General features: G+C 60.8%; 46 protein-coding genes (1 of these 46 running past the window's edge). 37 read left to right on the plus strand and 9 right to left on the minus strand.

Annotated features, from left to right (window positions below; genetic code table 11):
- The first annotated feature begins 48 nt into the window (after positions 1 to 48).
- The 3 genes from B071_RS14920 (at position 49) to B071_RS14925 (ending at position 3,424) form a co-directional block, all read left to right on the plus strand.
- On the plus strand, positions 49 to 537 hold the full coding sequence (locus tag B071_RS14920) for a methyl-accepting chemotaxis protein (RefSeq protein ID WP_498365785.1): 489 nt from the start codon (positions 49 to 51) through the stop codon (positions 535 to 537).
- Positions 538 to 668: 131 nt separating this feature from the next.
- Positions 669 to 1,439 carry a type I-G CRISPR-associated protein Csb2 gene (gene csb2, locus B071_RS0100010; protein WP_040586772.1) on the plus strand — a complete coding sequence of 257 codons (771 nt, stop codon included), beginning with the start codon at positions 669 to 671 and terminating at the stop codon, positions 1,437 to 1,439.
- Between the two features lie 233 nt (positions 1,440 to 1,672).
- Positions 1,673 to 3,424: a methyl-accepting chemotaxis protein gene (locus B071_RS14925; RefSeq protein ID WP_498365786.1), complete on the plus strand. Its 1,752-nt coding sequence runs from the start codon at positions 1,673 to 1,675 to the stop codon at positions 3,422 to 3,424.
- Between the two features lie 19 nt (positions 3,425 to 3,443).
- On the opposite strand, the gene B071_RS0100020 is transcribed toward B071_RS14925, so the two are convergent.
- Entirely contained in the window at positions 3,444 to 4,796 is a 1,353-nt protein-coding gene (locus B071_RS0100020) for an AraC family transcriptional regulator (protein WP_018525048.1), read from the minus strand.
- A 1,496-nt stretch (positions 4,797 to 6,292) separates the two neighbouring features.
- Between B071_RS0100020 and B071_RS20365 the strand changes: the two genes are divergently transcribed.
- The 26 genes from B071_RS20365 to B071_RS0100160 all read left to right on the plus strand — a co-directional run bounded on the left by B071_RS20365 (position 6,293) and on the right by B071_RS0100160 (position 32,060).
- Entirely contained in the window at positions 6,293 to 6,970 is a 678-nt protein-coding gene (locus tag B071_RS20365) for a sensor histidine kinase (RefSeq protein WP_438829506.1), read from the plus strand.
- A 2,029-nt stretch (positions 6,971 to 8,999) separates the two neighbouring features.
- Positions 9,000 to 9,452 carry a PTS sugar transporter subunit IIA gene (locus B071_RS0100040; RefSeq protein WP_438829507.1) on the plus strand — a complete coding sequence of 151 codons (453 nt, stop codon included), beginning with the start codon at positions 9,000 to 9,002 and terminating at the stop codon, positions 9,450 to 9,452.
- Between the two features lie 9 nt (positions 9,453 to 9,461).
- The gene (locus tag B071_RS0100045) at positions 9,462 to 9,974 is read left to right on the plus strand and encodes a Na+/H+ antiporter subunit E (RefSeq protein WP_026244849.1); all 513 of its coding nucleotides are present in this window, start codon (positions 9,462 to 9,464) and stop codon (positions 9,972 to 9,974) included.
- A 4-nt stretch (positions 9,975 to 9,978) separates the two neighbouring features.
- Complete coding sequence (locus B071_RS0100050; RefSeq protein WP_026244850.1) at positions 9,979 to 10,242, plus strand: MrpF/PhaF family protein; 264 nt, start codon at positions 9,979 to 9,981, stop codon at positions 10,240 to 10,242.
- Entirely contained in the window at positions 10,239 to 10,541 is a 303-nt protein-coding gene (locus B071_RS0100055) for a cation:proton antiporter (RefSeq protein WP_018525055.1), read from the plus strand. Before B071_RS0100050 ends, B071_RS0100055 begins: the two co-directional genes overlap by 4 nt.
- Positions 10,538 to 10,777, plus strand: a complete 240-nt coding sequence (locus B071_RS0100060; protein ID WP_018525056.1) for a Na(+)/H(+) antiporter subunit B — start codon at positions 10,538 to 10,540, stop codon at positions 10,775 to 10,777. The genes B071_RS0100055 and B071_RS0100060 overlap by 4 nt, the downstream gene beginning before the upstream one ends.
- Positions 10,774 to 11,052, plus strand: a complete 279-nt coding sequence (locus tag B071_RS0100065; protein WP_018525057.1) for a hydrogen gas-evolving membrane-bound hydrogenase subunit E — start codon at positions 10,774 to 10,776, stop codon at positions 11,050 to 11,052. The genes B071_RS0100060 and B071_RS0100065 overlap by 4 nt, the downstream gene beginning before the upstream one ends.
- Positions 11,049 to 11,483: an MnhB domain-containing protein gene (locus tag B071_RS0100070; protein ID WP_018525058.1), complete on the plus strand. Its 435-nt coding sequence runs from the start codon at positions 11,049 to 11,051 to the stop codon at positions 11,481 to 11,483. Before B071_RS0100065 ends, B071_RS0100070 begins: the two co-directional genes overlap by 4 nt.
- A complete protein-coding gene (locus B071_RS14930; protein WP_018525059.1) occupies positions 11,483 to 11,854 on the plus strand; it encodes a sodium:proton antiporter in 372 nt (123 codons plus the stop codon). Before B071_RS0100070 ends, B071_RS14930 begins: the two co-directional genes overlap by 1 nt.
- Entirely contained in the window at positions 11,844 to 13,511 is a 1,668-nt protein-coding gene (locus tag B071_RS0100080) for a complex I subunit 5 family protein (RefSeq protein WP_018525060.1), read from the plus strand. The genes B071_RS14930 and B071_RS0100080 overlap by 11 nt, the downstream gene beginning before the upstream one ends.
- A gap of 483 nt (positions 13,512 to 13,994) precedes the next feature.
- On the plus strand, positions 13,995 to 15,338 hold the full coding sequence (gene ugpB / locus B071_RS0100085) for a sn-glycerol-3-phosphate ABC transporter substrate-binding protein UgpB (protein WP_018525061.1): 1,344 nt from the start codon (positions 13,995 to 13,997) through the stop codon (positions 15,336 to 15,338).
- A gap of 169 nt (positions 15,339 to 15,507) precedes the next feature.
- Positions 15,508 to 16,392 carry a sn-glycerol-3-phosphate ABC transporter permease UgpA gene (gene ugpA / locus B071_RS0100090; protein WP_018525062.1) on the plus strand — a complete coding sequence of 295 codons (885 nt, stop codon included), beginning with the start codon at positions 15,508 to 15,510 and terminating at the stop codon, positions 16,390 to 16,392.
- Positions 16,393 to 16,403: 11 nt separating this feature from the next.
- Positions 16,404 to 17,261 (plus strand): sn-glycerol-3-phosphate ABC transporter permease UgpE, encoded by an 858-nt coding sequence (gene ugpE, locus B071_RS0100095; protein WP_018525063.1) that lies wholly within the window; start codon positions 16,404 to 16,406, stop codon positions 17,259 to 17,261.
- 28 nt (positions 17,262 to 17,289) lie between these two features.
- Positions 17,290 to 18,591 (plus strand): MFS transporter, encoded by a 1,302-nt coding sequence (locus B071_RS14935; RefSeq protein ID WP_018525064.1) that lies wholly within the window; start codon positions 17,290 to 17,292, stop codon positions 18,589 to 18,591.
- An 88-nt stretch (positions 18,592 to 18,679) separates the two neighbouring features.
- Positions 18,680 to 19,651 carry an ABC transporter substrate-binding protein gene (locus B071_RS0100105; protein ID WP_018525065.1) on the plus strand — a complete coding sequence of 324 codons (972 nt, stop codon included), beginning with the start codon at positions 18,680 to 18,682 and terminating at the stop codon, positions 19,649 to 19,651.
- Positions 19,641 to 20,216 (plus strand): hypothetical protein, encoded by a 576-nt coding sequence (locus B071_RS0100110; protein ID WP_018525066.1) that lies wholly within the window; start codon positions 19,641 to 19,643, stop codon positions 20,214 to 20,216. The genes B071_RS0100105 and B071_RS0100110 overlap by 11 nt, the downstream gene beginning before the upstream one ends.
- Before the next feature lie 83 nt (positions 20,217 to 20,299).
- Positions 20,300 to 20,992 (plus strand): ABC transporter permease, encoded by a 693-nt coding sequence (locus B071_RS0100115; RefSeq protein WP_245534020.1) that lies wholly within the window; start codon positions 20,300 to 20,302, stop codon positions 20,990 to 20,992.
- Positions 20,989 to 21,777: an ABC transporter ATP-binding protein gene (locus tag B071_RS14940; RefSeq protein ID WP_018525068.1), complete on the plus strand. Its 789-nt coding sequence runs from the start codon at positions 20,989 to 20,991 to the stop codon at positions 21,775 to 21,777. The genes B071_RS0100115 and B071_RS14940 overlap by 4 nt, the downstream gene beginning before the upstream one ends.
- Before the next feature lie 1,013 nt (positions 21,778 to 22,790).
- On the plus strand, positions 22,791 to 23,717 hold the full coding sequence (locus B071_RS20370) for a diguanylate cyclase (RefSeq protein ID WP_438829508.1): 927 nt from the start codon (positions 22,791 to 22,793) through the stop codon (positions 23,715 to 23,717).
- Positions 23,707 to 24,573, plus strand: coding sequence for a carboxylating nicotinate-nucleotide diphosphorylase (gene nadC / locus B071_RS0100130; protein ID WP_018525070.1), 867 nt, complete (start codon positions 23,707 to 23,709; stop codon positions 24,571 to 24,573). Before B071_RS20370 ends, nadC begins: the two co-directional genes overlap by 11 nt.
- A gap of 159 nt (positions 24,574 to 24,732) precedes the next feature.
- A complete protein-coding gene (locus B071_RS0100135; protein ID WP_438829509.1) occupies positions 24,733 to 25,755 on the plus strand; it encodes a quinolinate synthase NadA in 1,023 nt (340 codons plus the stop codon).
- A 19-nt stretch (positions 25,756 to 25,774) separates the two neighbouring features.
- Complete coding sequence (gene nadB, locus B071_RS0100140; protein WP_018525072.1) at positions 25,775 to 27,340, plus strand: L-aspartate oxidase; 1,566 nt, start codon at positions 25,775 to 25,777, stop codon at positions 27,338 to 27,340.
- Between the two features lie 74 nt (positions 27,341 to 27,414).
- A complete protein-coding gene (locus B071_RS0100145; RefSeq protein WP_018525073.1) occupies positions 27,415 to 28,638 on the plus strand; it encodes an ABC transporter substrate-binding protein in 1,224 nt (407 codons plus the stop codon).
- An 80-nt stretch (positions 28,639 to 28,718) separates the two neighbouring features.
- Positions 28,719 to 30,320, plus strand: coding sequence for a sensor histidine kinase (locus B071_RS18015; RefSeq protein WP_498365787.1), 1,602 nt, complete (start codon positions 28,719 to 28,721; stop codon positions 30,318 to 30,320).
- Positions 30,321 to 30,504: 184 nt separating this feature from the next.
- Entirely contained in the window at positions 30,505 to 30,975 is a 471-nt protein-coding gene (purE, locus tag B071_RS0100155; protein ID WP_322785954.1) for a 5-(carboxyamino)imidazole ribonucleotide mutase, read from the plus strand.
- On the plus strand, positions 30,972 to 32,060 hold the full coding sequence (locus tag B071_RS0100160) for a 5-(carboxyamino)imidazole ribonucleotide synthase (protein ID WP_018525076.1): 1,089 nt from the start codon (positions 30,972 to 30,974) through the stop codon (positions 32,058 to 32,060). Before purE ends, B071_RS0100160 begins: the two co-directional genes overlap by 4 nt.
- A gap of 109 nt (positions 32,061 to 32,169) precedes the next feature.
- Here the strand turns inward: B071_RS0100160 and B071_RS0100165 are convergent, their stop codons facing one another.
- Both B071_RS0100165 and B071_RS0100170 read right to left on the minus strand, forming a co-directional pair.
- Positions 32,170 to 34,428 (minus strand): methyl-accepting chemotaxis protein, encoded by a 2,259-nt coding sequence (locus B071_RS0100165; RefSeq protein WP_018525077.1) that lies wholly within the window; start codon positions 34,426 to 34,428, stop codon positions 32,170 to 32,172.
- 132 nt (positions 34,429 to 34,560) lie between these two features.
- On the minus strand, positions 34,561 to 35,742 hold the full coding sequence (locus tag B071_RS0100170) for a BaiN/RdsA family NAD(P)/FAD-dependent oxidoreductase (RefSeq protein ID WP_026244854.1): 1,182 nt from the start codon (positions 35,740 to 35,742) through the stop codon (positions 34,561 to 34,563).
- A gap of 266 nt (positions 35,743 to 36,008) precedes the next feature.
- Between B071_RS0100170 and B071_RS0100175 the strand changes: the two genes are divergently transcribed.
- Positions 36,009 to 37,664, plus strand: coding sequence for an EAL domain-containing protein (locus B071_RS0100175; RefSeq protein ID WP_018525079.1), 1,656 nt, complete (start codon positions 36,009 to 36,011; stop codon positions 37,662 to 37,664).
- Here the strand turns inward: B071_RS0100175 and B071_RS0100180 are convergent.
- On the minus strand, positions 37,619 to 39,676 hold the full coding sequence (locus B071_RS0100180) for a YgiQ family radical SAM protein (protein WP_018525080.1): 2,058 nt from the start codon (positions 39,674 to 39,676) through the stop codon (positions 37,619 to 37,621). The genes B071_RS0100175 and B071_RS0100180 overlap by 46 nt on opposite strands.
- 74 nt (positions 39,677 to 39,750) lie before the next feature.
- Here B071_RS0100180 and B071_RS0100185 point away from each other — a divergent pair, with 74 nt between their 5' ends.
- Together B071_RS0100185 and B071_RS14955 are read left to right on the plus strand one after the other, a co-directional pair.
- Entirely contained in the window at positions 39,751 to 40,989 is a 1,239-nt protein-coding gene (locus tag B071_RS0100185; RefSeq protein WP_026244855.1) for an L-serine ammonia-lyase, read from the plus strand.
- A 221-nt stretch (positions 40,990 to 41,210) separates the two neighbouring features.
- Positions 41,211 to 43,253, plus strand: a complete 2,043-nt coding sequence (locus B071_RS14955; RefSeq protein WP_018525082.1) for a methyl-accepting chemotaxis protein — start codon at positions 41,211 to 41,213, stop codon at positions 43,251 to 43,253.
- 45 nt (positions 43,254 to 43,298) lie between these two features.
- On the opposite strand, the gene sppA is transcribed toward B071_RS14955, so the two are convergent.
- The gene (gene sppA / locus B071_RS0100195) at positions 43,299 to 45,797 is read right to left on the minus strand and encodes a signal peptide peptidase SppA (RefSeq protein WP_018525083.1); all 2,499 of its coding nucleotides are present in this window, start codon (positions 45,795 to 45,797) and stop codon (positions 43,299 to 43,301) included.
- 96 nt (positions 45,798 to 45,893) lie between these two features.
- On the opposite strand from sppA, the gene trpD reads away from it, so the two are divergent.
- Complete coding sequence (gene trpD / locus B071_RS0100200) at positions 45,894 to 47,165, plus strand: anthranilate phosphoribosyltransferase (protein ID WP_018525084.1); 1,272 nt, start codon at positions 45,894 to 45,896, stop codon at positions 47,163 to 47,165.
- A complete protein-coding gene (gene cobT, locus B071_RS18020) occupies positions 47,162 to 49,306 on the plus strand; it encodes a nicotinate-nucleotide--dimethylbenzimidazole phosphoribosyltransferase (RefSeq protein WP_018525085.1) in 2,145 nt (714 codons plus the stop codon). Before trpD ends, cobT begins: the two co-directional genes overlap by 4 nt.
- Positions 49,307 to 49,381: 75 nt before the next feature.
- On the opposite strand, the gene B071_RS0100210 is transcribed toward cobT, so the two are convergent.
- A complete protein-coding gene (locus B071_RS0100210; RefSeq protein ID WP_157702952.1) occupies positions 49,382 to 49,954 on the minus strand; it encodes a GNAT family N-acetyltransferase in 573 nt (190 codons plus the stop codon).
- Between the two features lie 481 nt (positions 49,955 to 50,435).
- Here B071_RS0100210 and B071_RS0100215 point away from each other — a divergent pair, with 481 nt between their 5' ends.
- Positions 50,436 to 51,593: a 1-propanol dehydrogenase PduQ gene (locus B071_RS0100215; protein ID WP_018525087.1), complete on the plus strand. Its 1,158-nt coding sequence runs from the start codon at positions 50,436 to 50,438 to the stop codon at positions 51,591 to 51,593.
- Here B071_RS0100215 and B071_RS14965 read toward each other — a convergent pair.
- Positions 51,541 to 52,917 carry an MATE family efflux transporter gene (locus tag B071_RS14965; protein ID WP_018525088.1) on the minus strand — a complete coding sequence of 459 codons (1,377 nt, stop codon included), beginning with the start codon at positions 52,915 to 52,917 and terminating at the stop codon, positions 51,541 to 51,543. The two genes, B071_RS0100215 and B071_RS14965, sit on opposite strands and share 53 nt — an antisense overlap.
- Positions 52,918 to 53,058: 141 nt before the next feature.
- On the opposite strand from B071_RS14965, the gene B071_RS0100225 reads away from it, so the two are divergent.
- Positions 53,059 to 53,937 (plus strand): MerR family transcriptional regulator, encoded by an 879-nt coding sequence (locus B071_RS0100225; RefSeq protein ID WP_018525089.1) that lies wholly within the window; start codon positions 53,059 to 53,061, stop codon positions 53,935 to 53,937.
- Positions 53,938 to 54,021: 84 nt separating this feature from the next.
- Here B071_RS0100225 and B071_RS0100230 read toward each other — a convergent pair whose 3' ends face one another.
- Positions 54,022 to 55,566, minus strand: a complete 1,545-nt coding sequence (locus tag B071_RS0100230; RefSeq protein WP_018525090.1) for a bifunctional metallophosphatase/5'-nucleotidase — start codon at positions 55,564 to 55,566, stop codon at positions 54,022 to 54,024.
- Between the two features lie 105 nt (positions 55,567 to 55,671).
- Positions 55,672 to 57,138, minus strand: coding sequence for an SPL family radical SAM protein (locus B071_RS18025; protein WP_018525091.1), 1,467 nt, complete (start codon positions 57,136 to 57,138; stop codon positions 55,672 to 55,674).
- An 86-nt stretch (positions 57,139 to 57,224) separates the two neighbouring features.
- Here B071_RS18025 and B071_RS0100240 point away from each other — a divergent pair, with 86 nt between their 5' ends.
- On the plus strand, positions 57,225 to 57,671 hold the 5' portion of the coding sequence (locus B071_RS0100240; protein WP_438829511.1) for an MBL fold metallo-hydrolase. 369 nt of this gene lie beyond the right edge of the window; only the first 447 of its 816 coding nucleotides appear in the window; it begins with the start codon at positions 57,225 to 57,227; its stop codon lies beyond the right edge, outside the window.

Genomic DNA, 57,671 nt, shown 5'->3' on the forward strand with positions numbered 1-57,671 from the left:
GCCATCGAGGCGGCCCACGCCGGGGAATACGGCCGGGGCTTTGCCGTGGTGGCCGCCGAGATCCGCAAGCTCGCCGAGGAGGCCGGGGCGCAGTCCCGGGCGATCGGTCAGGAGCTCTCGGCGGTCTCCTCGTCGATCCAGGAAGCCGTGACCTCGGCCGAGGATGTCTCGGGAGCCTTCGCGGCGGTCCACAGCCGGATCCGGGAGGTGGNCGAGAACGAGGGGCAGATNCGNANCGCCATGGAGGAACAGAGCGCCGGGAGCGTGCAGATCCTGAAGGCCCTGGAGCAGATATCGGCGGTNACCGATTCCGTTCACGAGGGGTCGGGCGAGATCGTCCAGGCCAGCCGGGTGATGCTGGAAGAGATGGTGCGCCTGCAGGATATAACCCAGCAGCTGAGTAACGGCATGCAGGAGATGAAGTCCGGTTCCGACGAGATCCGGCAGGCCGTGACCGCCGTGGAAGAAATGAGCGGCAAGAACGGCGAGGGTATTGCCCGGGTCAAGGGTATTGTAGACCGGTTTATTGTGGAGTAGCGACAGTGGCCTCAACACAGCATCTTTTTTGTGAGTCCGGAACTGAGATAGTCCCCGAAGATGGTCCCGGCCCGTCTGGTCCCTCCNTTCTCCGGACTCCGGGGACCGTTTTTTCTCCCCGAATTATTGCCATGGAGAAAACCTGCGGGAGGGATCTTTCCGTGTCGCAGACAATGCTCCTCTCCCAAGCCCTGCGGGCCACCCTCATCCCGCTGGCCGAAGAACGGTCCCAGCGGGCCAGGGAGCTGGCCTCGGGGCACGAACGGAACGGGTCGCCCCTGAGGGAGACCCACGTAGCGTATATCCCTCTGTGTGAACCCCGGGGAAGGGCAGGAGCGTTGATGATACGCGGTGCGGCTCTGGTTCTTCCCGAAGCGCTCGAGCCGGAGGAGGAAGAAGAACTTCGGTCGGTGCTGATGTCAGCGGCCCGGGGAGAGCGGGGAATTCTCCTGACCCTGGGAAGACTCGGGCTGTTCGGGCTCAAACCGCTTCAGGAGGGTGGGCAGGAGGTGTCTCAGGGAAGTTCCGGGATGACCCCGGAAGATCCCCGTGACCTGCGATCCTGGACGGGCCCCTCCCAGGTCTGGGACAGCATTACCCCCGTGGTGATGGACAGNAGGCAGAGGGGGCGCCACATCCACCCCGACGAATGGGCCAGGCAGCAGATAAGAACACTCTGCACGAAGATAGGGTTGCCCGAACCCGAGGAAGTTCTGGTCGATACCGTCCCCTTCTATCCCGGATCGCTCGAGGTGAAGCGATTCCCTCCGATCCGCCTCAAGGATGGGAGNAGTCGCAGAATGGTTCATGTGCGGTGTGTCTTCGGGAGAATGGTTCGGGGGCCACTCCTGCTGGGATCGGGGCGATTTCGCGGTTACGGGCTGTGCAAGCCCCGGCGATGAAAAGGATGGNTGCACCCCCTGGGGTCGTTGCAAAGGATGAATATTGTGGTCACCGATTTTTGTGACCATTGATTTTCTGATTCGAGAGGAGCTCGGTGATTATGTACAGGTTCAGGTCTCTCCGGGGACGCATGATGACGTGTTTTGGAGGAGCTGCTGTCCTTCTTTTTTCTTTTATGGGGGGTGTCCTGCTCTGGCAGATGGTCAGAATCCAGGGAGAGACGATCCGGGAAATGTCCCGGGAAATCGTTTCGGCCCGTGGGGCCGAGACGGGNCGGTGGCTCGGGGGGAATATCGATCTGGTTCAGCAGTATTCCCTGCAACCGGTGTTTCGCCGGGGAACGATCGAGGAGATCCGTGCCTATCTGCTGGATCTTCACCCCGATCTGCCGGAGGATCTGGAAAACCTCAGCTTTGTCGATACCCGGGGGGATCTGATTACCAGTCAGGATGTGAGGGGGAACCTGCTGGACCGGGGATACATTCAGGACATTTTCTCCCGGGGCAACCGGTACTCCGTAAGTAACGCCTTGGTCAGCAGAAGCACGGGAAATCCCTTTGTGGCGATAGCCTGCGAGGTTCGTGATGACCGGGGGGATCTGGTGGGGGCCGTTATTGCCTCGGTTGCACTGATGGATCTGAGTGCGATAACAATGGACATGCACTTCGGGCAGGAGGGTTTCGGTGCGGTTGTGGATGGCCAGGGAATGGTTATCGGTCATCCGAATCCCGATCTGGTGATGGAGCTGAATGTGATGGACGCGCCGGGGTACGTGAATCTTGACCGGGTGGGGGAGCGGATTCTGCGGGGAGAATCGGGACGGGAGGAATTTGCCCGACCCGACGGCACCAGAATGCAGGCAATTTTTTCGCCGATTCCCGCTTCTCCTGGATGGGGGATGGTATATCTCCTGCCGTTCCGGGACCTGAACGCACCGATTTATCGCATGGTGGCGGCAATCATACCGCTGATCCTGATGGCCCTGACGGGAATTATTCTGGTGGGACGGCTTCTCGCGGGATGGGTGGGGACCCACGTGTACGAGGCGGCTGATTTCATGGATCATCTGGCCTCGGGAGACCTGACCCAGGAGGTGGAGGAGAAGGATCTGGCCTTGCAGGACGAGATCGGCACCATGGCCCACGCCTTCGACCGGATGAACAAGACGCTCCGGGAGGTTGTAGCCAGTATTCAGGGGTGCTCCGGAAGAGTCTCGTCGGGAAGCGGAACGGTCCTTGCGATCGGTCAGGATACGGCCCAGGGGTCCCGTCAGATGGCCTCTATCGCCGAGCAGTTATCCCAGAGCGCTTCGGAACAGGCCGCCTCGGTGGAAGAGGTCTCGGCCTCGATGGAGCAGATCGCGGCCAATATTCGCCAGAGTTCGGACAATGCTGCAGCAACGGAGAAAATAGCCCGGGAATCGGCCCAATCTGCCCGGGAGGGAGGGGTAGCAGTCCAGGCGACGGTGGAGGCCATGAAAAGAATTGCAGAAAAAATCTCCGTTATCGAGGATATCGCCCGGGAGACCAATATGCTCTCCCTGAATGCTGCGATCGAGGCCGCCCGGGCAGGAGAGAATGGAAAGGGCTTTGCTGTCGTTGCTTCCCAGGTGAGAAAACTTGCAGAAAACTCTGCCATAGCGGCCCGGGAGATTCGCACGGTGAGTACCGACTCTGTGGCGACCGCCGAGGAAGCCCGGAAGGTTCTGGAGATCATGGTTCCCAATATTGGACATACGGCCGATCTGGTGCAGGAAATATCCGCCTCCAGNCGGGAGATGAGCCAGGGTGCCACCTCGGTGAGTGATGCCCTGGTACAGCTGGATCAGCTGGTTCAGCAAACCGCCTCGGCCTCCGAAGAAGTCGCCGCTACCAGCGAGGAGCAGTCAGGCCAGAATGCCGCCCTGGCAGAGGCCGCCCNGGAGTTGCGTGATCAGGCCGAAGAGCTGGAGCAGGTTGTTTCCCGGTTCCGCGTCTCGTCGTGAGGCTGCGGGCCTTCCCCGGTTATTCTGTGGACCAGGGGGAAGGCGGGGCCCAGGATTTTTTCCGGAACTCCGAGGGCGCGCAGCCATAGCACTTTCTGAAAGTTGCGTTAAAACAGGACTTGGAGCGGAACCCCGACATGTGTGATATCTCCGTGAGGGGCGTGGTTCGGTGCGAGGGGGCGGTGAGCAGTTTTCGTGCGTAGTCTGCACGATAGCCGTTCAGGCAATGGGTGAACCNTTGTCCCAGGACGCTGTTGATCGCGTAGGAAAGATGGTGAGCCGGGACATCCAGTTCCTGGGCCAGGTCAGTTGGCGAGAGGAGGGGGTCCAGGAAGGCCAGGGTTCTCCGGATATGCTCGTCGGCCTGGCGGGCCAGCTCCCGGGCGGCCGCTTCCGGCAGGGGAGCCCGATCGTCCGGTTCCCCTTCCTGGGCGCAACAGGTATCCGGGGGTGTCCCCGGGGGGCCGGGACTGCCCGGATGAGGATCACCTCCGGAGGGGGGCTCCGTCTGGTTTGGAGCCCTCCGCCCCGTCTCCGCCGGTGAGGACGGCACAGGTGCTGATTCTGGCCGGACAGGTTCCGGCCCGGGGTCTCTCGGGTGGAGCAGGAGGGTCCCGTGGCGGATTCCCTGATACGCCAGGAGATGGATCAGAACAAAGAGCAACGCCTCGTTCGTTCTCCGTATAAAAAGAATGATATCCGGCGAGGCCCCGAGGATGAAGGCTCCCGTCATGAGAGTGAAGAGCCCCAACACTACCGCCACAGCCATCACGATATTGCCGAGCCACGAAAGCTCATCCCTGCGGGAGCCTCCTCCAGGGGAGACCAGGCGGGGACGGCGGCTGGACCGATGGATAACCACCAGCGTAGAGGCCAGGTAGATGAGAAGGTGGAAAATCTGGAGAATGATCCCCAGGGGATAGAGGGAACAGAGCCAGCGACCCTGCTCCCAGAAAAGAATCTGCGCTGTTCCTCCGGCCCTCATCAGGGGAACCTGGGAGGCCAGGTGAAGGCAAAAGGGCGCCATGTGGAGCGCTGCCCTGACACGCGAGAAGGCGGGGCGTCCCAGAAGCGCTCGGGCAAAACCGAAGATAACCGGGCCGTAGAGGAAACGGAACGAGAGAGAGAGGGGCAGAAGGTGGGGGACCACCCGGTAGGAGAGGCTGTCCTGATACCAGGCTGAGGTGAACCCCCCGGAGAGGCTGAGAAAAAGCGCCAGGATCCAGGGCGCTGCGTTATAATGAGGAGTCCCCCGGGGGTGTGCGCGATAGGTCCTCCAGGAGAGCAGGCCGAAGATAAGGCAGTTTGTGCTTCCCAGAAGGGAGACCGCGCTGAAAGCAATCAGACCGGTTGGTGGAGCAGGGTGTGTCATGGGATAATTCCTGAAACCCTCCCGAAGGGCCTTCCGGGCAGGCCTTCGGGAGAGACCGGCCACACCCCGGGGAGAATTAATTTGCGGTTTATCATGGCGGAAATTACAAAAACAAACGTCCTGGATTGTCGGCGCGCACGTCCCGGGGAGCAATCATCTCCTCCTTTGTCTGACAACGCAGGACATAATCTTTTCAGTCCGGTAATAATGATCCTCCCGACGGGTTCTATTGTACAGGAGGTTTCGTGATAAAGGGCTGGAATATTCGATGGATTACGAGCATNCCCTTCTTCGCTCTCATCGCCCTGGGGTTCATCTCGGGNTGGGCCCTCTATCTTGCGGGTTCACGGGCGGTTGTCCGCGATCTGGTGCGGGAGCTTTCCCGCGAGACGGCCCTCTCCGTGGCCAGGGAACTCTCGTCCTTTCTGGAATCGGCCCGGCAGATATCGGAGGTGAACGCGAGCTATCTGGAGAATCTCCCCGCAGAGTGGCCTCTGAAAGAAGAGATCCAGGAGGTTTTTCTGCAGCAGATCGAGCGCTGTCCTGCCCTGGGCCTCGCCTCGGTGGGGTATCTGGACGGCGAGTACTACGAGGTGCAAAGGCAGTTCGATGGTTCCCTGCGTTTTGGCTACGCCGGAAGAGAGTCGGCGGGGGGGCTCGTCTTCAGATCTCCCGGGGAGCCACCGCCCCGGGGATCTTCCGGCAACCCCGGAGGTGCCCCCCTTTCCCGTCCCTCCCCGGGGGAGGTCTCCGGCTTCGAGCCCTACGATCCCAGGGAGCGACCCTGGTTCAAGGGCGCCCGCGCCGCCGGAGGGCCGTTCTGGTCTGATGTGTATTCNCTCTGGTCCGATGGCGATCTGGTNATCACCTCGGCAGTGCCCTTTGAGGGCGAGCCCGGCGGGGTTACCTCGGTGGTACTCACCTTGGGACAGATTGGTGCATTCCTGGGGTCCCAGATACCTCCCGAGCGGGGGGTGATCCTGGTTTTTGACGAGGCGCGCAGAATCGTTGCCGCCTCGCGGGATTATCCCTCGCTCGAACCTCTGGCAGAGAGCGAAGACCCCCTGCTGAGGGCGATCGATTCCTGTTCCGAGGTGGAGTGGTTGCAGGGAGGAAATCGNCTTTCCCCGGCGGGATCTCCCCTGACGGTCCTCGTCCGGGGAGAACGGTTCCACGGTGCCCTGGCGTCCCTGGCTCCTCCTCCCATGAGGGAGAAGGGCCTTCCCCGCTGGAGTGTCGCCGTTTTTATCCAGGAGGGCTATTTTACCGCTCCCCTGATCGAGGCAGACCGCTTTGCGCTCTACGTAATGGGGGTGCTCTGTCTCTTCTTCTTTATCCTTGCCTTCGCCGTCGCCAGAGTAATCGCCTCTCCCATTCAGCGCCTTCAGGCCCTGACCGAGCAGATCGATATCAGGGACCCTCTGCCCTCGAAAGAACTGGAACAGCTCGGGCTCTTCCGCAACGAGGTGGGTTCGCTGGCGCGGAGTATTCTTGGCATGAACGCCCGGCTTCACCAGGACTACGCTATCATCCAGGCAACCCTGCNGGAGAAGGAGAGTCTGCTCCGCGAGGTGCACCATCGGGTCAAGAATAATNTGCAGATCGTCTCGAGCCTGCTGAGTCTCCAGAGCTCCGGAGCCGACCAGAACGAGGAGCTTCAGCAGCTTCTGGAGACCTGCCAGAATCGTCTTCACGTGATGGCCTCGGTACACGATCTGGCTTGTGGCGCNGACGATGTTGCGGCGATCAAGATGGAGGAGTACCTCGCCAGGGTGGTTGCCTGCAGCCCGGTGCGGCAGGGAGTAACAATAGACATCAGTGCCAGGGGAGTTTTCCTCCCCCTGGGNGCAGCTCTGCCCTGCGGACTGATCGCCCACGAACTCACGGAAAATGCCCTCCGCTACGCCTTCCCCGGGGGGCGCCGTGGCCGGGTTCTCCTGGAGATGTGCCGACGAAAGGGAGAGTGTGTTCTCTCCGTGAAGGATGACGGCATCGGGATTCCTCCCGAAAAAGCGCCCGGGTGTTATCGCGAGGGCCTCGGGTTTGCCCTGGTGAACGTCCTGGCCGAGCAGCTCGGTGCCCGTGTGCAGAGAGAGACCGGGCAGGGTGTGACCGTGACCATTTCCTTCTCTGCTTCTTCCTTTTCTCCCGTCTCTTCTTTTGTCGGCCGTTGACCGATAATGATTCTCCCGGTATGATGGTTCCGAAAGCGGGTTAATCGCCAGGTGCCCGGGCTCGCCGAGTCCGGGCTGCCAGAGTCCGGGCCCGCCAGCACACTCAGGGAGGGCGTAATGGAGCATCCAAAGATTATACAAGGCGGCATGGGAGTTGGAGTTTCTGACTGGCGGCTCGCTCGCGCCGTTGCGATAGAGGGGGCTCTGGGGGTCGTCTCGGGGACGGCCCTGGACATCCTTCTCACCCGGCGGCTTCAGCAGGGGGATCCCGGCGGTCACATGAGACGGGGCCTGGAGGCCTTCCCCGATCAGGAGGTGGTCCGACGTATCCTGGATCGCTATTACCGGGAGGAGGGAACTCCCGAGTTTCATCGCTTTCTGAATCCTCCCATGATTACCGTGGACCCCTCTCCTGAGGTGGAAGAGCTTCTGGTGGCAGCCAACTTTGTCGAGGTTTATCTCGCCAGGGAGGGGCACTCCGGAGCGGTGGGTGTAAACTTTCTGGAGAAGATTCAGCTTCCCAACCCCGCCGCGATCTACGGTGCCATGCTGGCTGGTGTCGATTACGTTCTCATGGGAGCGGGAATTCCCCTGGAGATTCCCGGGTTGCTCGACGCCTACGCCCGGGGCGAGGCTGGTTCGATCACCCTCGCCCTGGATGGCGCCGAAAAAGGCGAGACCCTTCANCGGCGGTTTGACCCCGCCCGGGTTCTCTCGTCGCCGCCGGCCCGGATGAAGCGGCCCGCCTTCCTTTCCATCGTCTCGTCCAACGTCCTCGCCCAGACCATGGTCTCCCGGGCCTCGGGGACGGTGGACGGAATTATCGTGGAGGATCACACGGCAGGGGGGCATAATGCTCCGCCCCGGGGACCCTTGCATCTGAACGACGAGGGAGAGCCCCTGTATGGCTCCAAGGATCAGGTCGACACCGGCCGAATGGCAAAGATGGATGTTCCCTTCTGGATGGGCGGTTCCTGCAGCAACGAGGACTCCCTGAAGCGGTGTCAGGAGGCAGGAGCGCAGGGCATCCAGGTGGGGACACTCTTTGCCTTTTGTCGCGAGTCGGGGTTCCTCCCGGAACTGAAAAAGAAGTTTCTTCAGGCTGTGGAGGCAGGCAGGATGCGCGTCCTGACCCATCCCGGTGCTTCCCCCACGGGTTATCCCATAAAGATGGCGCTTTTGGAAGGAACAATAGCCGAGGCCGAGCTCTTTTCCCTGCGGAAACGGGTATGTAATCTGGGGCTTCTGCGNCACCTCTACAAGAAGGACGATGGTAGCCCGGGGTACCGTTGCCCGGCTGAAGACCCCCAAATCTTCGCGGGCAAGGGGGGCGATCCCGAAGTGGCCCGGGAGGCCCGGTGCCTGTGCAACGCCCTCATGGCGGCGGTTGGAGCCGCCATGGAGTACGCCGGGGGATATCTGGAAAAACCCCTGCTGGTCCCGGGAGAATACCTGGATTCGTTGCGGGTGTTGATCCGGAAGATCGGTCTGGACTACACGGCGGCCGATGTGATCCGCTTTCTGGACTCGGGCCGGGGAGACAGCACGATCTCGGCTTGATCCTGCCTCCGGCCCGGCTGGCCCTGGGGGAGTCCTCCCGGGGGCAGGGGGCTGTGCGGGGCGGAGACCGGGCAGCGGTAGCAAAGAAACCGGAACTTGGCTATGCTGGTCCCGTGAAGCTGGTCGTTTTTATCCTGAATAATGAAGATCTCCTGGAGCGCGTTCTCGAGGCCTANGTCGAGGCGGGCATTCAAGGTGCCACGATTCTCGATTCCGAGGGCATGGGGCGCTTCCTTTCCTACGAGGTTCCTCTCTTCGCCGAGTTTCGCCGGTTCATGAAGGGGAACAAACCCTACAACAAGACGATTATCTCGGTTGTTCCCGATGCAGAGGNCATACCCCGGCTGGAATCGCTCCTGGACCAGGTGGTGGGGGGGCTCTCCTCGGGAGGAACGGGGATATTCTTTACCNTTCCCGTAGACTACGCTGCGGGCCTTATCGACCATTCCCGGGAGGGGGCAGAACCATGATGATTTCCTCGCTTCTTGAGGTCCAGGCGATCGAGCTCGATTTCGGAAAACGCCGCCGNCAGCAGATCGTGGAGCGCCTTGTGGAGCTCGCTGCCGGGGTCGATCCCCTGGAANACCAGGCGTCCCTTGTCCGGGAGATCCTGCAGCGGGACAGCGAGGTCAGCACGGCCATCGGCGATGGTGTGGCGATTCCCCACAAGCTGACTCCCCTGGTTTCCAGACCCCAGGCAGCGTTTCTTCAGACCCGGAAGGGCGGGCATTTTTCATCCCCCGACGGAATACCGGTGCGGCTCTTCTTCCTCCTCCTGGCACCGGAAGGGGCCGTGAACGAGCACCTGAGAACCCTGAGCACGCTCGCCCGGATCCTTCACGACGCCCGTTTCAGGGAAGCCCTGCTCGATGCAGAAGAACCCCAGGAGGTGCTCGAGATGATCCGGTCCCGCGAGGGATAAGTGCCTGCCATGAGAAGTTCCACGAAATGGGCAATTGTCCGGGTATGTATTACCACCTGCTATCTCTTTGCAGGGTGGTTGCTCTTTACGGGGAGCCTCGACAGGGAGTCTCTCTTTCTGGGTGTGGTCTGTTCTCTGCTGGTGGCACTCCTGACCTTCGATTCCTTCATCGTTGAGACCGAGGTAGCCTGGAGAAGNCTCGTCCCGAGGCTNCACTGGGGGGNCTCCTATCTTCTGCTGCTCCTCTGGAAGATCTATCAATCCAGCTTTGCCATGGCCTGGATCATGGTGAGCGGTTCCTTCCGGCCCCGGGTGGTTCATTTCAGGACGCGCCTGCGCAGCGATATCGCCCGGGCGATGCTGGCTACATCGATCACCCTGACACCGGGCACGGTGGCGCTGGAGATGGATGAAGATCATCTGGTGGTCCACTGGATGAAGGCCACCACCTCCCACAGTCGTCACGCCGGGGCGCTGATCACGGGAAATCTCGAGAAAATCCTGCGGCGTTTGTGGGGGTAGATGGATGGACCCGGTGAAGATCCTGATCTACATCTTTTCTGCAACCACGGCCCTTTCCATGGTCCGCGTTGTTCTGGGGCCCACCGTAGCAGACCGCATGGTGGGACTCACCGTGGTGGCCTCCCAGGTGCTGGGGCTGCTGGTGCTGATCGCCGTCGACCGGAAGCTCACCTTCTATCTCGATGTGGCTCTGGTCTACGATATTTTCGGGTTCATTGGTATTCTTGCCATCACCCGGTATGTAGGGAACCGGGAGGCACACCTGTGATCGCCACAATCCTGGGGTGGTTCTTTTTCATTTTGGCGGGATTCTTTGCGGTTCTGGGAACGTTCGGGGTTCTCTTCATGCCCGATGTCTACAGCCGTCTTCAGGCGGGTGCCCTGAGCGGGACAACGGCAGTGGTTTCCCTCCTGATCGGTTCTATCTTCTGGGTTGATCCCGGACCCCTCACGGGGCGGCTCGTGGTACTGCTGCTCTTCTTCCTGGTCTCGAGTCCCACGGCGACGCATATCATCGGGCGCTACGCCTGGCGGGAACGTATTGTTCCCTGGCGGGGGGCGCGATGATCGAACTTCTTCTCTCGATCCAGTTGATCATCGCTGTCCTCGCCGTGACGGCCCGGAAAGAGCTGGCCGGGGTTCTCGCCCTGGGTCTCTTCAGCCTGGTGAGCACGGTACTCTTCTATCTGATGGAGGCCCCCGATGTGGCCCTCACCGAGGCAGCCGTCGGTGCCGGTGTCACGACGCTGATCTTTGTCTGGGTCCTCCGGCATACCCGATCTGTCTCGGGGAGGGTCCGGTGAGGGGGGTCCCGCGAATTCTTCTGGTCCTGACGCTTCTGGTGCTTCTTGGCTGGGTTCTCCTGGCTGCGCTGGTTCCCTCGGGACACGAGGCTGTCGGAGCGGGGCGTGCGGGGTTTCTGGGGGAGAGCGAGCAGTCCACGGGGGCGATCAACCTGGTGAGCGCGATCTATCTTGCCTTTCGTGCCTACGATACCATGGGTGAAGCGATCGTTCTCATGCTTGCCGTGGCGGGCGTGAGCTTTTTTGCCGGTTCCGGGGCAGGGGGCAGGAAATGAATCGACGTACGGAACTGCTCGACGTGATCTCCCGCAAGCTGGCGCCCTTCGTGATGGTCTTCGGGTTGTATCTCGTTGCCTACGCCCACCGTTCTCCCGGGGGTGGGTTTCAGGGAGGGGTGGTGATCGCTTCGGCGGTGATTCTGCTGGCCCTGGGTCGGGATATCTACGATGTGGAACGGCTGTTTCCCCTGAGGGCTCTCCATTTTGTGGAAGTTTTTGCCTTTCTTCTCTTTCTGGCGGTTGCCCTGGGCGGCGCCCTTTTCTGGGCTGGTATCTTTTCCTATCCCCCGGCAGGCGGTCAGGAGCAGCTCGGCCTGCCCCCCCGACTGGTTCTCTCCACGCTGAACGCCCTTATCGGGGTCAAGGTGGGAAGCGGTGTGACGCTTCTCGCGCTTACGCTTTTTGAAGACGACCGGAGGCGACCCTGATGGTTCTGGCCGACGCGCTTCCCTGGTATCTTGTGGGGATGATCTTCCTGGTGGGGCTGGGAGGGCTGCTTCTCAATCGGCGGGCCGTTTCCAAGGTGATCGCCCTGAACATTCTCAACAACGCCCTGGTTCTGATCTTTATCCTTCAGGGAAAGAGGGCGGGCCGGGACGCGCCCATTCTCTTCGGGGGCCAGGAGGTTCCCGTCGATCCCCTGGTGCAGGCTCTGATGCTCACGGCCATCGTGGTGGGGGTCTGCGTTACCGCCTTGCTGCTGGTGCTGATTCAGTGCATTTTTGATGTCACGGGAACTACCGATCTTCCCGAGATCGAGCGGTTTTTTCGCAGGGAGGAGCGGGGCCGTGGGAGGTGATCAGGGGTTGCTCCTGCCCGTTCTTCTCCCCCTGGTTGGGGCGGCTCTGGCGCTTCTCGCCGAGACCTGGCACGCCCGGCGGGCAGGGTTCACCTTCGCCCTGACGGGGATCTTCGCGGGCTGTGCAGCCTTTCTTGTTCTGGCCCTTCGGGCCTGGTGGTCGGGATCCCTTCCCCTGGAGGGCGTGGCTGGTGGATGGGCTCCCGAGACGGGAATCCTCCTGATCCTCGATCTTCCGGCGGCGTTCTTTGGCCCGCTTCTCTACGGGATAAGTCTGGTCATTCTTCTCTTCGCCACGGCCGACCGTTCCCTGGGGTGTCTTTTTGCCGCTGTTTTTTCCGTAGCCGTGGCGGGAGCAGGCGGGGTGGTTCTGGCAGGGGATCTTTTTAATATCTTTGTTTTCTTTGAGGTGCTCTCGCTCTGCGCGGCCATTCTGATTGCCTTCCAGGGACGGGCCAGTGCAATGTACGCTGCCTTCCGCTACCTCGTGACGGGTGCTGTATGCATCGCTTTTTACCTGCTGGGGCTCTTTTTCCTGTATCGGGCTACGGGAGAGCTGGGGTTGACTCCTTTGGTGGCGCAGATATCCCGTGCTGGTGAACTGGCTGCCCCGGTTCGCCTCGGTCTGGCCTGCATGATCGGGGGGGTCGCCATGAGGGTCGCTCTGGTGCCCTTCCACGGATGGTTGCCCTCGGCCCATGGCGAGGCGCCCACGGCGGTATCGGCCTTTCTCTCGGGAGTGCTTCTGAAAACGGGGCTGGTCGTTCTCTACCGCCTCCTGTTGGTGCTTCAGGCCGGGGCAGGGCAGCCCCTGGTGCAGGCCCTCCTCTGGATGGGGGTGGTCTCGGCCTTTCTGGGGGCCTGGGCTGCCCTGTTTCAGCGCGATGTGAAGCATCTGCTCGCCTATAGCTCCATCTCCCAGCTGGGGTACGTTACGGCGGCCCTCGCGGCGGGAGCCCTGGGTGCTGCGCTCTTTCACAGTGCGGCCCACGCGCTGTTCAAGAGTCTGCTCTTTCTTCTGGTGGGGCGCCTCGCCGAAAAACTGGGGACGCACGATCTCGGGGAGCTTCGCCAGAAAGGCGGATTCCGGGGTGCTTCGTTCCTGGAGATTCTCTCCTTTCTCGTTGCCCTGGCTGCCGTTACGGGTATTCCCGGGTTCAGCGGCTTTGCAGGGAAACAGCTGGTTCTGGCCGGTGTCGCCGGGGCGGGATCTGGCTTCCACGCCTGGGGGGCCTCGTGGATTCTGAAAGTTGCTGCTCTGGGAACGGTCGCCTCCTTTGGAACTCTCTCCCTGCTTCTCCTGGCGCCCGCAGCCGGGCAGCGAATCGCCGGGCCCTCCCTGCGGGAGCGGAGCGTCATGGTGATTTTTCTCTCGGCCATTCTGTTTCAGGGGTTGTTGAGGCTGGACCTTCTGAACGCCAAGGTTTCGCTGGAGGCGCTCATAACCCTGGGTGCCGGGGGGTGCGTGGTGGCCCTGCGGTGGGTGGCAGACTCCGGCCGAACCCCGGAGGAGGCCCTTCGAAGCGGAGAAGAGCGGAAGGGGTCTGTTCTTTCGGCTGTCTCCGGTTCTGCCGGAACCCTGATCCGGGCTTTGGGGAGTCTCGATGGTCTCGTGCTGGCCATGCTGACGGGATTTCTTGTTCTGCTTCATCTCTGACCATCGGACGGATTGCCGAAGGTGTTCTGATCCGGCGCAGTTCCCCCGACTTTCTATTACACTTTCTGGTACACCTTCTGGCGGGGAAAGCTCTCCTTCGGGGCATCCCTCGCCGGCCCGCAGGCGCGGGAGACAGATCCAGGGAGGCAGGTTCGAGTCCCCGGGGCGATGAAAAGGTTTTTTTTCTTGACGTACCGTTATTCCTGATTTAACATTTGATCAAGAGGATGTTGCTGGTTTTTGAAAGTTTCCAGCGAAAGCTCCGAAAAAGTCAAATGAGCTGATTTCTATTCGTTGTTTTTTGCGGAGCGAGAGGCGGCGAAGCGACGATTTCAGTATGTTATTTAATTTCTTAGTAGGATTAAGTAATTAATCTCCTTTGTGCTCACGCTGTGTTAACAATGGGCGCTTAGGTTGGGGTAGCCAATGCCGGAAAAGGCGTCATGGGGACGTGCTGCCGGAGAATCAGACAAGGAGGATTCGATGATACGAAAGCTGTTGTTCGTTGGTGTTTGTCTTGCCGGTGTGGCCGCTATGGCCTTTGCAGGGGGAGCGCGGGAGGAAGCCCGCCCCGACTATCCCATGGAGCTCGAGATGTGGATCGGTCTGGGTGGAGATCTGGGACAGCGGATCGAGGAAATGGCAGCTGATTTTAATAGCAGCCAGGATAAATACATAATCAACGTGGTGGAGCAGGGCGACTACGAGGAAGCCATGACCAGCGCGATCGCCGCGTACCGCGCGGGTAACCAGCCCCACATTCTGCAGGTCTACGAGGTGGGAACGGGAACCTTCATGGGAAGTCGCCAGGTTATCAAGCCCGTCTACGAGCTGATGGCTGAGGCGGGAATGCCCATGAACAAGGCCGATTACCTGTCCCAGGTCACTTCCTATTATTCGGACCTGGAAGGAAACATGCTCTCCTTCCCCTTCAACAGCTCCACACCGATCTTCTACTACAACGTGGAGGCCTTCCGGGAAGCAGGGCTGGATCCCCACGATCCCCCTTCGACCTGGCCCGAGGTAGCCGAGGCAGCGAAAAAACTGATGGCCACGGGCAACTATTCTGCAGGCTTTACCTTCCAGTGGCCCTCGTGGACGCAGATGGAGAACTTCTCTGCCTGGCATAATCTTCCCCTGGGAACCAAAGCAAACGGCATGCTGGGGTGGGATTCCGAACTGGTCTTCAACGACGAAGTTCGTGTCCGGCACCTGCAGCAACTGGCAGACTGGCAAAAAGAGGGTGTCTTTCAGTACGGTGGACGCCGTGGTGATGCAACTCCGCTCTTTACCTCCGGTGACGTGCCCATGTACATCGCCTCGTCTGCTGCCTACGCAGGGATCGCTCGCACGGCAGACTTCGAGTTCAGCGCCGGTTTTCTCCCCTACTGGCCCGACGTGGCGGGGGCTCCCCAGAACTCCATCATCGGTGGCGGGTCGCTCTGGGTAATGGGCGGTCACAGCGATGCAGAATACCGAGGAATCGCCGAGTTCTTCGCCTACCTGAGTTCTGCCGAGGTCCAGGCCGAGTGGCACCAGTTCAGCGGGTATCTTCCCGTGACCTATGCCGCTTGGGAGCTTTCCCGGGAGCAGGGCTTCTACGACAAGATCCCCATTCACAATACCGCTATTGCCCAGATCACCCTGAACCCCCCCACGGATCACTCCCGTGGTCTCCGGTTCGGCATGTTCCCCCAGATTCGCAACGTGATTCTGGACGGTATGGAAGCGGCCCTGACCGGAGAGATGACCGCCCAGCGGGCTCTGGACCAGGCTGTGTCGCGGGGTAACGCCCTGCTTCGCGAGTTCGAGCGAACTATTCAGTAGCGAAGAGCCTGTTGTATCTGCGCCGGGTTCCTCCTCTGTGGGGCAACCCGGTGGCCAAAACGATTTTTACAAGGGCGTGTTGCGTCCTGCCATGTCCAAGCCGGGGTCTCCTGGACCGTGGAGGTCCCGGCTTCTTTATCTTTTCTGAGCGTACGGAGGATCAATCCCCATGATGGGCAAGAGAGTTATTTTCAAAGAGAAGGGGCTGCCCTACCTGCTCATAGCACCGGAAGTCATTCTGGTTATGGCCTTCTTCATTTTTCCGGCCGCCCAGGCGTTGCTGCAGTCGGTGTTTCGGGAGGATGCCTTCGGCATTACCCGTGTTTTTGTCGGGCTTGAAAACTTTCAACGCGTGTTATCGGAGCCGCTTTATGTGCGGGCGATCTGGACAACCCTGGGGTTCGCCCTGTGCGTGGCAGCCTCTACCATGGCGATCGCCTTGTTTCTTTCGGCCCTGTCGACGGGAATAGGGAAGCGGGCTATTGTTTACCGGACAGTTATTATCGCCCCCTACGCGGTCGCGCCGCTTGTGGCGGGGGTTATGTGGTTTTTCCTCTTCAGTCCCTCGGTTGGTTTGATATCCTACGGCCTCCGCATGGTGGGGATCCGCTGGAATCACACGATCATTCCCGGGCAGGCCTTCTTTCTGGTGGTGCTGGCGGCCTCGTGGCAGCGGATCGCCTACAACTTTCTCTTCTACCTCGGTGGAATGCAAAGCATACCGGACTCACTCATCGAGAGCGCTGCGATCGACGGAGCCTCTCCGGCGGTGCGGTTCTGGAAGATTACCTTCCCGCTCCTCTCCCCCACGACTTTTTTCCTGGTGATCATGAACTTCATCTACACCTTCTTCGAGACCTTCCCCGTTATTCATCAGCTTACGCAGGGAGGACCCAGTAACGCCACGGCCACCATGGTATACCGGATCTACCGTGACGGCTTCCGTGGTCTTGATTTCGGGGGATCGGCGGCGCAGTCGGTGATTCTCATGGCCTTCGTGGTAACGGTGGTTGCCTTGCAGTTCCGTTTTGCGGAACGGAAAGTTGTGTACTAGGAGATAGGGCGATGATTACAGATCCTTTGCGAACCCGGGTATTCCGGCATACCTTTCTCTTGATCGGGTGCCTGGTGGTTATTTTTCCAATCTATATTACTTTTGTTGCGTCGACTCTGCGTCTGGAGGAGATCTTCCAGCGTCCCATGCCCTTCCTCCCGGGCGGGGAGTTGTTCAACAACTATTTCAGTGCCTTCTTTGTGGGGGGGCGGGGTCTGGGCGGCGCCCAGGGGATCGGTGCCATGGTGATGGTCCAGAACAGTGCCATCATGGCTGTGGGAATTACCGTGTCCAAGATAATTATCTCGCTCCTCTCCTCCTTCGGGATCGTCTTTTTCCGCTTTCCCGGTCGGGGTGTGGCCTTCTGGCTGGTACTCTTTACGCTCATGCTCCCCGTAGAAGTTCGTATCGTGCCCACCTATCAGATGGTTTCCGATATGGGGTTGCTCAATAGCTATCCCGGGCTGATCATGCCTCTGGCGGTCTCGGCCACGGCGACATTCCTCTTTCGTCAGTACTTCATGACCATACCGGATGAGCTGATAGAAGCGGCAAAGATGGACGGGGCCACCCCCATGAGATTTTTCCGTTCCATCCTGGTTCCCATGTCGCGGACACCTATTGCAACGCTCGTGGTGATCCAGTTTGTCTACGGCTGGAACCAGTATCTCTGGCCCCTGATCGCCACGACGGAGCGGCGTTTCTGGACGCTCATGATCGGTCTGAGCCGGATGCTGGCCACGGCCGACCATCAGGCGGACTGGCATATCGTGATGGCTATTACCATCATCGCCATGATTCCCACGATCATTATCGTGCTGAGCATGCAGAAGCTTTTTGTGAAGGGGTTGACGGAGTCTGAAAAATAGCTCACCACTCTCATCGGGGCAGAGAGCGATGAAAAACGATGAGATCACAACCGGGGACCTTTCCCCCCGGTGGGTTTACCGCCGCTCCCTCGTGATAGGGAGCGGTTTTTTTACAGTGGCGCTGATCGAACCCATGTACAGCGCCTATATCCCGCTGATGCTGGGCGACTATCTCTCCACGTCGGCCTCGGTGGGGGCTGTCCTGAGTGTCCTGAATCTGATTGCCCCCCTGGTGATTCCCCTCTTTTCAACGCTTTCCGATCGAACCCGCACGCCCCTGGGAAAGCGGATGCCCTATATTGTCTTCTTCTTTCCCCTGGCCGCCTTCTCCCTGGCTGTGGTTCCCCTGGCTGCCCACAGAAGTCTTGTGGCCCTGGTGGCTTCCCTGGCGGCGATGAACTTTTTCCGCCACGCCGCACGGGGACCCGTTGTCTCGCTCATGCCCGATCTGATTCCTTCCCGGCACCGCTCCCGCGCAAACGGGGTAATCAACATGATGGCCGGGGTCGCGGGAATGACGTCTACGGTGCTGCTGGCTCCGCTGATCGCCGTGGTGGTGCCCCTCCCGGGGTGGGGTGATCTCCGGAGAGTGCTGCCCTTCTGGATCATCGCTCTCCTGATTCTCGTTTCCACGGTCTTTCTTTTTGTGAAGGTACGGGAAACACTGGAGGTCTCCGCCTCTGGAGGTGATGATCGGGAGAGCCCCGGGATAGGAGCGTCTCTCCGGGAGATCATCTCGGCCGGCTCCGGGGGATCCTTGCCTGTTTTTCTGGCTGTACTCTGCTGGTTTTTTGCCTGGATGCTGGTGGTTCCCTTTCTTACCACCTACGCGAGGGACCATTTGGGGGCAGGGGAGGCCGGTGCCACCCTCTCGTACGGTATGCTCGCGGTGTCGCAGACGCTGTGGGCTATTCCCGGGGGTGTTCTTGCGGCGCGGTGGGGGCGGAGAAGGATGATGCGTCTGGCTTTGGTGGTGCTCGTTCTGGTGGGGGTGGGGGCGTGGCTGAACGCCCGGAGGGGTGCAGACGGCTCGGGGGGGGCGCTTCTGGTCTTTTGGGTGCTGCTGCTTCTGTTGGGTGCGGCCTGGGTGATCCTGACGACCAACTGCCTGCCCCTGCTCTGGGATATGGGAGGAGGCCGCAGGCTGGGGTTGTACACAGGCCTGTACTATGCGGCGTCCCAGACCGCTCTCGTGGCCGGGCCCGTTGCGGGGGGGCTTCTGGTGGATACCGTGGGATTCCAGGGGCTTTTTCTGGGGTTTTCTCTCCTCATGGGGGCCGCTCTGGTGTTTCTGATACCCCCCCCGGACAGGAAGGGAGAATATAGTTAGGTTAAGCGAATAATGTTATTGACCTAAAACGGTGTATTGATTATAACCCAAGTCATNATTTCTCAAGAATAGACGAAAGGGGTTTCCCATGAAACGGTCTACCACCGTATCTGTTTCTGCACTGCTTCTGGTGCTGGTTAGTTCTGTGCTTTTTGTTTCGGCCGGGCGCAGGGAGGCCGAAATTCCCTCGGAGATTAATGTCTCCTACGTGACCTCTCCCTTTAATCTGCCCATCATCGTCATGCGCGAGAAGGGGCTCCTGGAAGAGGAATTTGCTCCTCTGGGGATCACCGTCAACTGGCACGAGATCACCTCGGGGGCGCACCAGGCAACTGCGCTCGCCGCTGGGAGCCTCGATATCGCCTCGGTGATCAACAGTACATCGGTGATTCTCTCCAATGCTGCCGGGAACGAGGTAATTATCGCCTCGGGGTTCAGCAGACCCCGCCAGACCTTCGGTATTATGGCAGGGCCCGATGGTCCCTCGTCGGTGGCAGAGCTGCGGGGAGCTCGTGTGGCAGGGCCCAAGGGGACGGTGCTGCACCAGATCCTGGTCTCTGCCCTCGATGCCCACGGTATGAGCGAAGATGATATCGAGTTTTTCTCCATGGGGCTTCCCCAGGCCCGGATGGCTCTCCTGGCGGGGGAGGTCGATGCGGCGCTCCAGGCGGCGAGTCTGATCATTCGCAACCAGGAAGCGGGTTACTCCCTGATCGCCACCGCCGAGGGGTACGTCGTGCCGAAACTCGTGGTGGGTGTCCGGCCCCGGTTTCTGGAGCGGCATCCCGATCTGGTGGATCGCTACCGCCGGGTGCAGGAGCGGGCCCTGGCCTTTATCGAGGCCTATCCCGAGGAGGCGATAGCCATCGGGGCTGCCGAGCACGAGATTTCTCTGGAGGATGCCCGCAAGCTCTTTGAATGGGGTGATTTTACCATGCACCTCTCCCCGGATGACCTGGTGAGTCTCGTCGATGATGTGGAGTTTCTGCGTGCCCAGGGAATGATCGAGACCGGTCTGGATCCGAGGACTTTTGTGAACGAGGCGGCCCTTGCTCAGTGAACAGCTTCCTCGAGGGGGTGATCGGTCTCTCCTGGTACTTCTGGATGAAGGCTACCAGGTGTCCTTTTCCTGGGAGCAGGTCTTCGCGTTCCTGGGGTACAGGAATATTATCGCTTCGGCCATCATGACCCGGCTCTTTTCCCGGGCTTTCCGTGAGTTGTCGCCCGACGCCCCTCCCGACCGTGAGGAGCTGGTGCTCCTCACGGCCTTCCCCGGGGAGGGGATCCTCGAAGCCCTCGAGCTGGTTACCCGGGTGCCCTCGCGCCATCCGGAGCGACTGGTGATTGACCCCTCGGCAGGACCCGATGAGGCCCCTCCCGTTCCGGGAGGGCGGTTTTATCTGGAGATACAGGTCGGTCAGCGACGCAGGGGCTACTGGCCCTCGCGGGATCTCATCGATGATCGCTTCCGGGAACAGGTCGAGCGCTTTCAGGAAGGGGCCGGAACGGCCCGGGAGCAGGAGCAGTACCGCAGGTACAAGGAAGAGACTGCCCGTCATATCCTGCAGATGGAAGAGGGTGAGCTCTTTACTTCCCGCCCTGTCCCCGGAGGCGGTGCGACGTGAAACGGCTGGTGGTGTTTCTGCTACGCAGGCTTTGGGTCCCCGCTCTCCTCTTCTGTCTCTGGTGGGGGCTGAGNCGGGCCGGCATGGTTCATCCCTATCTGATCCCCTCTCCCTGGAAGGTGTGGCAGGCCGCCCGGGGGCTTCTCGAGTCGGGAGTTCTGGTTCGTCATATCTCGGTGAGCCTTGGCAGAGTTTTTTCCGGATACGGGCTTACCCTGGTGGTTGCGTTGCCTCTGGCTCTGATCTTTCATCACTGGCCCCGCTGGTCCCAGCGGTTCTCCCTGATTCTGGCATTTCTTCGTGCTACTCCGCCGCTTGCGCTTATTCCCATGCTTATCCTGTGGTTTGGTATCGGCGAGGCTTCCAAGCTCGCCGTAATCGTAATGGCCAGTTTTTTCCCCATCTTTCTGAACGCCTACGATGGTCTCGAGCGCGTGGAGGGGAGGTGGCACGAACTGGCTCTCTCTCTGGAGTTGCGGTACTGGGAGCGCCTTTTCTTTGTGTTGCTTCCCGGCGCGCTTCCNTACATCNTAACGGGTTTGCGGATCGGCTTCGGCTACGCCTGGAGAGCCCTGGTGGGGGCTGAGCTCTTTGCTGCAGCAGCGGGGCTGGGCTATCTCATTCTGGACTCCCAGGAGATGGCCAGGACCGATAGAGTTGTCCTGGGAATACTTACCATCGGTGTGCTGGGTCTTTTCTTTGATTCTCTTCTGCACTGGCTTGCGCGAAGGCTCACTCCCTGGTCCGACCCGAGATCACAGGAGGCTGAGGTATGATCTCTCTTGAGGTACAGGATCTCTCCTGTGAGTATACCAGTCGGGATCGGTCGGTTCTGGCCGTGGATCGCCTGAACCTGACAGTCCATTCGGGGACGTTCACGGCGATCGTCGGCGCCAGCGGGTGCGGCAAGACGACCCTGCTGCGACTCATAGCGGGGCTTCGCAGGGCCGATCGGGGGAGTATCTCCTTTGGAGGTGCTGCCGATCCCGATCGCCGCCACCACGCTGCCCTGGTTTTTCAGGATGACCGGCTGCTGCCGTGGCTCACGGTTCGGCAGAATCTGTTGCTGGCCCTTCGCAGGGAATCTCTCGCGGCTCCNGAACGGGAGGAACGGCTTCGGGCAGCGCTGGAACTCGTAAAAATGGATCGCTGGGGCTCGGCGTACCCCTACCAGCTTTCCGGTGGGATGGCCCAGCGGGTGAATCTGGCCAGAGCCCTGTGCCAGAGGCGTTCTCTCTGGCTCCTGGATGAGCCCTTCAGCGCGCTCGATGCAATTACGCGACTCCAGCTCCAGCAGGAACTTTCCCGNCTCTGGGAGGCGACGGAACCGACGGTTCTTCTTGTGACCCACGATATCAGCGAGGCCGTGCTTCTGGCGGACAGGGTTCTTACCATGGGCGAGGGGAGGATCCTCCACGATCGGGCGCTCGATTTGGCGCGCCCCCGCCGGAGGAGCGATCCAGCCTTTATCGCGGCGGTTTCGACCATCGAAGAATCCCTGCTGGGTGATCCCCGGGAAACGTCCCCGCCACGGGAGGGGACAGAGAGAAAAAAGGGATAGAGACGGATCTCCTCAAGGGGCCTTGCTTGTGGTACTATTATGCGCTCATGACGCAGAGCCCCAGGGTCTTTCTCCGGAATCTTTTCTCGCTATTCCCGCTTCGTCTGGTGGTAGCAGCGTTCGTGCTGGCCTTCGTGGTTTCTCTGGCGGGGTGTTCATCGCCGACGTCTTTTCTGCGGGCGGGGCCCCGCAGGAGTGTTCAGGCAACCCTGGAAGGCGGGGTTTTCCTCTTCCCCCGGGACATGGAAGGCGCAACCTTCCCCCTGGCGGGGGAGTGGGTTGTTCTGGCTGGCGAGTACCGACCTCCCGCAGCGCATCCGCCCGATCCCGCCGACCAGACGCTCCTGGGGGTTCCTCCGCCCCGGGGGCGCTTCTATCTTCCTTCGGGTGAGCGCTACATGTCTGGCCCCATCACGTATCGGGCGGTGCTGCGAGGGCTACCCCGGAAGGGGCTTTCGGNCATAAAAATACCCCTTATTCAGGGAGGACTTCGGGCCTGGACAAACGGGGATCTCCTTTTTTCTGCCGGTTTCCCTGATGATACGTCCGGGGTGTCCCCGATCAGGATGGAGCGGAGCCTGGTACTTCCTCTGCTACCTGACGGGAATGGTGAGGTCGATCTGGTGCTGGCCTTCGATAACGCCGTTCACCCCTACGGTGGGGGCGCCCTGACCGCCCCCGTGGTGGGGAAGATGGAGACCCTTCAGCGCGCGCGGGGGTCGCGGCTGTTCCGCGATGGTCTGCTGAAGGGAGCCTTGCTTCTGGCTGGTGCGTTTCACCTTCTCCTCTTTCCCGCTTCGCGCAGGGACTGGCGCCATCCCTTTTTCTCTCTGATCTGCGTGACGGCCGCCCTGTTTTTGGGAACGCTCCAGGGCGAGATGGTTCTGGCCACCCTGGGGNTGCTCAAGGGATTGNCCCTGATCCATCTTCAGGGACTATTGCTTCTGGGGTTCCCCGCTCTCTATTTTATCTTNCTGCAACGACTNTTTCCCCGGGAGCTCTCCCTGCGGGAGATGGCCTGGCCCGTGGCTGGTTTGCTGGTTCTTCTGGGATTATCCCTGGTGACTCCCCTGCGCTGGAAGCTCGATCTGGCCGTGCTTGCCATACCCTGGGTCTNCTGGGGGGCTGTTGTGACGGCGCGAACTCTCTGGCGTGCACGCACGATTCCCCGGGGAGGAGCCCTCCTCGTGGCTGGAGGTGTCCTTGTCTGGGCTCTCTGCGGGCTCTCTGACGGAATTCATCTTCTGCGAGGCGCACGTCCTCTTGTATGGCTGAGCCCCTGGGGAACGCTCCTNTTTGTCCTTGCCAACTCTCTNGCCCTNTCCCGAAGGGTNGTGGATTACCGGCTTTCCCTGGCGCTGTTGCAACACGAAGCTCACCGCGACGGGCTGACAAACCTCTGGAATCGCCGGGGGTTCGATCTGAAGGTGATCCAGGAGTGGCAGCGGCACNACAGGGAAAGAACCTCGCTGGCGCTGGTGCTGGTCGACATCGATCATTTCAAGCAGTACAACGACACCCTCGGTCACCAGGCAGGGGACCGGGCACTGCAAGAGGTTTCCCGATTGCTCTGNACCGAGCCTCACCGGCGNGATGATTATCTTGCCCGCTACGGGGGCGAGGAATTCGTCCTGCTTCTCCCGGATACCACCTGCGAGGGGGCCTACCAGGTAGCGCTGCGGGCCTGTGAAAGGGTCCGTGGTGCGCGTATTCCCCATCCCCGCGGGATCGATGGCGTTCTCACGATCAGTCTGGGAGTTGCCGCAGCGATTCCCGGTGACGGGGAGGACCCCGAGTCGGGGGTGGGTCGGCTGCTCCGGCAGGCCGATCAGGCCCTCTATCGGGCAAAAAAGCGGGGGCGCAATACCGTTGAGGCTGGGGGCCCCCTTGCGGTATCCCGGGAGCAGGGCTATTCTGGGTCAGAAGCTCATGAACAGTGAAGAAGATTACCAGAAGGGTTTGCCCGAACTGATTGACCGGGCTCTGGAAGAGGATCTGGGTGGACTCCCTCCCCGAGGGCTCGATGTTACCTCGGAGGCAATTTTCAGCGACGAGAGGGAACGCTACCATCTTGTTGCCAAAGGTGCGGGAGTGCTCTGCGGGAAGGATGTNGTCTCCGCCGTGGTCGCCCGGGTTGATCCTGCGGTCACGGTGAGCTGGACGTACGATGACGGCGATTCCTTTCCCCGGGGCGAGACGGTTGCTTTCCTGGAGGGGGCTGTTCGATCGATACTTCAGGCCGAACGGACGGCTCTGAATTTTCTCTCCCATTTGTCGGGAATATCAACCCGAACGGCCGAATTCCTTCGTGCTCTGGACGGCAGAGCCGGTCTNCTCGATACCCGCAAGACCCTGCCGGGCTACCGGTTGCTCCAGAAGTACGCCGTCCGCTGCGGCGGGGGAGAGAACCATAGAACCGGTCTCTACGATATGGTCATGATCAAGGATAACCATATCGACGCGGCGGGGGGAATCACCTCTGCGGTGGAGCGCGTACGGTCCCGCTGGGGGAGCCGGTACAGGATTGAGGTGGAGGCCCGCAGACTTGAAGAGGTCNAGGAGGCCCTGGCCTGCGGAGTTGACCGGATCATGCTCGACAACATGAGCGATCACGAGATGACCCGGGCCGTGAAGCTCGTGGCTGGCCGGGCGGAAACCGAGGCCTCGGGGACGATGACCAGGGAGCGTATAGCCCGGGTTGCCCCGACGGGGGTTGATTATATATCATTCGGGATGCTGACACACACGGTGTTGCCCGTGGATTTCAGCTTGCGCGTATATCGCAGGCCGAACTGAAAGGGCCCTGTCGGTCACGGNCGTTCCGATCGGGCCGGGAGAAAACCTCCTCCCGGGAGGCGCCGGGCCTGTGCTGTGAGTCGGCATCATCTATCCCCCCAGGCGGTACCAGTGGAACGAGTAGAAGATCAGGGAACGGCGCTCTTTGACATTCTTGGTGTGAAGGAGCGCCTCGGGTCGCGGCTTTTGATTCCCGCCCACTTTTACGTGGCCAGCGATGTAGTGGATCTGGCAGATTGTGTGGGTGACTCCTATAAGCTCGCTGTTGACGTGAGCAGAAACGACGCNGAGTTTATCGTCTTTTGCGGGGTCCGGTTCATGGCCGAGGGAGCACGGGTCCTCGCCGGTGACCACCAGCGGGTTCTTATGCCCGAGACCGCTGCGGGATGCCCCATGGCTGACATGATCGATGCCGCAACGGCCCGGGATGTTCTGACACGCCTTCAGAACGCATCATCCCGGCCCGTTGTTCCCGTGGTCTACATGAACTCCGACACCGCCACAAAGGGCCTCTGCGGAGANCAGGGTGGTGCTGTGTGCACCAGCTCCAACGCCACGTCGATACTGCGCCATTATCTTGACCAGGGGCAGAGTGTTTTTTTCTTTCCCGATTACCATCTGGGCAGCAATGTGGCCGGAGCTCTCGGGATCCCCCCGGAGCAGATCNTGCGGGTCTCCCGGGAGACCCCTGAGCCCGACTGTTCCGGTCAGGAGGAGCCGAGGCTCTTTCTCTGGGACGGNCATTGTCCCGTTCACGTGGCCTTNACCCCCCGCGATGTGNAGCTNCTCAGGGAGGCGAACCCCGGGGCCAGAGTTATGGTCCACCCCGAGTGCGACGCCTCGGTGGTAGCCCTGGCCGATTCCTGGGGCTCTACCCGGGAGATCCGCGATNCNGTGGCCGAGTCTCCCCGGGGTTCTTCCTGGATCATCGGAACGGAGCTCAATTTTGTNAAAACCCTGGCCCGGGATAATCCCGACAAGCGGGTTATCCCCCTCAAGGCTTCGCTNTGCCGCAATATGGCAAAGGTTACGGCCGCCAATACGGCNCGGGCGGTTCGCTCTGTGGAGGAGTTCCTTCAGGGAACGGGGGAGCTCTTTCAGGAAGTCCGGGTGGATCCGCTCCTTGTCCGGGATGCCCGGCGGGCTCTGGAGAAGATGATAGCCATCGTGGAACGGGGATAGCCGGTTTTCCGGAGTGGCTATGCGGCGCGTCTACGATGCNCTCATTGCAGGGTGCGGGATTGCAGGTCTTTCCTGCGCGATCAGGCTGAAAGAGTCGGGTCTCTCCGTGGTGGTNATCACCAAGGAGGATGATCCCCTGGAGACCAATACCCGCTATGCCCAGGGNGGGGTGGTTTCAGCCTGCCCCGACGATTCCGAGGGGCTTCTTCGGGATGATATTATCCGGGCCGGTGGCGGGTATAATCGCAGGGATGCGGTGGAACTCTTTGCCCGGGAGGCCCCCGAGCTGGTNCAGGATTTTCTGGTGGGCCGTGTGGGCGCGCGGCTGGCAGAAACCGGTGAAGGAGTTCTCCATTATACCGGTGAGGCCGCCCACAGCGTGCGCAGGGTAGCTCACGACAATGACCGCACCGGCAAGACCTTACAAGAGGCGCTTCTTGCCCGNGCCCGGGATCTGGACATTCCGCTTCTGGCGGGTCGTACCGCCGTCGATATCATCACCAACGATCATCATTCCCGTGATGCCCAGGAGGTTTTCGCCGATCGCGAGGTGATGGGCCTCTACGTGCTGGATCACGCCTCCGGCGCGGTCGAGACCTGGTGTGCCCATGCCGTCATTCTGGCAACCGGAGGTGGCGGAAATCTCTTTCATCACACCACGAACCCCCCTCTCGCTACGGGCGACGGGATCAGCATGGCCCATCGGGCGGGTGCAGAGACGATCCATATGGAGTTTGTCCAGTTCCATCCGACCTGTTTTTTCCACAGTGACATCAAGCGGTTTCTCATATCCGAGGCCCTGCGTGGCGAAGGGGGGAAAATTGTCGACCACCGGGGGGTCCCTTTTATGCAGGAGTACTCTCCGCTGGCAGATCTGGCACCCCGGGATGTGGTTTCCCGAGCTATCTACGATCGCATGGCTGGCACGGGGAGAGAATGCATGTTTCTGGATCTTGCCAGCCATTACTCCGGCAGGGAGCCCATCCGGGAACGGTTCCCCACGATATACGAGACCTGCCTCCGGGGTGGCGTGGATATCTCCCGCGATCCCATTCCCATCGTACCGGCNGCCCATTACCTCTGTGGAGGTGTAAAGGCNGATCTTTTTGGCAGGTCCTCGATAAAGAACCTCTATGCCCTGGGAGAGGTGGCCTGCACAGGTATCCACGGGGCTAATCGTCTGGCTTCGACGTCTTTGCTCGAGGGGGTCTTCTGGGGGCTTCGGGCCGCGGGGCATATCGTTTCCCGGGGTTACGCCATAGAACCATCCCGCCTGGAAACTCTCCGCGATTGGGAGGCTCCCGCGTCTTCTGAAGAGGTGGATCCCTTGCTGGTGGACCAGGACATGAAGCTGATCCAGCTTACCATGTGGAACTACGCCGGCATTATCCGCACCGAGCGGGGGTTGCGCCGGGCCGACGCCGATCTGGCGTATCACACGCACCGGATCATGAAGTTCTACCGGCAGGCCCGGCTCAACCGCAGGATTCTGGAACTCCGCAACGCCGTGGTGAGCGCCTCGCTTATCGTGAAGGCTGCTTTGCGGAACAAGTCCTCTGCGGGGTGTCACCACCGCAGATCCTGAAGCCGGACGAACTGGTCGCGTTCCATTGACCTGCCTTCCCCGGGGTCTTACCATTAAGGTGAGGAGGGGAAGCGATGACGTTCTTTTTCNGCTATCTCCGCCAGGTTTCCCGATTTCTTCCCCGAGTTATCCGGAGCAANAGAAAGCGTAATTCCGGATCTTCGCCGGTACTGCTCGTACTGCTCCTCTTTTCTCTTTTCCTTTTCTCCGGCTGCAGAGAGACAGAGCCTGTCTCTCTTGGATTTTTGGGAAGTCTCACGGGAAGTCTCTCCGATCTGGGCAGGGCCGGGCGCAACGCCGTTACTCTGGCCGTAGAAGAGCAGAACGCCCGGGGAGGGGTTCGGGGTCGTCCCCTGAAGTTACTTGTCCGGGATACGGGACAGGAGCGCGACCGCGCTGTGGCCCGTCTTCACGAGCTGGCCGATGCGGGGGTTGTAGCGGTGATCGGTCCCATGACAACCGAGATCGCCCTGGCCCTGCGCGAACCGTCGGCTGAGCTGGGGCTGGTGCTGATCTCCCCTACCGTGAGCGGGGACGCCCTGACGGGGCTGGACGATTTCTTCTTCCGGGTGATGGAATCCAATCTCGAGGAGACCCGTCGCCTTGCGGACTATAGTTACACCACTGCGGGGTTCCGGAGAGCTGCTGTGATCTACGATGAAGCCAACAGGGGCTATGCGCATCCCTTTTACCNGGGGCTTCGGGAGCGCTTCGAGACTCTGGGTGGAGAGATCGTACGGGTCGATTCCTATCGGTCGGGGCCGGGGGTCCGTTTCTCCGCCCTTGTGGAGAACCTGGCAGAGAGCGGTGCCGACGGGGTATTTCTTGCAACGGGCGCCCACGATGCGGCGCGGATTGCCCAGCAGGTTCGCCTGCAGATTCCCGGAATGCCACTACTCTCCAGTAGCTGGGCCATGACGGAGGAGTTGATCGCCCACGGGGGCAACGCGGTGGAAGGAATGGTTTTCTTCAACCGGTATCTTCACGATAACTCCGGCCCCGAAGGAGAGGAGTTCCGTGAGGCCTACCGCAAGCGGTTTTCCGAGGAGCCCAGCTTTGCTGCGAGCTTCTCCTACGAGGCAGCCCGGGTGCTGATCGCCCTTCTTGAGGATGCCTGGAAGCGGGAGGAGATCAAACCCGCTCTCCTGGCGCGCCGGGAGTTTCCAGGGATCCTGGGGCCTATCGTCTTTGACAGGTATGGTGATGTGTTGCGTCAGTTGTACCGCATGGAAGTGAGGAATGGAGCCTTTCGCATCGTCGGGCCTGTCGATCCTCTCGGGGATGAGGGGAAGAGGTGAAGATATTCTCCAGNCTGAAGCAGATACTCCTCTTTTTGTATCTTTTCTCTACGGTGATTCCCTTGCTCTTCCTGGGAGGGGTGAGCTATTCAACCCTGCGCAGAGTTCTGGAGCAGCAGGTGCTGGAGACCCAGCACCTGCTCTCGCGGGAGATAGCCAGCCGGGTCTCGAGGGTAGCCTTCGAGGCGGAAAATATACTGACCTACGCCCGGGTGGTCTTGCTGGATGCCGGGGGAATCTCGGGCGCCCACCATGCACAGCCCCACCTGGAACGGCTCGTGAAGAACTACGATTTTTTCAGGGGGCTTACCCTTCTGGATCGGGAGGGGGTCGTTCGGGCCTCTTTTCCGGCCAACCCCGAACAGGCGGGGGTGGATATGTCTCGACAACCCTTCTTTCTGGAGCGAGCCACAGGTGAGAAGCCCCTCTGGTCCCGGGCCTTCGTATCGCTCGAAACGGGATCTCCCACGGCAACGATCTCGCTTTCCCTGAATGAATCGGTTCTGGTGGGATTTCTCGACCTTTCGGTTCTGGGGAGCATCGTATCGGGGATTCGCCTGGGGGAGACGGGGTTCGTCCTCGTCAGGGATCAGGTTCAGACCGTGATCGCTCACCCCGACCCGAGTTATGTCCAGGAGATGCGTAATATTGTCCAGCTGCCTCATCCCGGTGACCCTCGTTACGGCTTCGGTGGGATCGGGCAGTTTTACCTGGACGGGCGATCCTACCAGGGGCTCTCGGTGCATATCGAACCTTCGGGCTGGTCGCTCTCGCTCCTTCAGGAAAGTGCTGAGGCGCGTGCTCCGGTACGAATGATGATGGTCACTGCCCTGGCGGTGCTGGTNACGGTCTTCTTCTNGGGCACGCTGATCTCCTTTTACCTGTATTGGCGCATTCTGAAACCGGTGAAGCGNCTGGTGGCAGAAACCGAGCAGATCAGTTCCGGGGAATATCGCTTTGCTGGGGAGGCGGCGAGCTTCCGGGAGGTGGAAACGCTCCATCAGGCTTTTATCTCCATGGGAGGTGTTCTGGAGGCGAGGGAGCAGGCCNTGCGCGAATCCCTGCGGGAGAAGGAAGTNCTCCTCCAGGAAGTTCACCATCGNGTGAAAAACAACTTCCAGATGATCATAAGCCTTCTGAATCTCCAGAGCCTTCAGGTCCCCCAGGAAGAGGCTCAACAGGCTTTCATGGAGGCCGAGGGGCGGATCCGCTCCATGGCGCTGGTCCACGAGAAGATCTATCGCTCCGAGAGCCTTTCCCACGTTAATTTTGGTAGCTACATTGGTGATATCTTGCAGGAGCTCTATCTGGCCTACTCGGCCCGGGACCGGGGAATCGTCCTGGATTCTCTGGTAGAGGAGGTGGACCTCTCGATCACCGAGGCGATTCCCTGTGGCCTGATCCTGAACGAACTTGTCACAAACGTGCTCAAGCACGCCTATCCCCCGGGCTTTGAGGGAAGGAAAGTTCTGGGTATCGTTTTTCGCAAGGTCCCTACACACAAGGCCGAACTCCTTGTGTGGGACCGGGGAGTAGGTGCCGTGACCTCCGGGGAACGCGAGTTTTCCCTGGGCCAGACCCTGGTGGAGCAGTTGGCGCGGCAGCTGAAGGGAGAACTCTCGGTGTCCTGTTCGGAGGGGCGAAAGACGTCGCTGCTGTTTCCCCTGAAGATTATCGCCTGAGGAATGCCCTGTGTCCGGTCAATCTTCCCCCGTTCTGACGAAACAGTTTATACTCCTCGGGATTTCCCATGATCGGTAATCGGTACGGAACGGCCTGGGCCGGTCTGCCGCTTGCCCCGATCGGGGAGCACACGATCGAGAGATTTTTCCGGGAGGGACTATGGAGCCGTTGGTGGGGTTGATAATGGGTTCGCGTTCTGATTGGGATACGCTGCGGCATACAGCAGAGACCCTGGAGGCTCTGAAGATCCCCTGTGAGATCGAGGTCGTCTCGGCTCACCGAACTCCGGACAAACTCTTTCGCTACGCCGAAGAGGCCCAGGGACGGGGTCTTGAGGTGATTATCGCCGGTGCCGGTGGCGCAGCCCACCTCCCCGGGATGACTGCGGCCAAGACGATTCTCCCCGTGCTGGGTGTTCCCGTTCAGTCCAGAACGCTGCAGGGNGTGGACTCGCTCCTCTCCATCGTGCAGATGCCCGCAGGGGTCCCGGTGGGTACCATGGCGATAGGCCGGGCCGGGGCGGTGAACGCTGCGCTTCTTGCTGCCTCGATCCTGGCACTCAACCATCCCGAGATCGGGGCCGCGCTGGAAGCCTTCCGCCTGCATCAGACCGAAGCGGTTCTTGCTCACCCCGATCCCCGGGAGGAGCTATGAGGGTTGGTATTCTCGGAGGCGGCCAGCTGGCCAGAATGCTCGCCCTGGCGGGTCATCCCCTGGGGATCGAATGCGTTGTGCTCGACCCGGCTCCGGATGCCTGTGCGCACGTTGCGGCATCTCACATTGTCGGCGCCTACGAGGACAGACCCTCGCTGGAGCAGCTCGTCCGGGTAGCCGATGTGGTGACCTACGAGTTTGAAAACGTTCCTGCCCCCAGCGTTCGTCTTCTTGAGGAGCATCTCCCCGTGTATCCTCCTTCGGAGGCCCTCGCGCTTTCCCGGGACCGCCTGACCGAGAAGGAACTCTTCCGCGATCTGGGAATCCCGGTCGTTCCCTTTGTAGCGGTGGATTCCCTCGAAGCGCTCCGCGAGGCGGTGGATGCGCTGGGACTCCCGGCGCTGGTAAAAACGCGTTGCCTGGGCTACGACGGCAAAGGACAGGTGCTGCTGCGATCCCGGGGAGAGATCCCTGATGCCTGGGAGGCTTTGGGGGGAGCCCCCGCCATTCTTGAGGGGTTTGCCGAGTTCTCCCGCGAGATATCCATCGTTGCCCTTCGTTCGCGGGCCGGAGAGATTGCCTTCTATCCTGTAAGTGAGAACACCCACCAGGGGGGAATTCTCCACTATTCGTGCAGTACCGATTCCGACCTGCGTCAGCGGGAGGCCGAAGATATGGCCGGTTCGCTCCTGGAGCGCCTTGGCTACGTGGGGATTCTGGCTCTGGAGCTTTTTGATACTCCCCGGGGCCTGGTTGCCAACGAGATGGCGCCCCGCGTCCATAACACGGGACACTGGACGATCGAGGGAGCGGGGGTTAGCCAGTTTGAGAACCATCTCCGNGCGGTTGCCGGGCTGCCCCTGGGGGACACCTCACGAAAGGGGCATTCCGGCATGGTAAACTTTATCGGAGCTGCGCCGGCACAGGAGGCTGTGCTGAAGATACCTCATTCCCACTACCACAGCTACGGCAAGGCTCCCCGACCGGGGCGCAAGATCGGCCACGGGACGATCTGCGCACCTTCACGGGAGAGCCTGCTCCGGGGGCTGGAACATCTCCGCGAGCTTGCTCCACTGGTTCGGTAGCACCTGCAACGGCGGTAGCGATACAACAGTCCAGGATCATCAGGAGCGGAGAAAGAGGACCCTGCCGGACGGGTCTTGAACCGGCAGGGCTGCTTCCGAAGCGGTCGGGCTAGATGTGGAACTGGCCGAATCCTTCCTTGACCTTCCCGATGACTTCGGAGAGTTTCTTCGAAAGTTCCACGATCTCCTGAATCGCCAGAACGATCTCGTCGGTGCCGATCTTGACCTCGGCAACGCCTCCGGTAACCTCCGAAGAGATCGTCTGGACCCTGGCCGCTACGGCCAGGGAGCGTTCCGCACCCTGGCTGATCTCGCGACTTCCTTCCCGGATCCGAATGGTGATCTCGTTAATCTCCTCGCTCGCTTCCAGGACCTGCTGACCCCCGGTATTCAGCTCGCTGATGGAGTGGTCGATCTCGCTGAAGGCGTTCACCGTATCGCGGGCATCCTGGGAGATTGCATCCAGCACGGTGGTGGTGTTGCTCACGGTTTCGCTCGTCCGCTGAACGGCGCTGGTGATCTCCTGGATCAGCCTGGTTATTCGCGAGGCCGATTCGGCGCTCGATTCTGCAAGCTTGCGGATCTCCTCGGCTACCACGGAGAAGCCCCGGCCGGCGTCTCCTGCATGGGCTGCCTCGATTGCGGCGTTCATGGAGAGGAGGTTGGTCTGGCTGGAAATGTTATTTATCGTCTCGGCCATCTCCTGGATCGAGCCGATGTGGGTTACCACGCTCTGGAAGATCGATGCCGTCTCCTCGATGCTGGTCCTTCCGACCTCGGTTTGCTGGGCCAGGCTCTCGGTGCTCTTGAGTTTTGCCCGGGTAATCTGGGCCACGTTTCCCAGGGAGGCTATCATCTGGGTTATGGCGGCCGTGCTCTGCTCTACCATAGCGGCCTGATCGGTGATCCGCTCNTCCATGCTCTGGAGGTTGGTGTTNATGAGGTTCATCGATGAGGCCGATTGTTCCACCTGATTGTCCATCTCCTGAATCTGGCGGGATATATGTGCCATGGTGGCGCTGATCTCTTCGATGGCCGATGAGGTTTCCTCGGTNGAACTGCCCATGGTCGATTCNATGAGCTCCGTCTCCTCTACGGCAACCCTCACGTCGGCGACGAGACCCCGCAGTTTTTCCAGAAAAAGGTTGAACTCCCGGGCCAGGAGTCCGATCTCGTCCCGGGACTGGACGGTGAGCCCCCGGGTAAGATCGGCATCGCCCTGGGCGAGTTCCCCCATGGCCTGGGTGGCCCGTAAGATATTTCGGGCCAGAACCCGGGAGGAAATGAAATAGGCGATCCCGAAGGCAGCCAGGAGAAAGAGCAGGCTGATAACGATGATTCTGCGCACGATGGCATTGGCCGTGGTATAGAACTCTCTCTCATCGATAAAGACGACGAACCGTACCGGGAACTGCTGGTTGTCCGAGGCGCGTACCCTGATCCAGTGATTCTGCCCGTTCTCCAGGGGCGCTACAAAGGGTTCATCGCCGAGAGCACCAAAGTCCGCGAAGCGGGGTATCCCCAGTTTCGAGATGTGTTCTCCCGCCAGTTCGGGTCTGTGGGGGTGGGCCAGGACGTTTCCCTCCCTGTCGGTGATTGCCACATAGCCGGATTGGCCGATTCTGATGTTGCGTACCATATCGGAGAGGTCTCTCAGATCGATGTCGATGCTCAGGACGCCCCTGAAGCGGTTGTCCCTGTCGTGAACGGCCTTCACCACGAAGATGACGAGCTCGCCTGTGGAGGTGGTGTAGGCGTTTGAAAAGGAGACTTCCTGCCGGTTGGCCGACGCCTGTCGGTACCACGATCTGGTCCGGGCGTCGTAGCCGTCACCCCGGTTCCGGGCGGGGTATTGAACNAACCCGCCGTGCTCNTCTACCCCCAGGCTCGCTGTGAAGACCGCCGGGTGAGCGGTGACGAAGGTCTCGAAGACCCGGTACAGGTCTGCCTGGTAGGGATCGCCTTCCAGGGGAAGCATGGGGATGCTCCCTCCCGGTCCTGTTTTGTCAACGTAGGTGGTTATCCTGGTGTCAGCCTCACGAACCAGGGGAAGCGATGCCATCATCTCGGTGTTATAGCTGATGTTGTCGATATAGTTGTTCACCGCCTGGTTGGTAATGGCCAGCTGCTGTTCCACCATCTCCTGATAGTCGCTACGCGTTTGCGATATCACCCGCAGCGCTACGGACCCCCCTATCACAACCGAAGAGAGGAGGGTGAGGGAGACAAAGGCGACCACAAGCCTGGTTTTTATGCTGTGCAGGGGCGGGACGCGCNGATGTTCCCGGACTGTAGTCTGGGGAGAGCCACCGTGGGAGGCCTTCGGAGGGGCATCGGGGGAGGAGCCGGTTTTTTCTGAAGCACTCATGAAGAAAGGCTACGTCATGGCTCGGGATATTTCCAGAGTGGAGACGCAAAAACCAACTTTTTTACTGTCCTTTTTTCAGGTCTTCCGGGATTGTGTTTTCCGGGATTTGGTCCTTCGGGGAGAAACCGGGAATCAGCAGTGCTGCCCTGCGGCCCAACCGGAACTCCAGGCCCATTGCAGGTTATATCCGCCAAGCTGACCCGTTACGTCTACCACTTCGCCGATAAAAAAGAGACCNTCCATCGTCCTTGTTTCCATGGTCTTCGACGAGAGTGCTTCGGTACTGACGCCGCCGCGCGTGACCTCGGCGGTGCGGTACCCCTCGGTTCCCTGAGGCACGAAGGAGACGGCCTGGATCGCTTCGGCGATCTTTCTGATATCTCCCGGAGAAAGGGTTCTGATCGGCATCGACCCGATATCCCGTCGGTCGAGTAAAGCCTTCACCAGACGACGGGGAAGATGCACACTGAGAGTATTCAGAAGGGTCTTGTCCGGATGTTCCCTGAGACTCTCTGCCAGAAGTTCATCCACACCCCCTCGGGGAAGGAAATCTACNATAATCTCCTGGCCCTGATCCCAGTATGTGGAAAGCTGGAGCGAGACGGGGCCGCTCGTGCCGCGGTGCGTGAAGAGCAGATCGCCCGTGAAGGAGTGGTCACCGCATCGGGCCGTCACGGGGAGGGAAACGCCGCTCAGGGGCTGGAAGAGCGCCTTCTCCCGGGTTTGCCACGTGAAAGGGACCAGAGCCGGGCCGGGGGGAATCAGCGGAAGATCAAAGTTCCGGGCTATCCTGAACCCCAGGGGTGAGACTCCGGCAGCGGGAAGGGAAACCCCTCCCGTGGCAACCACCACCGAGGCGGCGGTCCAGCTCTCCGCAGCTGTTACCACGCGGTACAGCCCTCCGGTACGCAGTACTTCCTGCACGGTCTGGTTCATGCGAATCACCGCGCCTCCNGAACGGGCCTCCTGCAGGAGCATCTCCAGAATATCCGCCGAAGAGCGGTCGCAGAAAAGCTGCCCCTCCTGACGTTCGTGATAGGGAATCCCGTAGCGCTCCACCAGGTCGATAAAATCGTACTGGGAGTAACGGCTCAGGGCGGATTTGCAGAAATGGGAGTTTTGGGAGAGGAAGTTCTGTGAATCCACCTGAAGGTTTGTAAAATTGCACTTTCCCCCGCCGGCCATGAGGACTTTCCGGCCCGGCCGTTTGCCTGAATCGAGGACCAGCACCGACCGTCCCCGTCGTCCTGCCTGGGCCGCGCACATAAGGCCCGACGCTCCCGCGCCGATGATGATCACATCCCATTCCTTCATGATCCTACTGTACCGGAAAAACCGGTCTTGATCTTCAGTTCCGGGCCGGGAGAGCGTGTTTTCGGAAGGGTCTGCCTCTCATGATTGTGGTGGTGCCTGCTTTTACTACGTCTTTTCTTTCTGACGCCTGCTCTTTCTGATGTCTGTTTTCTCTGGCGTCTTCTTCCTCTGGCGTCTGTGGCCAACCCTGGATGTATTGCTCCCGTTCCGGATTGCTGCCTCGAGTTCTGGATTACTGTGCCGGTCCTGGATTACTCTATACAGTGATGTCGCGATCCATAAAGCAGGTTGTGCTTGTTGTTGATGACAGTAAATCCTCCCGGTCTCTCCTGGTGGATATGCTGAGGGATCTCTCCGTGGAGGTGATCGAGGCCGAGAACGGTCAGGAGGGAGCCAGCGCGGCCCTCGCCTGCATGCCCGATCTGATCCTCATGGATTACCGGATGCCCGTTATGGAGGGGCCCGAGGCGGTGGAGGCGATCCGTCAGCACCCCCTGGCCGCGCGGATNCCGATACTCATGATCACCGGAGAGACGGCGCCGGAAAAAATGCTCTCCTCCTTCCAGTCGGGTGTTCTGGACTTCATACACAAGCCCTTCGATCCGGTGCAACTGAAAGCCCAGATCGCCAGCTATCTTCGTCTGGCCGAGATAAACCGCCGTTTTGTCCTGGCTACTATCGACCGCGTAACGGAGCGTCCCAACGTGATGGCCCTGCAGGAGGATGTGGAAAACGAGGAGGGGGTCAATCCGCTTCTCTTTATCCGTTCCCGGCAGGTGGTGGAGGTGCGACATCTCTACGGCGCCGGAATAGGAGATGAACTGGAGCGGTCGCTGTGCGCCCGGATCGAAGAGATCGCCCGGTCGATCTTCCGGGTGGAGTGCCGTCTCTACGTGATTGACCGGGGCGAACTGGTTCTCCGGTTCCTGGATGCGGAAAATTATATCGACGGCGAGTCTGCTCCCGTTATCATGCGGGCCTTCGAACGATATCTGGTGGCAGAAGAGTTCGAGGTAGAGAACCTNCTCTTCACCTGTGAGTTCCGGCTCGTGGTAAGNCTGCCCGGAAAGAGCGTTCTGGAAGACGGCCTGATCGCCTTTGCTGACAGCCAGGTCCCGGGGACCGCTCCCTCCCTGGTTTTTGCCGGCGAGGTGGTGGCTCAGCATCGGGAGGTCATCAGGAGCAACCTTCAGACTCTCACGTCGATCAGAAACTCTCTTCGGGAGGAGCAAGTAACAGCCTACGCTCAGCCCCTGGTAGATCTCGGAACAGAGCAGGTTGTCGGCTACGAATGCCTGATGCGCATCAAGGATTCAGCAGGCCGGATTCTCCTGCCGGGGTCGTTTCTGCAGGTAGCAAAAAGCAGCCGCTACTACCCCGAGCTGACCATGGCAATGATCGATCAGGTGTACCGNGCCTTTCAGGCGAAGCCCTGCCTCTATTCCCTGAACTTTTCCAGTGTCGATATCGAGACCCCCCAGGTGGTGAAACACACCCTGGCAATGCTCTCGGCCCACCCCGATTTTGCCCGGCACCTGCTTGTCGAGCTGGTGGAGCAGGAGGAGGGGAGCGACTTCTCCCAGATACGTGATTTCCTNAAAAAAATCAGTTCCTGCGGGGCTCGCGCGGCTATCGATGACTTTGGGAGCGGCTATTCCAATCTCCGCCGGTTGAGCGAGCTGGATTTTCATTTTGTAAAGATCGACGGCACGCTGGTCCGCGACATCGTTGTCAGCGAGCGCGCCCGGAAGCTNGTCGACTGGGTCGTGAGTTTTGCCGATCAGGCCGAAGTGGAGCTGATCGCCGAGTTTGTCGAGACCCCGGAACACCGGGATCAGCTGCTAAAGATGGGGGTTGGTATCGGTCAGGGGTTCTATTACGGCCGCCCCCGTCCCCTGGAAGAGCTTCTGCGGGAGGAGTGAGTCTTCTTTGGCCTGCTGCTTTGTGGCGGNGCAGGGGCTGTTTTCGTTCGTCCCGGTTTCCCGGGCTGAGAGTTTCCTNCCGGGGGTTTGCCCGCTCTCTGATGTTTCCCTGGCGGCTCGGGTGGAATAAGACAGTGTTTCTTCCAGCCGATCAGGTCTTCCCGGCCCGCCTCCTGAAGCGCTTCCCGGACGCGATGCCAGTTTTTCGGGTCCCGGTACTGCAGGAGAGCTCGCTGCATCGCCTTCTCCCGGGGAGTTTTTGCTGAGGGCACGCTCGTTCCCGTGCGGGGATCNATGCCGGTATAATACATGCAGGTGGCGGGGGTGCCCGGGGTGGGATAAAAATCCTGAACCTGCTCGGGGGAGATGCGGGAGGCATGAAAATGTTCCGCCAGTTCCACCGCATCGGCCAGGGATGTGCCGGGATGGCTCGAGATAAAGTAGGGGATCAGCTGCTGGGGGAGGCCAAGAGAACGGTTGATCGCCTGATACCGTTCCTGAAAGCGTTGATACACGGCAGCGCCGGGTTTGCCCATGGCCTGCAGAGCGTGGGCCGATATGTGCTCCGGAGCTACCTTCAGGCGGCCACTGATGTGATGGTGGCAGAGTTCCTGCAGAAAAGACTCGTCCCGGTCCAGCAGGGCGTAATCAAACCGCACCCCCGAACGGACAAAGACCTTTTTCACCCCCGCAACTGCCCTGATTTNCCTCAGGACCTCCAGGTATTCCCGGTGATCNGCCCGAAGTTCCCGGCACGGCTTTGGCACCAGACACTGCCGGTCCTTGCAGACCCCCCGATCGAGCTGTTTCTCGCAGGCCGGGCGGAAAAAGTTCGCCGTGGGGCCTCCCACGTCGTGGATGTAGCCCTTGAAACCGGGCAGGGTTGTGAGCAGGCGAGCTTCCCGCAGGAGGCTTGCNGTGCTCCGGGACTGTATNCGCCTCCCCTGGTGGTAGGTGAGGGCACAGAAGGTGCATCCCCCGAAGCAGCCCCGATTACAGACCAGACTGAACCGGACCTCCTCGATGGCGGGAACGCCTCCCTGGTCGAGATAATCGGGGTGAAACGTCCGGGTATAGGGGAGTTCGTAGAGCCGGTCCAGGAAGGTCTCGTCCAGCGGAAGCGCGGGAGGATTCTGCACCACCTGCCAGGGACCGTAGCTCTCGCTGAGAATGTCCCCGTTGAGCGCGTCGGTATTGCGGTGCTGTTCCCGGAAGGACGCTGCGTAGTGCTCTTTCCCTCGATCCCGGTCCCGCAGTTCGTCCCATGAGGGAAGGCTCCGGAGAGATCTGCCGGGAAAGGCCTGGAGGAGCTTTTCCGGGATCGGTTCCGGGTCGCTGGTGCGGCACTTCCAGACCGTTCCTGCCACGTGGCTGATATCGCGGGCGCGTTTTCCCCGGGCCAGCTCTTCTGCAACCTCCAGGAGTGCCCGCTCTCCCATGCCGTAGAGGAGCAGGTCCGCCTTGGAGTCTATCAGAATGGATCGCCGGAGTGAATCGGACCAGTAGTCATAGTGGGCAAAGCGACGCAACGATGCCTCGATCCCGCCGATGATGATATCGATATCCTTGAAGGCTTCCCTCAGACGGGTACAGTAGACCAGCGTCGCACGATCGGGGCGTTTCCCTCCCACTCCGCCGGGGCTGTAGGCATCCTGCCGACGAGGTTTGCCCGAAACGGTATAATTTGCCACCATGGAGTCCATGTTCCCGGCGCTCACCAGAAAGGCCAGGCGCGGTCGCCCCAGGCTGCGGAAATCATCGCAGGAACGCCAGTCGGGTTGTGCAAGAATTCCCACGCGGTACCCCCGGTCTTCCAGAAGCCGTCCCAGCAGAGCTGGCCCGAAGGAGGGGTGGTCCACGTAGGCGTCACCGGTGACAAAGATAAAATCGAGGCGGGAGTTTTCTCCCGGAGGCGCGTTCCGGGATNTCTCCTCGGGAGAGGGGGCGGTTCCCCGGGAACCCAGAGGAAGAAAATTGTCACGGGGAGCGTTATAGTCGCTGAGGTTTGTCATGAAATGCTATAATCCGATCAGGGAAGGACCCCGGCCTGCGGGCTTGAGGAAATCTCCTTCAGAAAGGGAACAGGATGCAGTCACTACGGGAATTATACCGGATCGGTTACGGACCGTCCAGCAGTCACACCATGGGTCCCCGATCAGCAGCAGAGGCCTTTTCTCGTGATGCCGCTCCTGCTGAAACCTATCGGGTGACGCTCTACGGGAGCCTGGCCGCTACGGGCAGGGGACATATGACAGACAAGGCGATTCTCGATGTTCTGGGAGAGGATCGCACGGAGATCATCTGGAAGCCCCAGGTTGTTTTGNCGGAGCATCCCAACGGAATGACTCTGGAGGCGCTCTCTCCTCAAGGCGAGTCTCTGCGGACACAGACCGTCTTCAGCATCGGCGGGGGGGCTGTTTCAGAAGATCCCCGGAACGTGGGTGAGGCGAATCGGGCTGTCCCGGTCTATCCCTTTACCTCCATGGAAGAAGTCCTCACCACGGCNGACCGGGAGGGGGCCCAGCTGTGGGAATACGTTGACCGCTACGAGGGAAGGGAAATCCGGGGCCATCTGGCACAGGTCTGGCAGGTGATGCAGGAGGCGCTCCGTCGCGGGTTGGAGACAGAGGGCCCCCTCCCGGGAGGGCTNCGGCTTCCCCGCAAGGCGGCAGCCTACTACGCCAGGGCCCGGAGCGCCAGGGGCTATCTGAACGTCACGGGACAGCTCTTCGCCTTCGCCCTGGCTGTTTCCGAGGAAAACGCTGCCTGCAGCCGGATCGTCACCGCTCCTACCTGCGGATCCGCCGGTGTCCTCCCGGCGGTCCTCTATTATCTGAAAAAGCAGAACCGTCTGAGCGATGAGCGCATCCTGAACGCCCTGGCTACGGCGGGGCTCATCGGCAACATCGTAAAGCGCAACGCCTCTATCTCGGGGGCCGAGGTGGGCTGCCAGGGTGAGGTTGGTACGGCCTGCGCCATGGCAGCGGGGGCGGCGGCGCAACTGCTGGGAGGCACGCCCCACCAGATTGAATACGCCGCCGAGATGGGCATGGAACACCATCTGGGTTTGACCTGCGATCCCGTGGCGGGCCTTGTCCAGATTCCCTGTATAGAGCGGAACGCCATCGCCTCAGTTCGGGCTCTGGATTGTGCATCCTACGTGCTCCTCTCGGACGGCCGTCACCGGATCACCTTCGACGAGGTGGTGCAGACCATGGCCCAGACCGGTCGGGACATGAACGAACGATACCGCGAAACCTCCCAGGGGGGGCTCTCCTTTTTCCACGGGCGGTGCCACGGAGGNGGACTGGTGCCCCGGGAGTAGTCCGCACCCTCGCCACGGGGGGATGCTCTGCAAAGAACACCCTTTCTGCAGGGGAGCGGGGACTTCATGGCGGTCCAGCTGGGGATGAAATTAAACCGCCTTGCACTATTGGAGTAATTCGCCGAGACTATGAGGAAAGATGTATAGGGTGACACGAGAAGCGGCCTGAACCGTGGTTCCCGAGAGGGGGCGAGACTCGGGTCAATCGGGAGGGCAGGAACATGATAATCCGGAGAACCCTGGGGATTGGCAGAAAGCTTCTTCTTTCTGGTGTCGTAACAACGATTCTGGTGGCTCTCTGTATAGGGGGCGTTGCTCTCTGGCAGGCCGCCGGGACCGAAGAGATCGCTCGGGCGGAAACGTTTCGGCTGGCCCTGGAGGGACAGGAACGGGTCGTCTCGGGCATTGTAGCCATGCTCGCCAGTCAGCAGGAGGTCCTGGAAGAGAAGGTCTCCTACGATCTGAACGTGGCCCGTGACCTGTTGACCCAGACGGGACAGGTTTCTTTTTCGGAGGAAACCGTAGAATGGCAGGCGATCAACCAGGGTACCCAAAGGATGGCCAGGCAGGAACTTCCCAGGATGATGGTCGGCGATATCTGGCTCGGCCAGAATGATGATCCTGCCAGGCCGTCTCCCCTGGTCGACCGGGTTCGCGAACTCGTTGGAGGTACCTGCACCATCTTTCAGAGAATGAATGAACAGGGCGACATGCTGCGCGTCGCTACCAATGTGGAAACTCTGGAGAANCGAAGGGCCATCGGAACGTACATTCCCGCGATCGGTCCCGAGGGGGTGCCGAACCCTGTNTTGGCTGCAGTTCTGGCCGGCAAACCCTACACNGGGCGGGCCTTTGTGGTTAACCGCTGGTACGTGACGGCCTACGAACCGATTCTGGATGATCAGGGAGAGGTAGTTGGCATGCTGTACGTGGGGGTTCCCGAAGAGAGCGCCACCAGCCTGCGAAGGGAGATCATGGATATCACCGTGGGGGAGACGGGTTATGNCTTTGTTCTTGATCCCCGGGGTACCTACGTTATTTCCCATAAGGGCGAGCGTGACGGAGAGAANCTCTGGGAGGCCAGGGATGCCGAGGGGAACTTCTTCATCCAGGATATGGTGCAGAACGCCCTGTCTTTGGGGGAGGGCGAGTTCGCTCAGGCCNGCTATCCCTGGCAGAATCCGGGGGATCCCCAGCCCCGGCAGAAAACGGTGAGCCTCGGGTTCTTTGAACCCTGGCAGTGGATCATCGGGGCCGGTACCTGGGACGATGAGTTTCTGAGCAGCGTCCAGGCGATTCGGGAAGCCAACGCCAGGAGTCGGNCCCTGATGGTGATGGTTCTGGTGTGTTCGCTGGTGGGAGTGACCTTCGTCTGGCTCCTCCTCGCTCACGGTATCGTTCGGCCGATCCGTNGGACCGTGGAGATTCTCAAGGATATCTCCTCGGGTGAAGGGGATCTGACCAGGAGGCTCCCTGCGGTGAGTGGTGACGAGACCGGGGAGATGGCGCGTCATTTCAATCTCTTTGTGGAGAAACTGCAGGCGATTATCGGTACTGTCTTTACCAACGCCGAGGGGATCGCCTCGGCGAGCACGCAGATGAGCGCTGCTGCGGAGCAGACCTCCCGGGGAGCAACCGAGCAGGCTGCCTCAGTAGAGGAGGTCTCTGCGTCCATCGCGGAGATAACCTCAAATATCAGGCAGAGCGCCGAAGGTGCCAGGCAAACCGAGGAGATTGCAATCAGTTCCGCTGATCGTGCCAGAGAGGGCGCGGCAACGGTGCGGGAGACCGTGGTGGCCATGCGGAGTATCGCCGAGAAAATCATGATTATCCAGGAACTTGCCCGCCAGACCAACCTGCTTGCCCTGAACGCCGCTATCGAAGCNGCCCGGGCAGGCGAGATGGGCAAGGGCTTCGCTGTGGTTGCCTCGGAAGTCCGGAAGCTGGCAGAGCGNAGCCAGAACGCAGCGGGGGAGATTACCGATCTTGCCANGGTATCGGTGGACGTCGCCGAGAGAGCGGGGGTGATGCTCGATCAGATGCTTCCTGATATCCTGCGTACGGCCGAGCTGGTGCAGGGCATCAGCAAGGCCTCGGACGACCAGGAGGGCGCCGCGTCGCAAATCGCCAGAACGATTCGGGATTTGGACCAGGTGGTTCAGAAGAACGCCGCCACGGCCGAGGAAAGCGCCGCCACGTCGGAAGAGCTCAACGCCCAGGCCGAGCAACTTCGCGGCCTGGTGGGGCAGTTCAGGATTTCGTGATGCCCGGGCCGGTTTGCCGCCGGCGNGCACCGGGGCGTGCNNNGNCTAGCGTGGCGCGGTGACCCCCGGCACACCGTAGGGCATGAGGTACAGAGGTGACCCCTCCAGGGTAGCNAGCAGATGCAGCTCCGCCAGCGCCCTGGAAAGCTCCTGCGAGAGGGGGCGTCCCGGCCCAAGACGGNCCGAAGCGGGNCCGGCCAGACCGGATCCTGCGAGGACGTTTCGAGGCAGCCCGGCAAACCGGGCCCAGCCCCCGGCCCCCAGCGCCCGGTTAAGGTCGAACCTGGTTNCTCCCGGAACGGTATGAACCGTTCGGAGNGGGAGCGATTNGTCCAGAAGCCCGGCCATGATCTCCTCTGCCCGGGAGAGACCTCCCAGGGAATCCACAAGNCCTCTCTCGAGGGCCTGCCGCCCCGTCCAGACTTTCCCCTGGGCGACCTGGTGAACCTCCTCGCGCGAGAGGGCGCGGTTCTCCGCCACGACATCGAGAAACCGCTGGTAGCCATCGTCGATATAGGCCCGCCAGAGATCCTTCTCCTCCGGTGAGGGCGCTCGCAGGATAGAACCGAAATCGGCCCTGGGTGCGGTCCGCACCGTGTCGGTGCCAATGGCGAAGCGTTCCAGAAGGCGCTCCATATCGGCTTGTATCGCCACGACACCGATGGAACCGGTGATGGTGGCGGGGTTTGCCACAATATGCGACGCCGGTGCGGAGATATAATACCCTCCCGAGGCGGCGACGCCCCCCATGGAAACTACCACGGGTTTTCCTGCGTCCCGAGTCAGCGCTACCTCCCGGGCGATCTGNTCGGAGGCGGTGATCGCCCCTCCTCCCGTCTCGATACGGAGGATGATACCCTGGACAAAGGGATTTTCCCGGGCCTCGCGAATCGCCCTGGAGAAGGAGTCCCCCCCGATCGACTCACCCGCGATAGCTTCACCGGGAATGATGGGACCCGTTCCGTGGATAACCTGGACCAGGCCACCCCGGTCCGATCCCCAGGCAAGCCTAGCCCGACGGGTTCGATCGGGTGCCCGCCAGTGCCCTGCCTGCGGCAGGATCTGAAAGATCGTCTCCTGTAACTGATCGGGATAGAGGATCGCATCGATCAGGCCCGCATCGAGGGCTCCCTTGGCGGTGAGGTAGGGACCGGCTGCAACGATCCGATCGGCCTCATCGGGAAGGTGAGACTCCCGTGCCACGGCGAGCACTTCGTTGTACATGTCAGCCAGGTCTTCCAGAAGAACTTCCCAGCCCTCCCGCTCGGCCTCGGTCATGGAGGGTTCGCTGAGGCTGTCTCCGGCGGTTTTGTAGTCGTGGCTGCGGTAGTTGTGAACATCGACACCGTAATTGTGCAGAAACTGGCCCAGGTAAAGGCCGCTGTAGGAAAAGCCGCGCAGATCCAGCACCGCCGTGGGATGAAAAAAGATCTGGTCCGACACAGCCGCAGCCAGAAGGTAGGCCACAGGATCGGCCCAGTCGAAATAGAAAAAGACCCGCTTGCCCTGGAGCCGTACCTCGTTGAAGGCCTCCAGAAGTTCGCTCACATAGGCNAGGGGTGCCTGGAGATAGGTTCCGTTCACCAGGATTGCTCCCACCGAGGGGTCGTCCCTGAATCGTTCCAGATCGGCCACGATCGTTCCCAGGGGCAGGTGAGGTTCGGAGAAGCGGTGAACCCGGGGGTGAGAGGTAACACGGCCTGTGCGATCGTATTCAATCACCTCTGAACGGGGTTGTTCCAGGACGGTTCGCCGCCGTGTTGCACGAAGAAAGCCGTAGGAAACGNTCTCCGGGATATGGTCGCCGGGATCTTCCAGTGTGGCCGCCAGGCCGGCCTCGCTTCGGCGGAGGTTGACCCGCGCTCCCAGAGAGAAAACCTCTTCCTGGTGATCGTACCCTGCCGAAAGACGCACTCCATCGAGAACCTCCACCGTGACCGAGGCTGTGGAGAAGTCGAGGTCCTCCTCGTCGGGTATCCACCGGATATTCCCGTCCAGTGTCAGGCGCGTTCCCCAGCGATCGCTGAACCACAGGGGGCGGACTCCCAGCCCGGCCTCCAGGAGCGAGTCCTGGGGCAGGTCCCGGTACACAACCCCCAGGGAGATCGCCTCCCCCGGGCGAAGGAGGACGCCCGCCTGGTAATGGCCGTCGGTGAAAGAGGTCTCNTCCCAGGACCAGGAATACCCCAGGGAGAGGGAGGGGCCCAGAGGGAGCGCTCCCGAAATCAGGTGGGTAAAGGAAGAATCGCGGTGTTCCAGGGCGTATCCCCCGAAAGAGGCGTTCAGGAGGAGCTGGTAGCGCTCGCCAAAGTCTTTCTGTCCCGGGGCGTGATCGTCTCCCAGGGGCAGAATAAAGCCGAACCCGCTGGCGCTCCCCCTTGCCAGGGCGGCGGGATTTACCAGAGGTGCAAAGAGCTCGTCCTGGAGGGCAGGCCCACCCCAGGATGAGTTGTAAAGAGGAGCCCCCGGTGCTGCCGAAGCGATGGGGAGAACGCTCAGAGTGAGTCCGAGAAGAAGCGCCAGAATGGTGCCGGTCTGTTTCATAGGGGAAGACTATCACCCATTTCGGGGGGAAACAATCTCTCCCTGTTCTGGCCCTCCCCGGGGTTATCCGCTAGAGTATCGGGCCAGGGGGAAACCATGGAGCTGATCGAGCCGGACAACGCGCAGGCAGATACCCTGCAGAGCGACAGGGCACCACGGGGGGGAGCAGGGGCTCCTCCCGGTCAGGATGTGCTCCCCGGGGAGGCGCCGCCCCGGGAACGGGACAGATCCTTCGGCTTTATCCTGTCCCGTATCATCGCCGGAGAGGCCCTGGATTTCGGGGCCGCCCGGGAGGCTTTTCGGGATATTCTCTGTTCCCGCGTGAGCGAGATGAACCAGGGGGCCTTTCTNGGNGCCCTGGCAACCAGGGGAGAAACCGTGGAGGAGCTGGCCGCAGCCTGGGAAGCTATCTACGAGCTGGACACGGTAAAACCCCTGGAAGAGGAATCTCCCGAGTTCCGTCACGCTTTTCCCGCCGGAGAGATCGTGGAAAACTGCGGGACGGGGATGGATTCCTTCAAAACCTTCAATATCAGCACGGCGGCATCGCTGGTAGCGGCGGCCTGCGGTGTTCCCCTGGCACGCCACGGTGCCAGATCTATCACCTCCCGGTGCGGAACGGTTGATATAGCCGAGGCCCTGGGGGTCGATCCCGATGCCCCCCCGCCCATGGTCCTTCGCAGCATTACCACAGCGGGGATCGGGCTCTTCAACGGCATGAGCCCTGCCGTCCACCCGCGAGCGCTGGGAAGGATCCTCTCGCAGATATCCTTCGGGTCCTGCCTGAATATTGCGGCCTCCCTTTGTAACCCCCTGCTCCCCACGCGGGGGGTTCGTGGTGTCTACGCCCCGGAGATGGTGGTACCCGTGGCGGAACTTATGCGGCGCATCGGCTATCGGCGGGGTCTGGTCTTCTACGGGGGTATCGATAACTCATCGCGGGGTATGGATGAGGCTTCGGTGTGCGGTACAACGCAATGCGCCGCCTTCGATGAGNGAGGGAGCTTGCACACCTCATCCTTCCGTCCCGGCGATGCGGGGCTCGCCGTGCACGATCCCCGGGAACTNGCTGCCGCCGATGATATCTCCCTGGAGGCGGTGCGTTTTGTCAGAACCCTTCGCGGGCTGGATGCTCCGGCCAGGGTCGATGCGGTCCTGCTCAACGCCGCTTGTTTGCTGCGCACAGCCGGGAAGGTCGATGATCTTCCCGCAGGTGTTGCCCTCGCCCGGGATTCGGTCGAGTCGGGAGCCGCCTTTGACCGCCTCGAGGCCTGGGTCGCGGCCCAGAACAGGGACCCTCGCCAGGGCCGGGACAGACTCCTGGGAATTCGCGCCATGGCGGGTATCCCCGGGGAAGGCGCGTCATGAAACTCGTTCTGCAGGGGCTTGGTCAGGCGGGGCTGGAGGAGTCGCCCCGGGGCAGGCTGGAGGTGGAGTACTGCGGGGTCTGCCGTACCGACGGAAAGCTCTATCTTGAGGGGCAACGGGATCTTCACCTTCCCCGCGTTCCCGGTCACGAGGCGGTGGTCCGGGACAGGCAAGAGGGTCAGCGCTTCGTGCTCTGGCCGGGGATCGCCTGCGGAGTCTGCCGGGACTGCCGGGACGGGAGGGAACATCGGTGCAGCACGATCCGCATCATGGGCTTTCACTTCGACGGGGCTTTTGCCACCGCTNTGGCCNCGCCCCGGGGTTCATCCTTCGTGATGATTCCCGTCCCCCCCACGGATCATCCCGAACTTTATACCTTTGCCGAACCACTGGGATGTGTTTTTCACGCCTTCGATAATCTGGAGGCAGCTACACGAAGTCTTTTGATCTACGGAGGGGGAACGCTGGGCCTCATGGCCTGGTATCTGGCCAGGGACCGGGGCATTCCTGCGGTAATTCTGGAGCGGAGCCAGGAAAAAATTGATCTTCTTGCCCGCAGGTTTCCCGCTGTACCGGTGCGAAAAGAACTGCACAATAGCGGGTACGGGGCGGTATTCTGCGCCTGTTCCGATTATCAGGCCTTCTGCTCNGGGATCGCCAGGCTCGCCAAGGGCGGGGTTCTTCTCCATTTCAGCGGTATCACAAAGAACGAGACCGTCTCCACGAATCTTCTCAACAGCATTCACTACAAGGAACTCACCCTGGCCGGCACCTATGGTCTGCACCCTCGGGATATGGAGCGGGCTGTGGATTTCATTTCCCGGGAGGAGGTGTTTTTTTCTTNCCTGGTAGAGGGAATTATATCGCTCGATGCTTTCCCCGGACGTGCCCGGGAGGTCTATCAGGGAAAAAGACTGAAATACATCATCGACCCCCGGAAGAAGGCTTTCTCGGCGGATTCCGGTGATTCCTCCGGGACGGCTTCCTGTGTGGCTGCTTCCCGGGAACCGCTCGCTGTGGCTGATTCTGCCACGGGCTCGGGGGAAATCCTGGATATCCTTTTGCCGGGGTGTGCGATCGAGCCCATACCGGAAACCGCCGGGAGCGCGGCCCGGCACCGCATGGATCTGAAGGCAAAGCCCCTGGGCTCCCTGGGTGCGCTGGAGGATCTGGCGGTTCAGCTCTGTGCGGTGCAAAAGACCCTGGCTCCCCGGATCGAGCGAAAGGCCATGGTGATCTTCGCTGCCGATCACGGCGTGGCCGAGGAGGGTGTCTCGGCCTATCCTCCCGAGGTGACCGCCCGGATGGTGGATACCTTCGCCCGGGGTGGAGCCGCTATCAACGTACTCTCCCGCCTTCACGGGCTGGATCTGACCGTCGTCGATATGGGCGTGAGGGGTGCCGTGACCCCTCAGGGGCAGATCGTGAACAAGCGCATCGGCCCTGGCACCAGAAACAGCGCGCTTCAGGAGGCCATGACACCCCGGGAGGCCCTGGAATCGCTCAGGCGGGGGAGAGAGGCCTTTCAGGAGGTGGTGGAGCGTGGCGGGCCCGTGGACCTGGCAGGTTTCGGTGAGATGGGGATCGGCAATACCACGGCAGCCTCGGCGATCATCGCCCTGGCCACGGGAAAAACCGCTTCGGAGGTAGCCGGGCGGGGGACAGGTCTGGACGATCAGGGATTGCGGCGCAAGATCGAGGTTCTGGAAAAGATGATAGCCCTCCACGGCGCGCCTCCGGGGGAGCGCCTCGATGGACTCGCTATCCTCCGTTCTGTGGGGGGCTTCGAGATCGGGGGGATCGCTGGAGCGCTCCTCGCTGCAGCCTCGGCACGGGCCATGGTGGTTCTGGATGGTCTCATCTCGACCGCTGCCGGGGTGATCGCGGTCATGATCGAACCGGCGGTCAGGGACTATATGGTTGTCTCCCACGCCTCGGTGGAGCGGGGCCATCGGGCGGCCTGCGAGTTTCTGGGGGTGAAGCCCCTTCTCGATCTCTCCCTGCGCCTTGGCGAGGGGTCGGGCGCGGCCCTGGCAATGCCGGTGATAGAGAGTGCTGCTGCGATCATGAGAGAGATGGCCTCTCTGGAAGAGGCCGGTCTTGTTCCACCACCGGGCCTGATTCCGCCGATCTCGATCTGACGGGACGGTCCCGGCCGACTCTGGGGGTGTTCCGGCGAAGTCCCGGCCCGGCGCAGATCCTTTCCGGAGCAGCCCTCATGGGGATCCATGAAATTTCATCTTTATCCATGAAACAGGACGGTCGGGGAGAAAACCCGTTCTCTCCACCAGTCTCATCGATGGCTGGTTCCGGGGTTCCACGTTCAGGAAGGGGATCTCTCCCCGGGCCTGGCGTTTACGGACCAGATCTCCCAGGACCCGTTCGGCCAGACCCTGGCGGCGCCACGCGGGGAGGACGTGGAGAAACCCGAGAGACCGGTCGTCGTGGGTGAGCCCCCAGGCGACGAGCGTTCCCTGCAGGGTTATCCCCGAAGAAATATCGCCCAGCAGACGCTCCCGGATATATTCGGATGAGGTGTACTCGCGGTAATCGGAATTGTCCTGGATAAATCGGGCCCGGTCGGGATCGATCGGGGGAAGGGGCTCTTCTCCAGGGATGATTTGCCGCGAGAATGGGGAGGAGGGGGAGGATGAGAGAGGATAATAGAGCCGTCGGGTATCCATGGTCCACTCAACATCACCCAAAGAGGCCAGGATATGGGCCATCCAGGGTTGAACGTTGGCGAAAAAGGGTGTTATCTCCCGGCATTCCCGGAGGAGTTCTTTCATTTCATGATCTCCCGCCGGTGGCGATTCCCCCGGTCCGGGCGCCTTCGGGCTGGCAGAGACTCCTGTGGGGGAGCGTGGGGGGGGCGCTCCGGGCTCGGTCGCAGAGAAGAGGTATGCCCAGAGATGGTCGCTCTGGCCGCAGAGGATCAGGGAGTTTCCCCGGTGCATCACGTGCTGGACGGGCCTGGTGGCGAAAAAGCCCCGGACTGGCAGAGCCTGGAGGGGGTCCCTTTCCAGAAATCGATTGATATCTTCCCTTATCATATCGTCCAAGAATAGCACTTTTTCCTCTTCCCATCAGCGTGCTCCAGATCACCCCGCGTCCGGCCGGTTCTGCCTGTCGATCTCGCCGATCGCTCCTGGCCCAAAGGGAGGGGGATCTGTCTTTTTTCCGGGAGGCTTGCTATTTTTCTGATCTGGTATATGCTGAGGTACGGAATATTTCGGGAAACGCCGCGTGTAACTTCGCCGGGAGGGAGTAATGACAACCTTTACCTTGGGAACAAAAATTCTGTCGGGGCCGGAGAGCCTGGACTACCTCCGGGATCTGAAAGCAGATAAGGTCTGCGTCGTTACCGATACAACCATGGTAGCCCTGGGAATCACGGCGATGGTTACAACTCTTCTGGATAGCGAGGGCGTGGCGTACCGGGTTTTCGATTCGGTCGAGGCCGACCCGAGTCTCGAGACGGTCCAGACGGGTCTCACCCACATCATCGAGACCAAACCCGATGCGGTGATCGCCGTGGGTGGCGGTTCGGTGATCGATGCAGCCAAGGCGATCATGTACTTCTGCATCAAAACCAAGGAGCGGCTCCTTCATAAAACGGAGATCTTCAAGCCCCATTTTGTGGCGATCCCCACAACAAGCGGCACAGGTTCGGAGGTAACCTCCTTTTCCGTTGTCACCGACACGGGAAAGCAGACCAAAATTGCCCTGACAGACCCCCTGATGGTGCCCGATGTGGCGATCCTGGACGCCCGTTTTACCATGAGCGTTCCTCCCGCCGTCACGGCCGATACCGGGGTCGATGTGATAACCCACGCCTTTGAGGCCTACGTGTCCACCGCAGCCAGTACCTTCAGCGACATCCTGGCCCAGCAGGCCCTGGAGATCTCCTTCCATAATCTCCAGCAGGCTTTTCGGGACGGTCAGTGCCGTGAGGCCCGGCAGTTCATGCACGAGGCCTCCTGTCTGGCGGGCATCGCCTTTACCAACGCCGGGCTCGGGATCAACCATAGTCTGGCCCACGCTGTGGGGGGGCGCTTCAAGATCAGCCACGGTCGAACCAACGCGATCCTGCTTCCCCTGGTGATCGCCTTCAATTCGGGGGCTCTCGATGGACGGGAGGAGGAGTTCGGGCAGAAATACGACCGCCTGACGAAGATCTTCCGGCTCGATCTGCCCACCCGCCGGGAACGGCTCCGGGCGCTGGTGACGCTGGTTCAGCGATTCAACCAGGCCCTGGAGATCCCGCCCTCCTTTGGCGCCCTGGGTATCCAGGAAGATGCCTTTCGGCAGGCCCTCCCTTCGATGGCGGTCAAGGCGCTGGAGGACGTGTGTACCGGCACAAACCCCCGCCCCGTTAATGTTCAAGAGCTGGAGTGCCTTCTGGAGCAAGCCTGGCAGGGGTTGTAGTTCCTGCGGCGTGATAGCGCACCAGCAGTACCAGGGCTATCCCCAGGGTCAGGGCTTCGTAGACCACAGGGGCCAGCCAGATTCCTCTCTCACCCAGAAAAGAGGGGAGGACCAGCAGTACCAGGGCGATCAGCAGATATCCCCGGAGCAAACAGATGACTGTGGCCCGCAGGGTCTCCTTGAGCGCCGTGAAGTACCCCGCCAGGATCACGTTGAACCCGCACAGCAGGAAGCCCAGACTGAAGATTCTGAGCCCCCTCAGGGAGAGCGTAAAGACCTCGCTGTTCCGGGGATCCAGAAAGAGCGATACCAGAAAATTCGGCGCACCCTGAGCCATCGCCAGGAAAGCCAGGGCGAAAACCAGNGCTGTGCGGTTTCCCAGGGAAAGAATCCTGCGAAAGTTCCAGGGTTCCTCCCGGCCGTTGTAATAGCTTATCAGGGGCTGCATCCCCTGGTTGATCCCGATCATCGTCATGAGAACCAGATTGTTCAGGTACATGATGACGCCGAAAGCGGCGAGCCCGTAGGCCCCCAGAGTTCTCACGATGGTGAGGTTAAAGAAGAAAATACAGAAGGCCGCCGAGAGTTCTGTCAGGGCCTCGGGAAATCCGATAACGAACATCCTCTGCAATGCTCTCCAGTCCCACCGGGGACGGACAAGCTTGAGGTTCGATCTTCTTCCGAGAAAGTGCACCAGACACCCCGCGCAGGCCACGGCCTGGGACATCCCCGTTGCTATGGCTGCTCCCCGTACGCCCATCGGGATGACGATCACGAGCAGGTAGTCCAGCACGATGTTCGTCACCGCCGCCACCACCACAAAGACCGTGGAGTACACGGGGAACCCGTCGGCCTTTACCAGTACCTCCAGGGAATAGGCCACCATAAAGAAGGTGCTGAAGATGATGATGATCCTGAGATAATCCTTCACATCCTGCATCGTCTCGGGCGTTGCTCCCAGAAAGAGGGCTATCTCCTTCAGGAACAGGAGCGAGAGGCCCGTGATGACCACGCCCAGGACGGTGAGAATCACCACGTTCAGAGTGAAGTAGTGATTGCACCGGTCCCATTCCCCCCGGCCCATGGCGAAGGTGATCATCGTGGATGATCCCACGGCAGCCAGGAGTGACACGGCAAAGACCGTGTTGATATAGGGCATGGCGGTATTTACCGCCGCCAGGGCCAGCGGGCCTACACCGCGCCCCACAAAGATCCCGTCGATCATCGTGTAAATCGAAAAAAACCACATGGCGCTCACCGAAGGCACCAGGTACCGCAAAAACTGCCGGGTTACCGGCGAAAGAGAGGAAAAGAAGTTACGCATATCTGACGTGCTCCTACAAGGGAGCCCCGAAAGGGACTCCTGAAATTAGTGGTCTTTCGCCGGTCCTGCCGGCAAAAAGCAACCTTGAGAGGAACTCTAAACCTTGGTACAATACCAGGGTCAAGGAAGGCAGGACAAAAAGTGAAAAAAGAATACCGCATCGGTGAGATCTGTGCNCTCTACCGGATCGGCCCCGACTCGTTACGCTACTACGAGCGAAAGGGTCTGGTTCATCCGCAGCGGAGGGAGAACGGCTACAGGGTCTATACCCTGGATGATATCTGGCGACTCAATATCATTAAGGATCTTCGGAAACTGAACTTCTCCGTGGACCAGATAAAACGCTATCTCGAGGCGCGCTCCATCGAATCCACGATTGAACTTATGAAAGAGGAGCTCGCCCTGATCGAGCGGGAGATTATGCCTCTGGTGGCGCTGCGGGACCGTCTTTCCGAGCGAATCCGGGTTTTGCGGGATTTTTCCTCCGAGAAGATCCCCGACCAGGTTGTGCTGCAGGAGATACCCCCCAGGTCGGTGCTCTTTCTTGAAGACACCCTCTCTACCGACCAGGAGGTCGATCTGGCCTTTCGTACGCTTCAGGGGCAGGACGATGATGCGCTTTTTCTCTTTGCCAACAATGATATGGGGGTGGTTGTCCCCGAGGAAGGGCTCCGCCGGGGCGTCTATACGCAGTATCAGAAGGCGTTCTTCCTTGTCGATCCCCGGGAGTTTCCCCGGGCCGGGGTGATTCCCGGTGGTACCTATGCGACCCTGATATATCGGGGGAGCTACCGCAGGAGTCCTGAGTGCTTCGAGCGGATCCTGGCGTTTCTGGGGGAGCGCGGGCTGGAGGTCGGGGGAAGTGCTCTGGAGATATACCGTCTCGATATACACGGTACATCCCGCGAGGAGGAGTTCATCACGGAGATCCAGATCCCTGTCAGGTCGGGAGGGGGTGCCCCGAAGGAAAAGAGGCCGGAGCNGGATGCACCGGAACGGGTCATGCCAGACAAGGCCTGAGGGGGCGCTCCCTGCAGAGAGACCTGGCCTGATGGCGGGCAGAGGATGGTCCCGGGACACCCCAAGGGTGTCCCGGGGGAGGGGTTATTCACCGATTACGGTGATTCGTCCTTCGATTTCCGGCGCCACAGGGCTGTTTGCAGCGATGTACTCGGCCAGTACCTCGTCCATGCTCCCGAAGGAGGAGTAATCGAGCCCGACCAGCAAGCCCAACCCGTCGCCTCCGGCGTGGAGGAAATCGTTGGTGGCGGCGCTGTAGGTTTTGGAGAGGTCCAGCGCCTCGCCGTTCACGCGTACCCCGGCGGGGTCAACACGCTCACCTGCGGGCAGGGAGGGGTCATAGGAGAAGGTCAGACCGGACCAGTGCATGAAAGCTCCCGCCGCCTCGGGGTAGGCCGCTACACCGATCTCCAGGACCTCTAGGATTTGCTCTCCCGTGAGTTCCAGCGAGACCACCTGGTTGCCGAAGGGGAGAACCTGGATGACCTGACCACGGGTGATCTCTCCTGTGGGGATCGACGCTCTGATGCCGCCACCGTTGCTGAAGGCCAGGTCCGAACCTGCAGCATCTCTCATGGAGTCCAGCATAAGGTTTGCCAAGGCGGTTTCCCGGAGGCGTACGCTCCCCCGCTCTCCGTCGAGGTGCACCTCGGTGGATCCCACCACCTGCTCGAGAAGTCCCCCCTGTCGCTCCTTGATCGTCTCGATCAGGGCCACAACCCCGGGGTGGGGCTCAACGTTCTGGGCTTCTTCCTTGGTGATCAGCGAAGCGGTGGCGCTCACCACGACACCATCCTCTACAACGATATCGACCACGCCCAGGTTCTTGTTGTATTCCTCGGCCTGAACGATCAGGGTGTTGCCCACGCGGTATCCCTCGGGGAGGAGGTCATGGGAATGGCCGTCCACGATGATATCGATTCCCGGTACGGCCTCGGCCACGAGTCGGCTGTCGTAGTCACCCTCGAACCCCAGGTGAGCCAGGGCGACGATCACGTCGGCGCGGCCCTGGAGATGAGCCACCATCCGCTGCGATGCCTCGATGGGATGACCGAAGGTAAGCCCCCGATGTCCGGCTGGATGGCTCTTCCAGAGCGTTTCCGGTGTAGCCAGGCCGAAGATAGCCACGGTTACTCCTCCCGCTTCCTTGATCACGTACTCCGGCAGGAAGGATGACCCGTCGGCATCGACCGTGATGTTTGCTGCCAGGATGGGGAACTCGGCCAGCTCAGCCAGCTCCAGGAGGCGTTCCTGGCCGTAGTTAAACTCGTGGTTTCCCGCAACCATGGCGTCGTAGCCGATGAGGTTCATCACCTCCACCATGCTCGCTCCGCGCTCGATGCTGGTGATGGGAAGGCCGTGAACGGTATCTCCCGCATCGAGGAGCAGCACCGCTCCCTTCTCCTGCCGCTGGGCTTCGACGAGTGCAGCCAGCCGGTCCAGGCCCATGCCGTCGAACCGGCCTTCTTCGATGCGACCGTGCATGTCGTTGGTGTGCAGAATGGTAAAGGACCCGCTTGCGGGTTCCCGGGGTTCCGGTGCGGTTCCGCACATTACCAGCGAGAAGGTCGTGGCCAGCACCAGGGCCAGGGTGAGCAGCCGGGCTGCATTCTTCTTTTGCCGTATCATGTATTCACCTCCTGAGTGGAATAGAATCTCACTATATCACACCAAACACGAGCAGAAAAGCTTTTCACAGATTTTCTTGAGATATAAAGACGTTTTTTGGAGATTTTACGAGAGCCAGGGTTCAAAGGATTCTCCTTCCAGAAGCAGACGATGAAGAGTCCGGACGAGCCGGGGATTGTGCAGGATCTGGTTCAGGGAACCCTCGTGGAGGGCATCGGTGATCGCCTGATCCCCGTCGAAGGAGGGCGATCGTCTCTTTCCGCTGAGCCAGTCTCGGTAGGAGCCGATTGCCCGGCTCAGACGCTCCGTGGGGACTCCCTCCTGCTCATACCAGCAGAGCATCTGGTGCAGAACCAGATACATTTCGTCGGCCCGGTTTACATAATTCCGGTAGAGGCTGTGGGGGATAAAGGGGGCGAGGCGGTGTGTCCGCGAGGCATCCCGGAAGCGCTGAAAGAGGGCTCTGCCGTAGGAGTGGGCCAGTGCTCCTGAGGGAGCGTTTCCTCCGTAGAGGTTGTGATAGATCGATTGCAGGTCGGGAGTCCCCTCCCGGGTGGCCCGGAAGATCTCTCCGGGGCCTCCTGGCTCTGGTGGCCTTTCCGGTTCTGCCTGTCTTTCTGGTTTTTGCTTCATCTCTGGTTCTGTCAGTCCCTCTGGTTCCTGCGGCAGCTCCGGGCTTGCCGCTGTTCCTGCGTTCCCTTCGAGTTCTGCCAGTCGGGAGAGGAAAAACTCCTTTTGTCGNCCCGGTCGCAGGGTGAGNCCTCCCGGGATGAGACATCGGGCGCCGGTGTCCCCCACGGTCCNGGCGAGGCCCTCCAGGGCCTTTGATGAGTCTGTAATCTCCGGCAGGAGGGGCATGGCAAGAACTCCGGTGGCGAGGCCGGCGCGGGCGAATCTTTCCAGGGTCTTGAGCCTCCGGGTAGAGGAGGGGGCGCCGGGCTCGATGATCGCTGCTATGTCGTCGTCCAGAGTGGTGATTGTCAGGAGCAAAAGAAACCCCGCCTCCTCGTTCAGCCTCTTCCAGAGGTCCATGTCCCGTTCGATCAGGGATGATTTGGTCATCACCAGGGCGGGGAACCGGTAGTACCCCAANAGCTCCGCGCATCGCCGGGTAAGATGGAGTTTCTCTTCCAGAGGCTGGTAACAGTCGGTAATTCCGCTTCCTATGGAGATCACTCCCCGTTCGCGCAGTCGGGGCAGTTCCCGTGCAAGCAGGTCCGGGGTATTCTCCTTCACCACAATATCCCGGGAGAAATCGCCCTCCACGTGGTACCGCTCGGCACGGCCATCGCAGTAGATACATCCGTGGCCGCACCCCTGGTAGGGGGAAAGGCGGTAGCGGGCTGTGGTAAAGGTTCCTGGCAGGGCAGATCTGACCAGAGCTGTGCGTCCCCGGCGGGAAACGCACCTCTGGCCGGAGACCCCCTCCTGGTTGATGATCTGCCCCTGATCGGCGACTTGAGAAGATGCCTGGCAGGAGGAATGACGAGCTGAAGGTTCGGGGAGATCGAAAAGGCCGGGCAGGTCTCCGGGTCTCCCGGGGGTAGTAGACTCCGAAAAAGGTTTTCCCATCGCTCTTTGAAGTGTATCATGGAGGAACTATTCTGCCAGGGGGCTTCATGGATATCAGATTTCTTGGAACGGCGGCTTCACCGGCCATGCCCTTGCCATTCTGCGTGTGTGCTGGCTGCAAGACAGCCAGAAAAGAGGGGGGCAAGAACGTCCGTTCCCGTTCAGCCTGTCTGGTTAATACCGATCTCCTGCTGGATCTGGGCCCCGATGTTCCCTCGGCGGCTGCCTCCCGGGGCTGGTCCCTTACCAGGGTAGAGCTCTGCCTTCAGACCCACCCCCACGCAGATCATTTTGACCCGGAGCTGCTCATATCGCGCCACCCCGAGTGGGGGGGCGCGGTGAGNGGTNGGCTNGTCTTTGGGGGATCCCGCAAGACGCTGGAGGCGCTGGATAGGGTTTTCCAGCGTCAGTGCGACTACGGCTCGCTTCTGGAGAGGTNCGTTCAGGAGGCGCTCTCCCTGGAGATCCTCGAGCTCGAGCCCTTCCNGGAGATCTCCCGGGGACGATACGCGATTGTTCCCTATCCGGCGAAC

This window comes from Alkalispirochaeta alkalica DSM 8900, assembly GCF_000373545.1.
Lineage (GTDB): Bacteria > Spirochaetota > Spirochaetia > DSM-27196 > Alkalispirochaetaceae > Alkalispirochaeta > Alkalispirochaeta alkalica.

Coding starts and splice junctions, on each gene's coding strand:
- B071_RS0100050 (WP_026244850.1), top strand. CDS start 9,979: ATGGACCCGGTGAAGATCCTGATCTACATCTTTTCTGCAACCACGGCC.
- B071_RS0100060 (WP_018525056.1), top strand. CDS start 10,538: ATGATCGAACTTCTTCTCTCGATCCAGTTGATCATCGCTGTCCTCGCC.
- B071_RS0100070 (WP_018525058.1), top strand. CDS start 11,049: ATGAATCGACGTACGGAACTGCTCGACGTGATCTCCCGCAAGCTGGCG.
- B071_RS14930 (WP_018525059.1), top strand. CDS start 11,483: ATGGTTCTGGCCGACGCGCTTCCCTGGTATCTTGTGGGGATGATCTTC.
- ugpB (WP_018525061.1), top strand. CDS start 13,995: ATGATACGAAAGCTGTTGTTCGTTGGTGTTTGTCTTGCCGGTGTGGCC.
- ugpA (WP_018525062.1), top strand. CDS start 15,508: ATGATGGGCAAGAGAGTTATTTTCAAAGAGAAGGGGCTGCCCTACCTG.
- ugpE (WP_018525063.1), top strand. CDS start 16,404: ATGATTACAGATCCTTTGCGAACCCGGGTATTCCGGCATACCTTTCTC.
- B071_RS14935 (WP_018525064.1), top strand. CDS start 17,290: ATGAAAAACGATGAGATCACAACCGGGGACCTTTCCCCCCGGTGGGTT.
- B071_RS0100105 (WP_018525065.1), top strand. CDS start 18,680: ATGAAACGGTCTACCACCGTATCTGTTTCTGCACTGCTTCTGGTGCTG.
- B071_RS0100210 (WP_157702952.1), bottom strand. CDS start 49,954: ATGAAAGAACTCCTCCGGGAATGCCGGGAGATAACACCCTTTTTCGCC.
- B071_RS0100215 (WP_018525087.1), top strand. CDS start 50,436: ATGACAACCTTTACCTTGGGAACAAAAATTCTGTCGGGGCCGGAGAGC.
- B071_RS0100230 (WP_018525090.1), bottom strand. CDS start 55,566: ATGATACGGCAAAAGAAGAATGCAGCCCGGCTGCTCACCCTGGCCCTG.